Origin of the sequence: Burkholderia sp. WP42 (genome assembly GCF_000745665.1) — a bacterium.
Taxonomy (GTDB): domain Bacteria; phylum Pseudomonadota; class Gammaproteobacteria; order Burkholderiales; family Burkholderiaceae; genus Burkholderia; species Burkholderia vietnamiensis.
Window position 1 is genome coordinate 45712 of sequence record NZ_KN050727.1, and the last position, 57671, is coordinate 103382.

Sequence of the window (57671 nt, forward strand, 5' to 3'; positions counted from 1 at the left end):
GCGGCCCGCTCGCGCCGGTCACCGGCCTCGTCTCCACCGTCACCGGCGCGCTCGGCAGCGCGACGGGCGGCGCTGCCGGCAGCGGCCCGCTGGCCCCGGTGACGGGCGCGCTGTCCACGGTCACCAGCGCAGCCGGCGCGCCCGCACTGAGCGGCGCCACGGGCACCGTCACGAACTCGGGCTCGGGTTCGAACCTGCTCGCGCCCGTCACGTCGCTGATCGGCGGCCTGCTCGGCGGCACGCACGGCAAGTAATCCGGCATCCATTCATCGACAAGACAGCGAGGAGTCCAATCATGTCCCAACAACATTCCTTCACGACGGCCGCCCTGCGCCCGTGGCGCGCTCCCCTCACCGCGTTCGCGGCAGCGTGCGTGCTCGCCGCTTGCGGCGGCGGCGGCGTCAGCTCGCCGCCGACGAGCAGCACCAGCGGCACGAGCGGTACCAGCGGAACCGGCAGCAGCGGGACGAGCGGCACCAGCGGCACGACGACGGGCACCAAGGGCGTGGTCAGCACGGTCGGCCAGACCGCGACGGATCTCGGCAGCACGGTGGGCAACGTCAGCCTGCCGGGCCTCGGCGACGGCGTGACGAAGGGCGTCGGCAGCACGCTGTCGAGCACCGGCACGATCATCGGCGCCGCCGCCGACGCGTTGAGCAACGGCCTCGGACAGACCGGCACGACGAGCAATCCGGTCGGCACAACCGTCGCGGGCCTCGGCAACGTGGTCGGCGCGACGAGCAATACCGTGTCCGGCCTGAGCTCGACCGTCAAGGCGCTCGGCACCGGCCCGCTCGCGCCGCTCGCACCGGTCACGTCGCCGGTCGGCACGGTACTCGACACGGTCGCCAACGGCCTGTCCGCGGCCGGCACGACGATCGGCTCGACGCTGTCGTCGGGCGCCGTGCAGCAGGTCACGCAGCCGCTCAGCTCGGCGATCACGCCGCTCGTCATCACCGCCGGCCAGGTCACGCAACAGGTCGGCACGACGACGGGCCTCGGTCAACCGGTGTCGGGCCTGCTCGGCCAGATCGGCGGCGCGATCAGCTCGGCCGGCACGCAGGTCGCGGGCACGTCGAAGCAGCCGCTCGTCGGCGACGTCGGCCAGCTCGTCACCGCGGTGGGCAACACCGTGACCAACGCGGGCGGTCTCGTGAACCCGAACGGCCCGAACGGTGCGGCGCCGATCCCCGGCCTGATCACGAGCCTCGTCGGCGGCTCGACGGCGACGGTCCAGAGCGGCTCGTCGTCGGGTTCGGGTGCAACGAACCCGCTCGGCGGCCTGCTGTCCGGTCTCGGCTCGACGCCGCTCGGTTCGCTCACCGGCGCGGTCGGCGGCGCGACGGGTGGCTCGGGCAGCAGCCCGCTCGCGCCGCTCACCAATCTCGTGTCGACGGTCACGGGCACGCTCGGCGGAGCAACGGGCGGCGCAAGCGGGGCAAACCCGCTCGCGCCGGTGACGGGCTTGCTGAATACTGTCACCGGCGCGGTCGGCGGCGCAGCGGGATCCGGGGGATCGTCGAGTCCGCTTGCGCCGGTCACGTCGCTCGTCGGCGGCGTGTCGAACTCGGCGTCGTCGGGCAGCTCGACCGGCCTGCTCGCGCCGGTCACGGGCCTGCTCGGCACGCTGGGCAGCGTCGGCAAGTAAGGAGGACGGCCGCGCCCGTGCAGCCGGTGCACGGCGCGCGGCCGTACCAACACGACCGGCAACGCGGCACGCGGCGCGCGACATTCCGGTGTCGCGCGCACGCAATACAAAGAAGATGAAAAGCAAGGCCTACGAGGAAGAACAATGAAATCCAGACTCGACAGTTGGATGCTGCTGCTCGCCATCGCAGCGGCCGGCGGCGCACACGCGCAGACGCGCGCGGCAGGCAACCCGCTCGACTCCCTTCCGCAGATCAACACACCGAAACAAGGTCCGAACGTCACCGTGCAGGTCGCCCCGCAGGCGCCGCAACTGCAGGAGCTGCTGTCGCGACATCTGACGCCTTCCACGTTCCAGGTCGAGGGCGTGAAGTCGGTGCCGTTCGACGAAATCTCGCGACGCTTCACGCCGCTCGTCGGCAAGGACATCACGATCGGCCAGCTGATCGAGACCGCCAACGGCGTGACCAAGCTGTACCAGGAGCGCGGCTACGCGCTGTCGTTCGCGTTCGTTCCCGCGCAGACGTTCGAGAACGGCGTCGTGCGCATCACCGTCGTCGAAGGCTATGTATCCGACGTGAAGGTAACCGGCAAGCCCGGCGCGATGGAGTCGAAGATTCGCGCGATTGCCGCGCACATCACGGCCGACCGACCGCTGCGCCGCGCGACCTTCGAACGCTACGTGAACACGTTCGGCCTCCTGCCCGGCGTATCGGTGAAGGCCAACGTGCCGCCCCCGCAGACGACCGACGGCGCAACGACGCTCGAGCTCGCCGTCGATCGCAAGGCCTTCAACGTCAGCACCGGGATCGATTTCAATCACCCGGGCGTCCAGGGGCTCATCACGGCGACGGAGAACGGTCTCACGTCGTTCGGCGAGCAGCTGAGCATTTCGGCGCTGGTGCCGCCCGGACGCGACAAGCAGACCTACGTCGCGTTCAGCGGCGCGGTGCCGGTCGGCAGCAGCGGCCTCGTCACGCGGCTGGATGCCAGCACCTACCGCGGCAAGCCGACCGACAACCCCGGCCTGCCGTCCACCGTCGAGCGCACCGTGAAGAACGAGAAGCTCGGTCTTTCGGCTTCCTATCCACTGCTGCTGAACAACCAGCGCAGCCTGCTCGGCACGGTGTCCGGCTACGCGTCGCACAACGAAGACCGCTACCAGAACACGATCACCGGCAACAGCATCGACACGCGTTCGCAAGTGCGCGTGCTGCAGATGCAGCTCGACTACACGAGCGTGTCCGCCAAGCAGGTGCAGAAGCTGAGCGTCAACGTCGCGAAGGGCTTCAATATCCTCGGTGCGTCGAAGTCGCAGAACACGACGATCGGCGGGAACACGACATCGGCCGACAGCCCGATCTCGCTCACGTTCGTGCGCACCGGCGCGACCTTCACGCAGACCAACGAATGGCCGTTCAAGATCGGCACGTCGGTGTCGCTGACGGGCCAGTACAGCCCCGATTCGCTGCCGACGTCGGAACAGATCTCGTTCGGCTCGACGCGCTATGCGCTCGGCTACCAGCCCGGCGAAACGTCGGGCGACTCGGGCTGGGGAGCGTCGCTGGAGGTCAATCGCGCGTTCACGCCGGGCTGGACCTACATGAAGTCGATCACGCCGTACATCGCGTACGACATGGCGCGCGTGTACCTGCACACCGGCACGCCGTCGCCGAGCCGGCTGTCGTCGGTCGGCATCGGCGTGCGCTTCACGGACAACCGCTATTACAGTCTCGACCTGAACATCGCGAAGCCCGTCGGCGATGCGCCGGTCGAAAGCGCATCGCGCAGCCCGCGCGTGAACGCGGCGTTTTCGTATCAGCTCAATTGATTGCGCAGCGCACGGCCCGCATGTGGCGGGCCGTTTAGATTAGAGTGCCGTCTATCAAACGCGGCACGCTGTTTCACGTATTCTGACGTGGCTCGCAACATGCCACCGCCCTATGCAGGCGGTCGTGCGAGCGAATCGAACACGACACGAAACAAGGAGGAAGACAATGGTTCAACTGACCCGCCCGTTGCGCGCACTGGCCGTCGCCGGCGCACTGCTCGCTTGCGCTGCCCCCACCTTCGCTCAGGCCGACAGCCCCGTCGGCATGTGGCAGACGATCGACGACAGCACGCACGCGCCGAAGGCCCTCGTGCAGATCGCCGAAGATGGCGACGGCTCGCTGTCGGGCAAGGTCGTCAAGGGCCTCGGCGCGAACGACACGCCCGATCGCCGCTGCACCGCATGCACGGACGAACGCAAGGATCAGCTCATCAAGGGCATGACGATCATCAAGGCGATGAAGAAGGACGGCGACCACTGGGACGGCGGCAACATCCTCGATCCGGAAAACGGCAAGGTCTACAAGTGCAAGATGTCGCTGGAAGACGGCGGCCAGAAGCTGGTCGTGCGCGGCTACATCGGCGTATCGCTGCTCGGCCGCTCGCAGACCTGGGTGCGCGCGCAGTAATGCAGCGCGCGTCGATGCGCGCGATGCAATGAAAAATCGGCCTGCGACAACGTCGTCAGGCCGATTTTTTATGCGCGCACGATAGTGAAATCGCACGACGTCACGTCGCGAGCTCCATCGTGTCGGCGGCTGCACGCTTGCCATGTGCAACGTAGGCCGGCACGGCGGCATCGGGCACCGCTACCGCATCCGGTTGGCAGTGCTTGCGCATCCGCGCGGACAGCGCATTGCACAGGTTCACGCCCGCCTCGCCGTACAGCACGCTCATCACCTGCATCAACGTGCCCGTGTCGTGCCAGGCCTTGAAGCGGCGATGGCAGGTCTGATACGAAGGGTAGCGACGCGGCATCGCGGACCATGTCGCGCCGCTGTAGATCACCCACAGCACGCCGTTCAGCACGGCGCGTGTGTTGGCCAGTGGCCGACCGCGCAATTCGGTGCGCGGCTTCATTTCAGGCAGAAGCGGCACGATGGAGCGCCACTCCTGGTCGGTCAGATCGCGATACGGTGTCATGGACATCTCCAGCCTCAGGAACCATGACACACGATATCGCCCGACCTTTTCGGCGACTATAAGACAAATCCGAAAATACCGTCAAATTGAGGCAATTTGACCGGAATTGACGATTGAAGCGCATGACTTGCGGCAGCCGCGCTCAGGTCAGCGAAGTATCGACGATGCGACGCGGCGCTTCGAGGTACTCCTTCGATTGCATTTCGACGATCCGCGATACCGTGCGGGCAAACTCGTTCGCCATCGGCCCTTCGACGTACAACTGCTCGGCCGGCACCGCGGCCGACATCAGCAGCTTGACCTTGTGGTCGTACAGCACGTCGATCAGCCACGTGAAGCGCCGCGCCTCGGACGCCATCCGCGGCGACATCTGCGGCACCTCGGACAACACGATCGCGTGGAAGCGGCTGGCCAGCTCGAGATAGTCGTTCTGCGAGCGCGGGCCGCCGCACAGCGTCGCGAAATCGAACCACACGACGCCGTCCGCCTTGCGCAACGCCTTCAGCTCGCGCTTCTCGATATGCAGGATCGGGCTCTCGTCAGGCACCGCGGCGAGCTTCGCGAACGCACGGCGCAGCTCGCGATCGGCGTCGGCGCCGAGCGGCGTGTGATACATCTGCACCTGCGCGAGCGTGCGCTGCCGATAGTCGACGCCCGCGTCGACGTTCAGCACGTCGAGCTTCTGCTTGATCAGCGCGATCGCCGGCAGCATGCGGTCGCGATGCAGGCCGTCGGGATAGAGATCGTCGGGATCGTAGTTGGACGTCATCACGAACTGCACGCCGTTGTCGAACAGCCGGTCGAGCAGCCGGTACAGGATCATCGCGTCGGCGATGTCCGACACGTGGAATTCGTCGAAGCAGATCAGCCGGTAGCGTTTCGCGATACGTCGCGCGAGCTCGTCGAGCGGATCGGCCTGCCCTTTCAGCTCCTCGAGCTCGCGATGGACTTCCCGCATGAATTCGTGGAAATGCAGGCGCGTCTTGCGCTGCACCGGCACCACCGCGTAGAAGCTGTCCATCAGGAAGCTCTTGCCGCGCCCGACGCCGCCCCACATGTAGACGCCGCGCGGCAGGTCGGGACGATTGATCAGCTTCTTGAACGCGTTCGAGCGGCGCCCCTTGTACTCGACCCATTCGTCGAAACAGCGCTGCAGACGATCGACGGCCGCGCGCTGGGCGGGATCGGACTGATAGCCGCGCGTACTCAGTTCGCGCGTGTAGTATTCGTTGACGTTCATCGGGCAAACCGGAAAAGACGAAGGCGAGCGGGAAATTCCCGCCCGCCTTCGTCATGAGACGGCTGCGCCGGCCGAGCGCCGGCCGGCGCTATACCGCGCTCAGCTGTTCAGCGAGCGCTTGTCGACCGCGAGCGCCGCTTCGCGCATCACTTCCGACATCGACGGGTGCGGATGGCAGATGCGGGCGATGTCTTCCGACGCCGCCTTGAATTCCATCGCCACCACGGCTTCCGCGATCAGGTCCGACGCATTCGCGCCGATCACGTGCACGCCGAGCAGTTCGTCGGTCTTCGCGTCCGCGATCATCTTCACGAAACCGTCCGGCGCGTTCATGCCGAGCGCGCGGCCGTTGATCGAGAACGGGAACTTGCCCGACTTGATCTCGCGGCCTTCCGCCTTCAGCTGCTGCTCCGTCTTGCCGACCCATGCGATTTCCGGGTACGTGTAGATCACCCACGGAATGCAGTTGTAGTCGATGTGCGGCTTCTGACCGTCGATCACTTCCGCGACCAGCACGCCTTCGTCTTCCGCCTTGTGCGCGAGCATCGGCTGCCCGACGATATCGCCGATCGCGAAGATGTGCGGCACGTTCGTGCGCATCTGCTTGTCGACGTCGATGAAGCCGCGCTCGTTCGCCTTCAGGCCGATTGCCTCGAGGCCGAGGTTGTCGGTGTTCGGCACACGGCCGACCGACACGATCAGGCGGTCGGCGTCGAGCGTCTGCGCGTTGCCGTCCTTGTCCGTGTAGGCGATCGACACGCCGTTCGCGGTCGTCTTCACGTCGCCGATCTTCACGCCGAGATGAATGTCGAGGCCCTGCTTCTTGAACAGCTTCGCCGCTTCCTTCGCGAGCGCTTCGTCGGCTGCGCCGAGGAACGCCGGCAGCGCTTCGAGCACCGTCACGTCGGCGCCCAGACGACGCCACACCGAGCCGAGCTCGAGGCCGATCACGCCCGCGCCGATCACGGCGAGCTTCTTCGGCACCGAGTCGAAGCGCAGCGCGCCTTCATTGTCCGACACGATCTTGTTGTCGACCGGGATGTTCGGCAGATGACGCGCCTTCGAGCCCGTCGCGATGATCACGTTCTTCGCGGTGACGACTTCGGCTTCGCCTTCGCCGCTCACTTCGATCTGCACGCCGGCGTCCGTCTTGCCGGTGAACTTGCCGTGGCCCTTGAGCCAGGTGATCTTGTTCTTCTTGAACAGGAACTCGATCCCGCTCGTCATCTTCTCGACGATCGCGTCCTTGCGGCCGAGCATCTTCGCGACGTCGATCTTCACGCCATCGACCGTGATGCCGTGGTCGGCCAGATGGTGCGACGTGTTTTCGAACTCTTCCGACGACGCGAGCAGCGCCTTCGACGGGATGCAGCCGACGTTCAGGCAGGTGCCGCCGAGCTTCAGCGCGCCGGCCGGGTTCTTCCACTTCTCGATACAGGCAACGGTCTTGCCGAGCTGCGCGGCGCGAATCGCGGCGATGTAGCCGCCGGGGCCGGCGCCGATCACGACGACGTCAAATTCCTTGGACATGTCAATCCTTTCTACTTGTACGTCCGCACGCGCGCGCGAAGGCGCGCGCGTGCGGAACGGGTCAGTGCGGTGAGACTCGGCTTACAGGTCGAGCAGCAGACGTGCCGGATCTTCGAGCGCATCCTTCATCGCGACGAGCGACAGCACGGCTTCGCGGCCGTCGATGATGCGGTGGTCGTACGACAGCGCGAGGTAGTTGATCGGACGGATCACGATCTGGCCGTTCTCGACGACCGGACGTTCCTTCGTCGCGTGCACGCCGAGGATCGCCGACTGCGGCGGGTTGATGATCGGCGTCGACAGCATCGAGCCGAACACGCCGCCGTTCGAGATCGAGAACGTACCGCCCGTCATTTCCTCGATCGACAGCTTGCCGTCCTTCGCCTTCTGGCCGAATTCGGCGATCTTCTTCTCGATCTCGGCGAGGCTCAGCTGATCCGCGTTGCGCAGGATCGGCACGACCAGGCCGCGCGGCGAACCGACCGCGATACCGATGTCGAAGTAGCCGTGGTAGACGATGTCGTTACCGTCGATCGACGCGTTCACCAGCGGGAACTTCTTCAGCGCGTGCACGGCCGCCTTCACGAAGAACGACATGAAGCCGAGCTTCACGCCATGTTCCTTCTCGAACTTGTCCTTGTACTTCGCGCGCAGGTCCATGACCGGCTGCATGTTGACTTCGTTGAACGTCGTCAGGATCGCGTTCGTTTGCTGCGACTCGAGCAGACGCTCGGCGATACGCGCGCGCAGGCGCGACATCGGCACGCGCTGTTCCGGACGGTCGTTCAGCCAGGTCGTGGCCGATGCCGGGACCTTCACTTCCGGCAGCGACGGCTTCGCAGCGGCGGTCTTCGCCGGTGCGGCGGCCGGTGCAGCCTTCGGTGCGCTGCCTGCGGCGAGCGCGTCGCCCTTCGTGACGCGGCCGTCGCGGCCCGAGCCTGCGACGTCGCCCGTCGACAGACCCTTCTCGGCCAGCAGCTTCGCTGCGGCCGGCGATGCGGCGGCCGAGCTCGATGCCGTTGCGGCAGCCGGCTGTGCGGCCGGTGCTGCTGCGGCCGGCGCTGCCGCCGGCTGCACTTCCGCGGCGCCCGCTGCGGCTTGCGCAGCACCTGCCTTCGCTTCGGTGTCGATCGTCGCGATCACTTGATCGGCGACCACGGTGTCACCGTCGTTCTGCAGCACTTGCGCGAGCACGCCCGCGGCCGGTGCCGGCACTTCGAGCACGACCTTGTCGGTCTCGAGTTCGATCAGGATTTCGTCCTGCGCGACTGCTTCGCCCGGCTTCTTCTTCCACTGCAGCATGGTGGCTTCCGAAACCGACTCCGAAAGCTGGGGGACTTTGACTTCTACGATAGCCATGTGATTTTCCTGGATGCTTAATCTGGGTAATGACGAGGTTCGTGCGACTCGCTCGGCCACCAGGGCGCGCGACGCGCCACGCGGGCCAAACGAGACGGGAAAGCGCCGCGCGCCTTCCCGTTTCGCTTACGTCGATTATTTCGCGATCGATGTGCTCTTCAGGCGGCCGAATGCACCTTCGATGAGGGCCTTCTGCTGCTCGTAGTGCTTCGCGTAGTAGCCAACTGCCGGCGAGGCCGAAGCCGGGCGGCCGCTGTATGCCAGCTTCTGCCCTTCCTTCATGCCTTCCTTCAGGTGGTGCTCGACGTAGAACCAGGGGCCCTGGTTCTGCGGCTCGTCCTGCACCCAGACCACTTCAGTCGCGTGCTCGTACTTCTTCATTTCCGCTTCGAACTGCTTGTGCGCGAACGGATACAGCTGCTCGATACGGATGATCGCGACGTCGTTCGCCTTCGCTTCGCGACGGTGCGCGACGAGGTCGTAGTACACGCGGCCCGAGCATGCCAGCACACGCTTGACCTTCTTCGGGTCGATGCCGCCGTCGGTTTCGCCCAGCACCGGCTGGAACGAGCCCTTCGCGAGCTCGGACAGATCCGACACCGCTTCCTTGTGGCGCAGCAGCGACTTCGGCGTAGCGATGATCAGCGGCTTGCGGAACAGGCGGATCATCTGGCGACGCAGCAGGTGGAAGATCTGCGCCGGGGTGGTCGGCTGAACGACCTGCATGTTGTGATCCGCGCACAGTTGCAGGAAACGCTCGATACGGGTCGACGAGTGTTCCGGACCCTGGCCTTCGTAGCCGTGCGGCAGCAGCATCGTCAGGCCCGACACGCGGCCCCACTTCACTTCGCCCGACGAGATGAACTGGTCGATCACGACCTGCGCGCCGTTGACGAAGTCGCCGAACTGCGCTTCCCACAGCACGAGCGTGTTCGGCTCGGCGGTCGAGTAACCGTATTCGAAGCCCAGCACCGCCTCTTCCGACAGCACCGAGTCGATCACCGTGAACTTCGCCTGGCCTTCGGCGATGTTCTGCAGCGGCACGTACGTGCCGTCGTTCCAGCGCTCGCGGTTCTGGTCGTGCAGCACCGCGTGACGGTGCGTGAACGTGCCGCGGCCCGAGTCCTGGCCGGTCAGGCGCACTGCATAGCCCGATGCGACGAGCGACGCGAATGCGAGGTGTTCACCCATGCCCCAGTCGAGCGGCTGGTCGCCGCGCGCCATGTTGCGGCGGTCGTTGATCACGCGCTCGACGAGCGGGTGAACCTTGAAGTTTTCCGGGACCGTGGTGATGCGTTCGCCCAGGCGCTTCAGTTCGGCGAGCGGCACGGCCGTATCGGCTGCGTCCGTCCACTTGCGGTTCAGGAACGGCACCCAGTCGACCGCGTACTTGCTCTTGTAGTTCGACAGGACCGGATCGACGGTGTGGTGGCCGTCGTCCATCGCCTTGCGGTACGCCTTCACGTAGCCGTCCGCGTCTTCCGCGGTGATCACGCCCTGCTGAACCAGCTTCTCGGCGTACAGCGCACGGGTGCCCGGGTGCTGCGCGATCTTCTTGTACATCAGCGGCTGCGTGACCGCCGGCGTGTCCTGTTCGTTGTGACCCAGCTTGCGGAAGCACACGATGTCGATCACGACATCCTTGTGGAACTGCATCCGGTAGTCGATCGCGATCTGGATCGCGAGCACGACGGCTTCAGGATCGTCGCCGTTCACGTGCAGCACCGGCGCTTCGATCATCTTGACCACGTCGGTACAGTACAGCGTCGAGCGCGCGTCGCGCGGGTCGGACGTCGTGAAGCCGATCTGGTTGTTGATGACGATGTGCAGCGTGCCGTGCGTGCCGTAACCGCGCGTTTGCGCGAGGTTCAGCGTTTCCATCACGACGCCCTGGCCCGCGAATGCCGCGTCGCCGTGGATCTGCACCGGCAGCACCTGCAGGCCGTCGTCGTCGCCGCGACGGTCCATCCGCGCCTTCGCCGAACCTTCGACCACCGGGTTCACGATTTCGAGGTGCGACGGGTTGAATGCGAGCGACAGGTGGACCGGGCCGCCTTCCGTCGACACGTCCGACGAGAAGCCCTTGTGGTACTTCACGTCGCCGGCCGGCAGGTCGTCGACGTGCTTGCCTTCGAATTCGGCGAACAGGTCGGCCGGCATCTTGCCCAGCGTGTTGACCAGCACGTTCAGACGGCCGCGGTGGGCCATGCCGATGATGATTTCCTGCACGCCGCTCTTGCCCGCGTGCTGGACGACTTCGTCCATCGCCGCGATGAAGCTCTCGCCGCCTTCGAGCGAGAAGCGCTTCTGGCCGACGTACTTGGTGTGCAGGTAGCGCTCGAGGCCTTCGGCGGCCGTCAGGCGATTCAGGATGTGCTTCTTCTTGTCGGCCGAGAACGCCGGCGTCGCGCGCGTCGATTCGAGGCGCTCCTGCCACCAGCGCTTCTGCTCCGGATCGCTGATGTACATGTACTCGGCGCCGATCGTGCCGCAGTACGTGTCACGCAGGCCCTTGACGATGTCGCGCAGCGAAGCCTGGTCGAAACCGAAGTACAGATTGCTTGCGCTGTACGTCTGGTCGAGGTCGCCTTCGGAGAAGTCGTAGAAAGCAGGTTCGAGCTCGGGGATGGCGGGACGTTCGCGACGCTTCAGCGGATCCAGATTGGCCCATTGCGAGCCGAGGAAGCGATAGGCGCTGATCAGGGACTGGACATGAACCTGCTTGCGCGCGGTGGCCAGATTGCTGCCGCTTTCGCGCGGGATGAAGGCATTGGCCTTCGCACGCTCGGCGAACGATTCGACGATCGGGTAGTGAGCGACGTCGTTGGCATTCGAACCGTCCGTTGCCGGCACGTTCTGCAGCGCGTCGAAATACTCTCGCCAGTTTTCCGGCACCGACGCCGGATTGTTGAGATATGCATCGTACAGTTCTTCAACGTACGAAGCATTGCCGCCGAACAGATAGGAGTTCAGCTGAAACTGCTTCATTACATCTGACATTTTACGCTCACCTTTCTTCGAGCTTCTCGAGAAATAGCGGGTTGCTCAACCTTCCGCGACACGGCCTGACCGTTTAGCGGATTGCGAATCAAGTCTTGCTTGGAAGGACCTAAACTTGCGTGCGCGCAGCATATCACAGAACCGATACCGGAGTTCGCGCCGAAATGTGCCCGAAAGCACCGCGTGGCGGGGTTTTGCCGGATTGGCACGAGGCGCAGAAACAGTGTTTTGCCGGCTATTCGGTTGCACGTCGAGCGAATGCAAAAAAGGCCGCCCGAAGGCAGCCTTTTTCGTCGTGCACGGGAACGCACGATGCTCAGTCGACCGCGCCTTCACGGCTTGCGCGACGACGCTCGTGTTCCTTCAGGAAGCGCTTGCGCAGACGGATCGATTGCGGCGTGACTTCGACGAGCTCGTCGTCGTCGATGAATTCGACCGCATATTCGAGCGACATCTGGACCGGCGGCACGAGGCGCACGGCTTCGTCGGTGCCCGACGCACGCACGTTGGTCAGCTGCTTGCCCTTGATCGGGTTCACGACCAGGTCGTTGTCGCGGCTGTGAATGCCGATGATCATGCCCTCATACAGCGCGTCGCCCGGCTTCACGAACATGCGGCCGCGATCCTGCAGCTTCCACAGCGCGTACGCCACCGCGGCGCCGTCGTCCTGCGAGATCAGCACGCCGTTGCGACGCTCGAACACCGAGCCTTCCTTGACCGGTGCGTACGAGTCGAAGATGTGGCTCATCAGGCCCGTGCCGCGCGTGAGCGTCAGGAATTCGCTCTGGAAGCCGATCAGGCCGCGCGCCGAGATGCGGTATTCCAGACGCGTACGGCCGCGGCCGTCCGACGCCATGTCGAGCATCTCGCCCTTGCGGCGGCCGAGCTCTTCCATCACGCCGCCCTGGTGCTCGTCTTCGACGTCGACCGTCAGCAGCTCGTACGGCTCGTGCTTCACGCCGTCGATTTCCTGCATCACGACGCGCGGACGCGACACCGCGAGCTCATAGCCTTCGCGGCGCATGTTCTCGACGAGGATCGTCAGGTGCAGTTCGCCGCGGCCCGACACTTCGAACACGGTTTCGTCGCCGGTGTCCTTCACGCGCAGCGCGACGTTGTGGTTCAGTTCCTTCATCAGGCGGTCGCGGATCTGGCGGCTCGTCACGAACTTGCCTTCGCGGCCTGCCAGCGGCGACGAGTTGACGAGGAAGTTCATCGTCAGCGTCGGTTCGTCGACGGTGATCATCGGCAGCGCTTCGGGCGTGTCGACCGCGCAGATCGTCGCGCCGATGCCGACATCTTCAATGCCGTTGATCAGCACGATGTCGCCGGCTTCGGCCGACTCGACCTGCACGCGCTCGAGCCCCTTGAACGACAGCACCTGGTTGATCTTGCGGTTCAGCACCTCGCCTTCCGGACCGAAGCGCATCACGACCGGCTGACCCGGCTTGATGCGACCACGCGTGATGCGGCCCACGCCGATGCGGCCGACGTACGTCGAATAGTCGAGCGACGTGATCTGCAGCTGCAGCGGCGCTTCCGGATCGGCCGGGCGAACCGGCACGTGCGCGAGGATCGCCTCGAACAGCGGGCGCATGTCGCCTTCGCGGGTCGCCGGATCGAGCGACGCGTAGCCGTTCAGGCCCGATGCGTAGACGATCGGGAAGTCCAGCTGCTCTTCGGTGGCACCGAGCTTGTCGAACAGGTCGAAGGTCTGGTTGATCACCCAGTCGATCCGCGCGCCCGGACGATCGATCTTGTTGATCACGACGATCGGCTTCAGACCGAGCGCGAGCGCCTTCTTCGTGACGAAGCGCGTCTGCGGCATCGGGCCTTCGACCGCGTCGACCAGCAGCAGCACCGAGTCGACCATCGACAGCACGCGCTCCACCTCGCCGCCGAAGTCCGCGTGCCCCGGCGTGTCGACGATGTTGATGTGCGTGCCTTCGTATTCGACCGCGCAGTTCTTCGCGAGGATGGTGATCCCGCGCTCTTTTTCGATGTCGTTCGAGTCCATCACCCGCTCGGCAATCTGCTGGTTCTCGCGGAAGGTGCCGGACTGGCGAAGCAGTTGGTCGACGAGCGTGGTCTTGCCGTGGTCGACGTGAGCGATGATGGCGATGTTGCGAAGGGCGCGGGTCATAGAAACCTGAAATCGTTGAACGCGCAAACGCGCACGCTCGTCAGTCACCGGGACACGTGCGCGCGCGTTGCAGCTTGGAAACCGCAAATTATAGCACGTCGGAATGTCGAAAGCCGGACCGTCCGTTGCATCGCAGCAAGCAACGCCGCTTCGGCCGCCCCGCCGACGCGTCCCGCCCACCCGCCGGCGGCGCCCACCCGCGACAAAAACCCCGCCGCCGACAAGGTGATTCGCCCACCTTCAGCGCGGCGTTGCCTGTTCGATTAACATTTGCCGCGGCAAGCAAATTGCCCCTATACTGCTGCCTAGTCAACTATTGCAGCTTCAGGGTTTTATGTCCGATTCTCCTTCTCAATCGCCCGTTTCGCCGCTGTCCTCGTACCAGATCAACGACAGCGTCGGTTATCTGATGTCGCGCGTGAAGTCCGTGATGACCAACCTCGTCACGCAGCGCACGCAGGAAGAGCTCGGCATCACCGGCACGCAGGCGAGCATGCTGTTCATGATCGCGGTCGGCAAATGTTCGACGGCCGCGGAGCTGGCGCGCGAGTATGGGATCGACGCCAGCGCGGTCACGCGCCTGCTCGATCGCGTCGAGAAGCGCGGGCTGCTGTCCCGCGTGCGCAGCATCGAGGACCGCCGCGTCGTGCGCCTCGAGTTAACGGACGAAGGGCGTGCGCTCGCCGAGCGGTTGCCGCCCGTGTTCCGCAGCGTGCTCGACGAGCTGCTCGAGGGCTTCACGCCGGAAGAAGTCGGATTTCTGAAGAGCATGCTGCGCCGCATTCTCAGCAATTATTGCGAGAACGCGGGCAATAGCATCACGTAATAGTTGCCATAACAATTACTTTTGACAGATTAATGTAAGGAAATCCTTGCAGTGTCCATCATTCATTCCGAGTCAGGGAACAGCGCGATGAAATCCTCCACGTTGTCCGTGCGCGCCGGGTCGTGCCGCACCGCCGTCGCCGCCGCAGTTGCCGCGCTGGCGCTGGCGGGCTGCGCAAACTATATCGGCATCAAGAGCGACAAGCAGATCGCGCCCGCGTCGCAATTCGAATCGGCGCAAAGCCTGCCAGCCCAGGGCGGCCAGTGGCCGACGCTCGACTGGGCCAGCCAGTTCGGCGATCCGCAGCTGCCGAAGCTGATCGACGAGGCGCTCCAGGGCAATCCATCGATCGCGCAGGCGCAGGCGCGGATCGCGAAGGCGTCGTCGTATATCGAATCGTCGCGCTCGAACCTGATGCCGAAGGCCGAAGCGAGCTACTCGTGGACGCGCGAGCTCTATTCTTCCAATGCGCTGTTCCCGCCCCCGTACGGCGGCCAGTGGTACAGCGAGAACAATGTGCTCGCGAGCGCATCGTGGGATCTCGACCTGTGGGGCAAGAACCGCGAGCGGCTGCACACCGCCGTGTCGCAGGAAAAGGCCGCCGAAGCGGACATGCAGCAGGCGCGCATCACGCTCGCGTCGTCGGTCGCCCGCACCTATAACTCGCTCGCGCAACTGTATGCGCTGCGCGACATCGCGCAGCGCGAGATCACCAACCGTCAGACGGTCGGCAAGATCACCGACGGTCGCGTGTCGGCCGGCCTCGACACGAATGTCGAGCGTCAGACCGCCCGCGGCAACATCGCGACGACGCAGGCGTCGCTGTCCGACCTCGACGGCCAGATCACGACCGTGCGCTACCAGCTCGCCGCGCTGCTCGGCAAGGGGCCGGACCGCGGGCTGCAGATCGCCGCGCCGGTGATGAACCCGTCCGGCACGGTCGCCCTGCCCGGCAACCTGCCGGCCGACCTCGTGGCGCGCCGCCCCGACATCGTCGCCGCGCGCTGGCAGGTGGAAGCCGCGATGCACGACGTGAAGGAGGCGAAGGCCGAGTTCTTCCCCGACGTGAACCTCGCGGCCGGCTTCGGCTTCGACGCGTTCGGCTGGGGCAAATTCCTGAACTTCGCGAGCCGCCAGGCGCAGTTCGGCCCGGCCATCCACCTGCCGATCTTCGATGCCGGCGCATTGCGTGCGCAGCTCAAGGGCCGCTATGCGGACTTCGACCTGTCGGTCGCGAACTACAACCAGACGCTGATCGGCGCGCTGAACGACGTGGCGACGCAGGTCGCGTCGATCCGCGCGGTCGACCGCCAGATGGACGACGCGCAGCGTGCGCTCGATGCATCGACGCGCGCCTACGACCTGGCCGTGATCCGCTACAAGGCCGGCCTGTCGCCGCAGCTGCAGGTGCTCACTGCCGACAGCAACCGCCTCGCATCGGAACAGACGGTCACGAACCTGAAGATGCGCCGGCGCGACATGCAGCTCGCGCTGATCAAGGCGCTCGGCGGCGGCTTCGACGCAACCGGCACGCGGCTCGCGGCGCCCGACGCAGAACAACAGAAAACGCAAACAAAGCAGGCCGCCAACTGATCCGGCGCCACCACTACGCAGACACTCGAAATAACGGACGGAGAAAATCGCCATGAGCGACCCTCAACAAAACGCGGCCGGCGCCCAGCCGCAGAACAACGGCAAGCGCAAACGGATGATGACGCTGCTGATCGCGGTGATCGTGATCGCGGCCATCGCGTACGGTCTGTACTACTTCCTCGTCGCGCGTTTCCATGAGGAAACCGACGACGCATACGTGAACGGCAACGTCGTGCAGATCACGCCGCAGGTCACCGGGACGGTGATCGCCGTGAAGGCCGACGACACGCAGACGATCAAGGCCGGCGACCCGCTCGTCGTGCTCGATCCGGCCGATTCGCAGATCGCGCTTCAGCAGGCCGAGGCCAATCTCGCGCAGACGGTGCGTCAGGTGCGCGGCCTGTTCGTCAACGACGATCAGTACCGTGCGCAAGTCGCGCTGCGCCAGTCCGACCTGTCGAAGGCGCAGGACGACCTGCGCCGCCGGCTGGCCGTCGCGCAGACGGGCGCCGTGTCGCAGGAAGAAATCTCGCATGCGCGCGACGCGGTACGCGCCGCGCAGGCATCGGTCGACGCCGCGCAGCAGGAGCTCGCGTCGAATCGCGCGCTGACAGCCAACACGACGATCGCGTCGCATCCGAACGTGATGGCCGCGGCCGCGAAGGTTCGCGACGCCTACCTCGCCAACGCGCGCAACGTACTGCCCGCGCCGGTCACCGGCTATGTCGCGAAGCGCTCGGTGCAGGTCGGCCAGCGCGTGTCGCCGGGCACGCCGCTGATGTCGGTCGTGCCGCTGAACGCGGTGTGGGTCGATGCCAACTTCAAGGAAGTGCAGCTCAGGCACATGCGCATCGGCCAGCCGGTCGAGTTGACGGCCGACATCTACGGCTCGTCGGCGGTCTACCACGGCAAGGTCGTCGGCTTCTCGGCCGGCACGGGCTCGGCGTTCTCGCTGCTGCCGGCGCAGAACGCGACCGGCAACTGGATCAAGGTCGTGCAACGCCTGCCGGTGCGGATCGAGATCGATCCGAAGGATCTCGACAAGCATCCGCTGCGCATCGGGCTGTCGATGCAGGTCGACGTCGACATCAAGGACGAGCGCGGCGATCAGCTCGCCAACGCACACAACACCGTCTACGAGACCGACGTATTCGCGAAGTACGGCGACGAAGCCGACGCGGAAATCGCCCGCATCATCGCCGCGAACGCCGGCGGCAACGCGCTGGCATCGGCCGCGGCTGCGGCGAAGACGGGCACCGCCGCGAAGATGATGTAACGGCTTCGACACCGGACAACTACCGACATGGCACAGGCTCCAGTCTCCTACCCGCCGCTGCAGGGCGGGCAACTCGTGCTCGGAACGATCGCGGTGTCGCTCGCCGTGTTCATGAACGTGCTCGACACGTCGATCGCGAACGTCGCGATCCCGACCATCTCGGGCGACCTCGGCGTGTCGTCCGACCAGGGCACGTGGGTCATCACGTCGTTCGCGGTCGCGAACGCGATCTCCGTGCCGCTGACGGGCTGGTTGACCGACCGCTTCGGACAGGTGCGCCTGTTCCTCGCGTCGATCATCCTGTTCGTCATTTCGTCGTGGATGTGCGGGCTCGCGCCGACCCTGCCGTTCCTGCTCGCGTCGCGCGTGCTGCAGGGCGCGGTCGCCGGGCCGATGATTCCGCTGTCGCAATCGCTGTTGCTGTCGAGCTATCCGCGCGCGAAAGCGCCGATGGCGCTCGCGCTCTGGTCGATGACGACGCTGATCGCGCCGGTCGCGGGGCCGATTCTCGGCGGCTGGATCTCGGACAACTACTCGTGGCCGTGGATCTTCTACGTGAACATCCCGGTCGGCATCGCCGCTGCGCTCGCCACGTGGTCGATCTATCGCACGCGCGAATCGACGGTGCGCCGCGCGCCGATCGACGGCGTCGGCCTCGCGCTGCTGGTGCTGTGGGTCGGCTCGCTGCAGATCATGCTCGACAAGGGCAAGGATCTCGACTGGTTCGCGTCGACGACGATCGTCGCGCTCGCACTGATCGCCGTCATCTCGTTCGCGTTCTTCGTGATCTGGGAGCTGACCGCCGAACATCCGGTCGTCGACCTGTCGCTGTTCCGCATCCGCAATTTCACGGGCGGCACGATCGCGCTCGCCGTCGGCTACGGTCTCTACTTCGGGAACCTCGTGCTGTTGCCGCTGTGGCTGCAGACGCAGATCGGCTACACCGCCACCGATGCGGGCCTCGTGATGGCGCCCGTCGGCTTGTTCGCGATCCTGTTGTCGCCGCTGACCGGCAAGTTCCTGCCGCGCACCGATCCGCGCTATATCGCAACGGCCGCGTTCCTGACGTTCGCGCTGTGCTTCTGGATGCGCTCGCGCTACACGACGGACGTCGACGAGTGGTCGCTGACGCTGCCGACGCTCGTACAGGGCATCGCGATGGCCGGCTTCTTCATCCCGCTGGTATCGATCACGCTGTCCGGCCTGCCCGGCCACCGCATTCCCGCGGCATCGGGCCTGTCGAACTTCGTGCGGATCATGTGCGGCGGCATCGGCACGTCGATCTTCCAGACCGCGTGGGATCACCGCAACAACTTCCACCACGCGCAACTGGTCGAGCAGACCAACGTGTACAACCCGACGTTCAACCAGGCCGTCACGCAGATGGGCAAGCTCGGGCTGACGCCGGACCAGGCGCACGGCCTCATCAACAACATGGCCACGCAGCAGGCGGCCCAGCTCGGCGTGAACGATCTGTTCTACATCTCGGCGGCGATCTTCGTGCTGCTGATCGGACTGATCTGGATCACCAAGCCCGAACGCGCGGGCGGCGGCGATGCGGGTGCGGCGGCGTCGGCGGCGCACTGAGCGGCACGCGCGAACGCATGCAATGCAAAAGCCCGGCGACAGCCGGGCTTTTTTCGTTCCGACGCCGCGCTTGCGCGCGGCCGGTCAGGCGGCCGTCACGACGAGACGCTCGGGTGCGAGCACGCCGCTCGCCTTGCGTGCGACGCCTAGCAGCCGCTGCGCGTCGTACACGCGCACGCGCGCGCCTTCGGCCGCGTCGATCGGATCGAGCGCCGACAGCGGCAGGCGCTGCCCGTGCAGGAACCGCTTCGCGCTGGCGTCGTCGAGACGCACCAGCGGAAACGTCGACAGCAGCGCGTCGACCGGCTGAAGCCACGCGTCGCGCGCCGCTTCGGCAGCGTCCGACAGTGCGTCGAGCGTCACCGCGTGCTCGAGCGTCAACGCGCCGACCCCGGTACGGCGCAGCATCGTCAGATGCGCGCCGCAACCGAGCGCTTCGCCGATGTCTTCAGCGAGCGTACGCACGTAGGTGCCCTTGCTGCAGGTCACGCGGAACGTCACGTCCGGCAGCGCGCAATCGAGCAGGTCGAGCGCATGGATCGTCACGTTGCGGCCTTCGCGCTCGACGGTCTGCCCAGCCCGCGCATATTCATACAGCGGCTTGCCGTCGCGCTTGAGCGCCGAGTACATCGGCGGCACCTGCACGATGTCGCCGGTGAAGCGCGCGAGCGCCGCCTCCACTGCCGCGCGATCGCATGCGACCGCGCGCGTCTCGAGCACGTCGCCTTCCGCGTCGCCGGTGGTCGTGCGCACGCCGAGACGCATCGTCGCTTCGTAGGTCTTGTCCGCTTCCAGCAGGTCCTGCGAAAACTTCGTCGCCTCACCGAAGCACAGCGGCAACAGCCCCGAGGCGAGCGGATCCAGCGTGCCGGTATGACCGGCCTTCTTCGCGAGCAACAGGCGCTTCGCGCGTATCAGTGCGTCGTTGCTCGACAGGCCGACCGGCTTGTCGAGCAGAAGCACGCCGTCGAGCGCGCGCCGCGGCACGCGCGGACGTTGGGGAGCTGCAGTCGTCATAGGCGCGTGCGCTCAATCGTCCTGCGCGGGCGCGCCGGCTTCGTCGTCGTCCTTCGCGCGCGTCGAGTTGGCTTCCTTGATCAGCCGCGACATCTCGACGGCCTTCTCGATCGTCTGGTCGTAATGGAAATGCAGCGTCGGCACCGTGTGAATGTGCAGGCGCTTGAACAACAGGTTGTGCAGATGGCCCGACGCGTGGTTCAGCGCTTCCTGCGTCTTCTCGGGATCGCCGGTGAGCGCCGTGAAGTAGACCTTCGCGTGCGCGTAGTCCGGCGTGAGTTCCACGCTCTGGATGGTCACGATGCCGATGCGCGGATCCTTGACCTCGCGCATGATGAGCTCGGACAGATCGCGCTGAATCTGGTCGGCGATCTGCACGTTGCGATTGGGGGAAGTACGTTTCCTGGACATGATCGATCCGTGATCCGTTTATCAGGATGAAGCGGCGCACCGTTGGCGCGCCGCCATGAAAATGGGCGGGACAGGCCCAAGCCTGCCCCGCCCACGAGCCGATACGCGACGATTACAGCGTACGGGCGACTTCGGTCACTTCGAAGACTTCGAACTGGTCGCCTTCGACGATGTCGTTGAAGTTCTTCACCGACATACCGCACTCGAAGCCTTGCTTGACTTCCTTCACGTCGTCCTTGAAGCGCTTCAGCGATTCGAGTTCGCCCGTGAAGATCACGACGTTGTTGCGCAGCACGCGCACCGACGACGAGCGCTTGACGATACCGTCGGTGACCATACAGCCGGCGACCGTACCGATCTTCGGCACCTTGAACACCTGGCGCACCTCGACCATGCCGGTGATGACTTCGCGCTTCTCCGGCGCCAGCATGCCCGACATCGCCGCCTTCACCTCATCCACTGCGTCATAGATGATGTTGTAGTAGCGGATGTCGATGCCGTTCGCTTCGGCCAGCTTGCGCGCCTGTGCATCCGCACGCGTGTTGAAGCCGATGATGACCGCCTTCGATGCCGTCGCGAGGTTGACGTCGTTTTCGCTGATGCCGCCCACCGCGCTGTGCACGATCTGCACACGCACTTCGTCGGTCGACAGCTTGAGCAGCGACTGCACGAGTGCTTCCTGCGAGCCCTGCACGTCGGCCTTGATGATGAGCGGCAGGTTCTGCACTTCGCCTTCGCCCATCTGCTCGAGCATGCTTTCCAGCTTCGCGGCCTGCTGCTTCGCCAGCTTGACGTCGCGGAACTTGCCCTGGCGGAACAACGCAATTTCGCGCGCCTTGCGCTCGTCCGGCAGCACGATCACTTCCTCGCCTGCGCCCGGCACTTCCGACAGACCCTGAATTTCGACCGGGATCGACGGACCGGCTTCCTTCGTCGGCTTGCCGTTCTCGTCGAGCATCGCACGCACGCGGCCGTAAGCCGAGCCTGCCAGCACGATGTCACCGCGGTTCAGCGTACCCGACTGCACCAGGATCGTCGCGACCGGGCCCTTGCCCTTGTCCAACTTCGCTTCGATCACGATACCCTTGGCCGGCGCCTCGACCGGTGCCTTCAGTTCCAGCACTTCGGCCTGCAGCAGCACGTTCTCGAGGAGATCGTCGATGCCTGCGCCCGTCTTCGCCGACACCGGCACGAACGGCGAATCGCCGCCGTACTCTTCCGGCACGACGCCTTCCGCGACCAGCTCCTGCTTGACGCGATCCGGGTTCGCTTCCGGCTTGTCGATCTTGTTGATCGCCACGACGATCGGCACACCGCCCGCCTTCGCGTGAGCGATGGCTTCCTTCGTCTGCGGCATCACGCCGTCGTCGGCCGCCACCACCAGCACCACGATGTCGGTCGCCTTCGCGCCGCGTGCACGCATGGCCGTGAAGGCCTCGTGACCCGGCGTGTCGAGGAACGTGATGACGCCGCGCGGCGTTTCGACGTGGTATGCGCCGATGTGCTGCGTAATACCGCCCGCTTCGCCTGCGGCAACCTTCGCGCGGCGGATGTGGTCGAGCAGCGAGGTCTTGCCGTGGTCGACGTGACCCATCACCGTGACGACCGGCGGACGCGGCAGCTGCTCGGCGTCCGAACTCGTTTCGCCTTCGACCAGCAGCGCTTCCGGATCGTCCAGCTTGGCCGCGACCGCACGGTGGCCCAGTTCCTCGACGACGATCATCGCCGTTTCCTGGTCGAGCACCTGGTTGATCGTGACCATCTGGCCCATCTTCATCATCACCTTGATGACTTCCGAGGCCTTGATCGACATCTTGTGCGCGAGATCGGCAACCGAAATGGTTTCCGGCACGTGCACTTCACGCACGATCGGTTCGGTCGGTGCCTGGAACGTCGATGCGCTGTCCTGGTGACGGCCGCGCCCCTTCGGGCCGCCGCGCCAGCCGCGGTCGACGCCGCCGCTCGAATCGCCGCGCGTCTTGATGCCGCGACGCTTCGCTGCGTCGTCCTGCCAGCCGCCCTTGCCGCCGCCCGGCTTCTTGTTGCGGTCGCCCGCGCCTGCTGCCGGCGCCTGCGTCGTGGCCGGCGTCGCACCGGCCGGCTTCTTCACGGCCGGACGTGCCTGCACGCCTGCGCCTGCCGGCTTCGCCGGCTTGTGCAGCGTGCCCTTCGCCTCGGCGGGCTTCGGTGCCTCGACCGGCTTCGGCGGCTCGACGGCCTTCACGACTGCCTTGCGCGGCGTGTTCATCATTTCGCGAATCGCGCGCGCTTCGGCTTCGGCCGCCTCGCGACGCTTGCGAATCTCTTCCTGCTCGGCGCGCGCCTTGTCCGCCGCCTCTCGGGCTGCGTCCTCGGCCTTCTTCGCCGCTTCGCGCTGCGCTGCACGCTCGGCAGCCGCGCGTGCTTCTTCCTGCGCGGACTGCGCGCCCGGCGCTTCCTGCTTCGATTCGGCGGCTTGCTGCGCGGCAGCCTGCTGCGCCGCTGCGGCTTCCGCCGCCGCACGCTTGGCCGCTGCCTCTTCTTCGGCACGACGGCGCTCGGCTTCGGCCGCTTCCTCGCGGGCGCGGCGCTCGGCTTCTTCACGCTCGAGGCGCTCTTGACGCTCGAGCAGCTCCTGCGCCTGCTGCTCGAGCAGCTCGGCTTCGCGGCGCGCTTCTTCCTCGCGACGCTTCAGTTCTGCATCGTCGTCCGCTTCGGCGACTTGCGCCTGACCCTGTTCCGCACCTTCGGCGACGTCGTCGCGCTTGACGAACGTACGCTTCTTGCGGACCTCGACCTGAATGGTGCGAGCCTTGCCCGTCGCGTCAGACTGCTTGATCTCCGACGTATGCTTGCGGGTCAGCGTGATCTTGCGCTTGTCGCCGTCGGTTGCGCCGTGCGACTTGCGCAAATGATCGAGCAGACGCGCCTTGTCCGTCTCGGACAGCGCATCGTCTTCACTCGCTTTCTGGACGCCCGCTGCCTGCAGCTGTTCGAGCAGCACACCAGCAGGCATTTTCAGTTCCGCGGCAAATTGGGCTACGTTGTTACTCGCCATTCATTCCTCTTAGTGCAAGGACCGATTCCTTGCGGTTAGCATCGGGTCAGGCCATACGGCCGCCATCAAATCAGTGCGCCATGGTCATTTCTCACTGGAACCAATGTTCACGTGCTTTCATGATCAACGCCTTAGCGGCATCCTCTTCCACTCCGGTCATGTCGACCAGTTCATCCACAGCAAGCTCGGCGAGATCGTCGCGCGTCTGCACGCCGTGTTCGGCCAGCTTCGTGAGCAACTCCGGCGTGATGCCGTCGAGGCTCTTCAGATCCAGCGCAGCGTTCTCGACCTTTTCTTCGTTCGCGATCGCCATCGTCAGCAGCGCGTCGCGTGCGCGGTTGCGCAGTTCGTGCACGGTGTCCTCGTCGAACGCCTCGATTTCGAGCATTTCGTTGAGCGGCACGTAGGCGATCTCTTCGAGGCTCGTGAAGCCCTCGTCGATCAGGATGTCGGCGACTTCTTCATCGACGTCGAGACGCGCCATGAACAATGCACGCAGCCGTTCGCGTTCTTCGCCCTGCTTCAGGGCGGATTCGTCCGGCGTCATGATGTTGATTTGCCAGCCGGTCAGTTCGCTGGCAAGGCGAACGTTCTGACCGCTGCGGCCGATCGCGACGGCCAGCTCGTTCTCGTCGACGACGACGTCCATCGAGTGCTTTTCTTCATCGACGACGATCGACTGGACGGCTGCCGGCGCGAGCGCGCCGATCACGAACTGGGCGGGATCCTCCGACCATAGCACGATGTCGATGTTTTCGCCACCGAGCTCGTTGCGCACCGCCTGCACGCGCGAGCCGCGGATGCCGACGCAGGTGCCGATCGGATCGATGCGCTTGTCGTATGCGATCACGCCGATCTTCGCGCGCACGCCCGGATCGCGCGCGGCCGCCTTGATCTCGAGCAGGCCCTGCTCGATTTCCGGCACTTCCATCTCGAACAGCTTCATCAGGAACTCGGGCGCGGTACGCGACAGTTCGATCTGCGGGCCGCGCGCGGTGCGGTCGACCTTCGCGATGTACGCACGCACGCGGTCGCCCACGCGCAGGTTTTCCTTCGGGATCAGCTGGTCGCGGCGCAGCAGCGCTTCGACGCGGCCCGATTCGACGATGAAGTTGCCCTTGTCGAGGCGCTTGACCGTACCGGTCATGATCTTTTCGCCGCGCTCGAGGTAGTCGTTCAGGATCTGCTCGCGCTCGGCGTCGCGCACCTTCTGCAGGATCACCTGCTTGGCAGCCTGCGCGCCGATCCGGCCGAACTCGATCGACGGCACCGGTTCCTCGATGAATTCGCCGACTTCGACGTCGGGCTTCTGCTCACGTGCTTCGAACAGCAGGATCTCGCGATCCGGCTCCTGCAAGCCTGCCTCGTCGGGCACGACGAGCCAGCGACGGAAGGTTTCGTGCTCGCCGCTTTCGCGATCGATATGGACGCGGATTTCGGCGCCTTCGTCGAACAGCTTCTTGGAAGCGGAAGCGAGCGCGGCCTCGAGGGCGCCCAGCACCACATCCTTGTCGACGTTTTTCTCGCGCGCCAGCGCATCCACCAGCATCAACACTTCGCGACTCATTATTTGCGGCTCCTAAAGTCAACTTGCGGAATCAGGCGGGCTTTGTCGATATCGGCCAGCGTGAAATCCAGCATGGCGGCCTCGCCCTTATTCCTCTCAAATTCCAAACCGATCGTTTCGCCATTCGGCGCGTGCAGAATGCCCCGGTACGTCTTGCGCCCGTCCAGCGGCTTTTTCAAGGTCACGGAAACTTCGCTGCCGGCGAAGCGCTCGAAGTCGGCCAGTTTCTTCAACGGGCGGTCGAGCCCCGGGGACGAGACTTCGAGCCGTTCGTAATCGATGTTTTCGACCGTCAAGACGTGCTGGAGCTGACGCGTCACCTTTTCGCAATCGTCGAGCGAAATGCCGGCAGGCTGATCGATATAGATGCAAAGCATGCCGCGCCCGGTGCGCTCGAGATCCACGAGCTCATAGCCGAGCCCGGTGACCGTGGTTTCTATCAGTTCCGTCAGTTGCACAGTGTCCTCTCAGGTGTTCGCGCCCGCCGCTCGCGATTCACCCGCGGGCGCGCGCCTTAGCCGGCGCAGGAAGCGCTACCCGAGATGCCTAACCGTTTCAGCAAAAAAAAATGGGCGGAACGCCCATCTTCTCTTACTGGTGGTCGCACCTGAGCCGCACATTGAATCCGTACGCCCAGCGACTCCGCGATTATAGCGTTTTTTAGCGCAATCGCCAAGCCAGCCGGTTAAAGCAGCGTTCAGCCCGCCTTTACCGACCAAAAATGCGAAGCCGGACTGTCCGACCACGCGGCACAATCCGGCAACACGACATATACAGTCGAAAACAGCGGGCGAGATACCGGCCGAATCGGCGTGCGCCGATTTCGCCGGCACATCGGCGGCGTCATGCCGCCATCGCGCCGCCGTCGTTTGCGCGAACGGTCAGCGACCGCGCGAGCGATTGCGCTGCGGACGCTGGCCGCCGCGCGCACCGCCGTTGCCGGCGCCGTCGGCACGATTGCCGTTCGCGGTGCGCGGGCCGCCCTTGCCGGCGCCTCGCTTGCCACCCGCGCCTTCACGCTTCGGACCGGCGCCATACGATGCACGATTGCCGTCGACATCGCGACCGCCCGAGCGATTGCCATAGCCCGACGGCGCAACCGGCAGGCTGCCGTAGCCGCTCAAGCCAGGCAGGCCGGGCGCGCCGCGCCGGCCGCCGCCGCGACGCGGCTGATCGAGCTGACCATGCGTCGTCAGCACCGGCTCGCGGCTGATGAAGCCCATCGACGTCTGCATCGGATCGGGTTGGCGGCGCTCCTGCTGGCCGCCGGCGCGCTTGCCCTTTTCTTCGGACGGCGCCTTCAGGCCGACGGTCGCCATCAGCTTGCGCACCTGCGCCTCGTCGAGCTCTTCCCAACGACCGCGCTTGAGCCCGCGCGGCAGCGGAATCGGGCCGTGACGCGTGCGGATCAGGCGGCTCACCATCAGGCCGGCCGCCTCGAACATCCGCCGCACTTCGCGGTTGCGGCCCTCGGCCAGTGCGACGTGATACCAGTGGTTCGTGCCTTCGCCGCCGCCATCGCGGATGCGCAGGAAGTTCGCCGGACCGTCGTCGAGCTCGACACCGTGCAGCAGCTTCTGACGCATCCCCTCGGACAGCTCGCCGACCACGCGCACCGCGTATTCACGCTCGACGCTGTAGCGCGGATGCATGAAACGGTTCGCGAGATCGCCCGACGTCGTCAGCATCAACAGACCTTCGGTGTTGAAGTCGAGACGGCCGACCGCCAGCCATTTCGCCGTCTTCATCGGCGGCAGGCGATCGAACACCGACGGACGACCTTCCGGGTCGGCGTGACTGACGATTTCGCCGGTCGGCTTGTGGTACAGCAGCACGCGCGGCGGCTTGTTGGGCAGCTTGCGCTTGACCGGCTTGCCGTTGATGCGGACCTGGTCGGTCGGCATGATGCGCTGGCCGATGTGCGCGGGCTCACCGTTCACCGACACGCGGCCGGCGACGATCAGCTCTTCCATTTCGCGGCGCGAACCCATGCCGGCTTCCGCCAGCACCTTGTGGAGCTTCGGCGCATCGTCGTCCGGCGACAGCACGCGCTTATTCGCCGGCTGGGCGCGGCCGCGGCGCAGCATCGGCGCACGCACGCCGCTGCCGCCCGCGGCGTTGTCCGCGTCGAACGCCGGCGACGTCACGTAGGCGAACAGATCGTCCTGCGATGCCGCTTCGGTGCCGGCATTCGCGACGGCGCCGTCGGTTTTGGCCGCGCCGCCGCGCCGCCCCTGACCGCCCTGCGCGGCCTTGGCCGCACCTTCGCGCTTGCCGGCCGGCTTGCGGCCGCCCTTGGCCGCTGCGTCCTTGCGCGGCGCACGCGCGGGTTGCGCGTCGGCAGCGTCGGCCGGCGGCGCATCCGCGGCTTCGCCGCCTTGCGGTTCGCCATCAGCGCCCTTCGATTTGGCAGCAGCGCGCCGGCGCGCGATCAGGCTGCGCGGGCCGCGCCGCAGGCCGCGACGGGGACGTTCGTCACCACCCGCGGCGCCAGCGTCCTGCTCCGGCGCATCGTCGGCACGCGCGGCCTGCACGGCAGGCGCGGACGATTCAATATCGTGGATATCTGTCAAAACAACCTCAAAATGTCAGGTCTCGCGCCCGGCCCGGGCGCGGCAAGAAGTCGGCCGCGATCAGGCGCGGCGCTGTTCGGGTTCTGCTTCGTCGTCGGGCAGCGCGTCGGCGCCGCGGGGCGCGCTCGCACTGCGTACGGCATCGGCCAGGCTGTCGGACGTATCGTCCAGCATCTCGCCGTCCGCGGGACGGGAGCGCGAGGCATCGGCCTGGCCAGCCTCGCCCGGCATGTCGCCGGCCGCTTCCGCTCCGTCTCCGGCAGCCGCATCGGCGGCCGGCTTGCGGTCTTCCTCGTTCCATTGCTCGTGCAGCGACTCGGGCTGCACGCCGGCCGGCGCTGCTTCGGCGCCGCCCTGCTCCGCCTGGGCGCGATCAGCTTGCAGCGTATCGCGATTCGGCGTTTCCTGCGTCGACGCTGCGCCCGTGGCAGCGTCGACCGGCAATTCGGTCGGTGCGTCATGCGGCTCGTCGGCCGCCGGTTCGACGGCCTCCGGCTCCGCTTCCGCAACCGCCGCATCGCCGTCGAAATCCATCGCCTGTTGGGCAAGCAGCGCGGCCTCGATGTTCGCCGCGGGCTCCTCGAGCGCCGGCAGATCGTCGAGCGCCTTCAGGCCGAGGTCGTCGAGGAACTGCTTGGTCGTCGCGTACAGCGCCGGGCGGCCCGGCACGTCGCGATGGCCGATCACCTCTATCCAGCCGCGATCCTCGAGCTGCTTCACCACCTGCGTATTGACCGTGACGCCGCGAATCTCTTCGATGTCGCCGCGCGTGACCGGCTGCCGATACGCGATGATCGCGAGCGTTTCGAGCACCGCGCGCGAATATTTCGGCGGCTTCTCGGGATGCAGGCGATCCAGAAAATGGCGCATCGCCGGCTTACTCTGGAAGCGCCATCCGGTTGCCAGCGCCACCAGTTCGACGCCTCGGCCGGACCAATCCTGTTTCAGATCTTCGAGCAACGTGCGGACCGTGTCAGCCGACACGCCGTCGGCAAAGAGCTTACGCAAATCGCCGAGCTTCAGCGGCTCCTGCGCACAGATCAAAGCAGTCTCGAGGACGATCTTCGCCTCTTGGGTATTCATGCAGCTAGGCCAGACCCTGTGGTCAAACGAACCGGATCAACGAACAGACGAAAGGAACGGAAGACGCGCTCGCCCGATTCTGATCGGTCATATTGATGGGAGCACGAACCGGGGGCGGCGAACCAACTTCAAGCCAGGCCCAAACCGGACGGAACAGCACGGCTCAACGGCGGAACCGCGTGACTGAGCGCCATATTACGCAAAATTGCCCGGTGCGTAAAGATAAGCCGATCGCACTACTCCGCCTCATACCACGCTGCTCCATTCCGGCTGCGGTGCGGGTCGGCCATGCGGCACAGTGTCGGCGTCGGCGCGTGGCGTGCACGCAAGCGGTGCTCGAAAATCGGCGTCGAAACACACGACCCACGCCGTAGACGCACATGCGCACAACCCACGCCTAGTCCAGATCCTCCGCCCTCGACGGCATCTGGCGCACCAGCTCCCAGATCGCCTGCGCGGCGGGCGACAGCGACCGGTCACGGCGGCGCACCAGTTCCACGGTGCGCTCGGTGCGCGGCGTGAGCGGCCGCGCGAGCAGCGTCGATCCGGCGGGCAGCGGCAACGACAGCCACGGCTGCACGCTCACGCCGACGCCGGCTTCGACGAGCCCGAACACGGTCGCCGAATGACCGAGTTCCTGCACGACCGTCGCATTGACGCGGTGAGCGGTCAGCGCGGCGTCGATCAGCGGCCGGCTTCCGGACGCGTGGTCGAGCAGCACGAGGCGCTCACCCTCGAGCGCCGCCCACGGCACCGAGTTGCGCGCCGCGAGCGGATGATCGGCGCGCGCTACGAGGCAGAACGAATCGGTCATCAACGGTTCGCAGACGAGATCGCCGGCAGCGAGCGGGCCGATGACCACGCCGAAATCGACTTCGCTCGATTTCACCTTGCGCAGCACGTCGCTCTGCACGTCGTCGCGCAGCCCCAGCGTGACGAACGGAAACTGGCGCTCGCACGCCGCCACGACGCGCGGCATCAGTCGGCAGGCAATCGTCGGGCTCGCGGCGACGATCACGCGCCCGCGCCGTTGTTCGCCGATGTCGCGAATTTCACGCAACGTATCGTCGAGATCGTCGATCAGGCGCGACACGCTCGCGATCAGATTGGCGCCGACGTCGGTCAGCTGCACGTCGCGCGTGGTCCGGTCGATCAGTTTCAGCCCGAGCTCGGCCTCGAGCTCACGCACGCACCGGCTGACCGCGGACTGCGTGAGCCCGATCTCGTCGCCCGCGCGGCTGAAGCTGCTGAGCCGCGCGACTTCGATGAATACGCGAAGCTGCCGCAGCGTTACGTTCATCTCCACCCCTCATCAATCGTCGCCATCGATGCGCGATTCTAATGCCTGCCGAGCGACGACACGCCGATCGAGCGCCTATCGGCCATGTTTCGCTGCGGTGCAATATCACCGCAAACGCACGTGACGCGGGCGACTTGCACAAGATTGGTGATTGTCCCGATTTGCTGGCGGGTTATTTTGGCGTCTTATACGCCCCTAGCTGACTTAGCCGTCAGCCCGCTGCCAAGCGGCTCTCGAGGGTATCGCCCCAGACATGGCACGCTTCATGCGTGAGATGGCGTACAGGGCGCAGGTTTCGTCGGGCGGAAGGCAGAAACGCCGCTGCCGGCCAACCGGACGCCCCCACCTGGCACTCGACGCTCGAGTGCTTGAAGAGTGCGCGGCGCAGGGCAGCGCACCGGAGTTAGCTTCGCTGAGGTGAGGACATGATGCTGTTCGACGATTTGAGAGATAACGAATGGGCGCTGGTCGAGGGTCTGTTTTGCTCGGAGCCGGCTCGGAGCGAACGACGCGGCCGTCCCCGCGTGGAGGCCCGTTCGGTGGTCAACGCCGTGCTCTGGGTACTGTCGACCGGCGAAGGCTGGTCGAAGCTGCCCGGCCGCTACCCGTCGCCGCCGACCTGCCGCCGTCGTTTCGACGAATGGCAGGCTGATGGTACGCTCGCCGAAATCGTCAAGCGACTCGGCACGAACGGCCGTCAGATCTCGCTGCGCGGCCGGATCGGCGCAACTGCGGCAAAGCCGCCCGCACCGCCCAGCCGCGACCGCCTGCGCGGCGCGTTCTGGACCAACCCGGAATCGTGGCGCGCACCTGTGAAGATGGCGTAACGCATCCGTGATCGGGCGGCTTCGGCCGCCCGGTTCGTTTTGGCGCCGCGGCGTCGTGCACGCGACGATCGTCCCGTCGGCGTCGTTGTCGCGTAGCGATACATCTATTTACTAATATTTACAGCAAGCCTGCACTCCCGCGCTTACCTTAGCGAAATATCAACAAGCCGCACCGACGGCTTGAAGGGAGCCCGCCATGAAACCAATGTCACTGCTCGTTGCATGGGGCATTGTGATTTCGCTGGCGCTGACCGCCCCCGCACGCGCTGACGATCGCGCGAAACCGCCTCACCGCCAGCAGGATCACCGCACCACCCTTCGCCAGCAACCACCGCCGGCATCGTTCAATCGGCAGACGGTGCCGCGTGGCGATTTGCGCGGCGACATTGCAAGCAATGCACGCGCGCGCATCGGCCCGCAGTTGACTGAGCCGCGGCGTCATCCGTAGTCTGCAGTCCGATATTGGTACGTCGCATCGCAACGGTTCCCTAAAGAAAATCCCTCGCTTGGGGAACTGGCCGCCAGCCGACGAGTCACATGGTTGCCATGAGCACAGCGTGGCAACAGCAAAAGTATCCGGTACGCCCGTATCCTCGCGATACGGGCTTTTTTTTGACATCGCCCGCGAGCGGACGGGCGAGGAAGGGAGTGCGCTGCTAGAGGCGGCTTTCGAGGATCGACATGGCGCCCGCATCGCTCAATACGTAGTCGTCCATACGACGATCGACCCAGGAGAGCAATTTCTCGTCGCGCTCGAGGCGCGCACATTCGGCTCGACCGCTGTCGGTGAGTACCGCGATGTCGACCGGGGCGTGAAAGCCGGGTGCAGGAGCGACGGTTTTCTGCCTGACCGTGTCCATCAGCCCCAGCGACCGGAGATACTCGAACACGCCCGGGCGGCGCGCCCACGGTACCTGGCGGTACTGCACTCGTCTCAATGCGTCGAGCACCGCTTCGTTGGAATACGTGGCCATCTCGATTCTTTCTTAAAGTGCAGCGACAATGCGAAGCGGCACGTCGGGCAAAATCACCACCCGCGGATACCGCCACCGGTTCTGGGGGCCGATATTCGGCGTCGCGTCAAGGCTGGATCGTCACTGATCCATAAAAAGACACCATACCCCAATCAAATTGATTCTGTTCGATTCATTTGCACTTCTCTTCATCTGTTTCATGCTCTGTCGCAAGCAGCGGCGGCACATCGCCATCGCCGGCGCCGCAGTGTTCTGGCTGCTCGCCACCGGATGGCTCGCCGCCCCGCTGATCGCATGGAGCGAAGCTGGCGTCGCACCCGTCGAGCACCCCGACATGCACGGGCGAACGACGTTGATCGTGCTCGGCACCGGGACGCGCCGCAGCGACAACGGCCTGCGACCGCCACCCGATGGCGAAGCGCGAATCCGCAAAACCGCTGCGCTCTATCGCGTCTGTCGCGAACAGACGATCCGCTGCACCGTCGTAATGTCAGGCGGCGACCCGCAGCGTCACGGCGACACCGAGGCTGCCGTCTATGGCCGCCTGTTGCTCGCACAGGGCGTTGCACCGGCTGACCTCATTCTCGAACCCGACAGCCGCACGACCTACGAAAACGCCAAGTTCACTGCGTCTATACTACGCTCACAACATGACGACTCGCGCATTCTCGTCACGTCGTCGTATCAAATGCGGCGCGCGCTACTCGATTTCCGTCACTTCGGCATCGATCCGCAGCCCGTGTACGCGAACCGCCGGCTCGCGCAATGCGGCTTGCTGCCCCGTTGGCGCAATCTGGCGGCGGCGAACCAGGCGGTGCACGAGCTCATCGGTATCGCCCAGTTCTACGTATATCGGCAACTCGGCTGGTTTTGAAGGCGTTGCGACCCGTGACCGACCGCCACTACACTGCGCCGAACGGCATGCGCATGACGAATTTAGCGAAGTGTTGCGCGACTTCAACGAGGGGTTGCGCCGCGCGGCGATCCGGTTCACATTGATCCGTCACTTTTGTTACACTCGTCACGCACTCGTTTGCGGTCGCCAGAAAACGGCAACATTCGGGTTCATCACCACTTTAGCGGAGGTAAAGCAATGAAGAAGACGTCCCTGGCTATTCTGGTCGCGATGTCGGCGCTGACTGGCGCAGCGTATGCGCAAGAGAGCACGCAAATCCAGACGATCACCGATCCCGCAAAAATCGCCGAAATCGAGCAACGCGCGCAGGCGCTGCAACAGCAGCAAGCGGCCGAAGCGGCTCAGCCGATGATGCACGAAGAGCATCACGGCAAGAAGGCTGCCCACCACAAGGCAGCGAAGAAGACCGCCAAGAAGGCCGCCCCGGCAGACGCTGCCAGCCAGTAAGTTCGACGGCACCGCACAAGCGAAAAGCCGAATCCGGGCAACCGGGTTCGGCTTTTTTGGTTGTGCTGCCCGCGCGCTGTGCTAAAGTCGCGCACCGAAATTTTCCACCCGTACGCACCGCCGGTGCGGAGGACAGCATGAGCAACATTCAACTCGACATCGAGTGGACCGAAGCAGCCACTCGCCAGATCAAGCAACTGATGCCGCGCGGTTCGGCCGATGCCTTCCTCGCGCTGCCGCCGATCGAATGTCTGCCGATGGAAGGCGACGTGCTTTTCCTCGGTCCGCAAGGCAAGCAGCAACCGTTCATCGTCGCAGAACGCCAGTATCACCACGACGGCGATGCCGACTGGACGATCATCCTGATTCTCGACGTTCCCAGCGCGTCGCACTGATCGCGCGCTGTCGCGGGTGGCACTCGCGCCGCCACGCCATCGCCGCGCAATTGCGCGAAAACGGCGAGCACGGTCCGCTGCCGCTCGAGCCGCAGCGCAGCGGCCTCCACCGTCACTTCTGCTGCCAAAAAAATTGCCCGCGCTTCAGACGAAGCGCGGGCAAAACCGTCGCCCTACGAGGATAGGCGACGGGGCCATCGAGATCCGCGCGCTGCGCAGATCATCATCGAATGCGCCGGCGCTCGTTGCACCGGCATATGCGGACATCGACACCGTTGGTCGGGCGCTCGCGACGCACGCCCGGCATCTGACGCCATCCTCCCTGCCCTAACGATTCCAACTTATAAAGCAGGTTGCATGCCAAGCGCGATTTGTCGCGCACACCATTGATTTTTAACTGAATTCCGGAGCATACGGAAACGATGTGGGCCATCGCGTCGCCGTAACGCGAGGATGTTACGTAACATCCCAACAGGCATCGGTCATGGCACGCATGCAGGCTTGCGGCGCGCGAACATAAAAAAAGCCCGCCGAGCGGCGGGCTTTACGAGACGGGATCTCGCGACGATCAGCGCAGCTGGTTCACGAGCAGCGCCATGATCTGCCGCGCCGGCGACGACGTATCGATCGCACCGGAATCATCGACCACGGCTACTCGCGTCTGGTCGGGCGTCAGCGCCTTCACGTTCACGCGATACTGCTTCGCCTGCTTTTCCTTCTTGCCGTGGAACAGCTGGCTCCAGAAGCCCTGCTCGGCCGCGCTCAGATCCTTCGGATCGACGTACCGGACGAAATAGAGGCCCTTCGTGCGGTCGCGATCGTCGACCGTGAAGTTCGCACGATCCAGCGCCAGGCCGACATGCAGCCACGACCGATCGTACGGCTCGCCGAGCGTGACTTCGGACGGCACCGTGCTCGTCTCGACGTCGTTCGCCTGCGATGAAGTGCGCGCGACGTTCTGCGCAGCGATCGCCGCAGCCGCGGCCTTCGCTGCGTCGGTATCGGCCTTCTTGTCCTTCACGACGACCGTGTTGTCCTTGATGTTGGCGATCGGCGGCTCGCCGTTCTTCGCCCGCTGCTCGTTCTGAGCGAGCACCGCCATCAGGCGCTTCAGGTATTCGGCCTCGAGCGCGGGATCGTTCGGCTTCGCTTCCCACTTGCTCGAATCGTTGTTCGCGCCGGTGATCGCCTCGCGCATGCCCTTCTGGCTGATGAACACGTAGGTGCCACCGTTCGGCGCGGTATCGAGGCGGGTGCGGTACTTGTTGCGCTCGGCCGTCACGTAGGAATTGCCCATCGCCTTCGAGATCACGCTGCGAATCAGGCCGTCGTTGATCTGCGGGTGGGTTTCGTTCCAGTCGGTTTCCATCACGCCCTTGTCGCGCTGATCGACGACCAGCAGGAAACCTTGCTCCTGCCAGAAGCGGCGCACCTGCGGCCAGATCTCGGCAGGCTTTCTGCCGTCGATCACGAGCCAGCTCTCGGTGCCGTCGCGCTGGATGTGCATGCCGCTGACGGCCGGTGCGACGGTGTCCGTCGGCGGTGCTGCCTGCTGCACCTGGTTGAGCGCGGACAGGGAAGTCGCGCCGCCCTGGGGCGGCAGCGAACGCTGATCGGCCGTCTCGTCGAGCATGTTGGGCGGCACTGCGAGCGACGCTTCCTTCGATTTCGAATCGCTCTTGTAGTCCACTTTCGTGGGCGACGACGTACCGCAACCGGCGACGAGCGCGCCGGCGGCGAGCACTGCAGCGAACCGCATGGTAAGACGAAGATCAGTCATGTTCGGGGAATCCTCTTCCGCTAAATCACGGCGCTTTCCGTGGATCAACCTTGCATTTTACCGGGGCTGCGCCGGGCTGTGCAAAAAAGCGACCGACAAGAAAGAACCCGCGTCGGCTTGAACTGACGCGGGTTCTTATCTGGTCGGGGCGAGAGGATTTGAACTTTCGGCCACCCGGCCCCCATGCAGGCCCCAAGTCATTCCCACCGCATCCCCGCCGATCCACTATTGCACACTTCTTTGATTTTAAACGACTAATTGACCACTCCGAGCTCAATTGGGGCCGCTAGAATGCACAACGGACCTCCGAAATCGTGCGGGCAAATGTGGGGGCAAAAATTTGTTCCTCGCGAAGAAAGCGACGACGGGACTCACGAGGAGAGAACGGCAACACCGACACCGGCCGCCGACCGACGACGTCTTGCCGACGGACAGGGAATCTTCGGCATCGTCCGCGCCGGTTTGAACGGGATCTCCGTGCGGTTTTCACTGCGCGACCGATCGACCGGGGCAATTCGAGAGATCCGGGAAGCGCGCGATAAGGCGCGAGCCCACATCGGTTCAGGCGAAGACCCGCTGAAGCGAAGACGAATCGGTAGACCTAAAAAGGAAGCCCACATTGAGGCCGATGCCGTTGCCTTGGAGCAGAAACTGGCGCTCCGCGCCGCGCCGGACGCGCACTCGAGTCGTACAGCGACCCGGCCGGCTTTGCCATGACCATCCGCCACTGGCGGTTCGAGCACAACGATGCGCGAGGGCAATCTACCCTTTCGGCAAGGGCGCGCTGACGCTTGTCGACACCGCGTTCACCGGTAACTGCGCGATCTATGATGACGCGGCGCTCGCCCTCGGGGGCTTGATGGCAACGCGTGAGCGTTCTTCCCCCGTCCGCAACGAGGCCGCGCGCGACGGCGCTGCAGCTTACCGCGGACTACGGTTCGCTCGTGTCGTTCGACGCGACGCGGTTCCAGTCCAACGGGGCGCGCGACAAGCGGCCCCCGTCTACATGATCAGCCCTGCATCGCAGATGCGAGCGACCAGCGTCACGATGATGAAGAGCCTGTTCCGGGGCAGCAAGGCTCGCGCCGGCGCGAGCATCTACAACCTCGACGTGGGTACCTCGCGGTCGCGGACAAGGAGTACCCGTCCGGCTCGCTTTACCGGCCGAAAAGCTGAAGCAGGCCGTCGGGCCTTTTCGTATCGCGAGTTGGAATTCGTTTCATTCGATACGGTGCGCGTGGCAATGATAAGCGCCTGATCTATCAGGCGCTCGACCGAGAGCCCGCATGTGGCGACAGCGATGGGCCGATGGCAAAACGGGGCGGTCAGGCGGCTTGCGTACGCGTCGCCGTCATGCATTGGACGCTCCGATTTTCATGAAAACACTGAAGGGGGATTCAATGAGACGGAAATATTTTCACCAGAAACTGACGCGCCTGAATTGCAAGATTAAAATTATTGGACGGGCTGCATTACCGGTTTTATTGTCGAGCGCGATAACCGGATGTGGTGGTGACGACAATGTCACGTCGCAGGTTTTCTCGTGTGCCACCGACGTCTATCCATCGAATACCGGGGCTACCACGCCAGCACCCATTCTGGCATCCCCTCAAGTCTGGAGCTTTGTTAGCGCGCCAAATCTGCACCCGATGAAAGTGAATGTCAATTACTCCGATCCCGTGCGGCTGGCCGAGGGATTGATTTTCAATTCACCTTATACGGGCTCGAATACCGCAATGTATGGGCAGAATGGCGCGTTAATTGCCGACAATGCCGGAAACCCGGTGTGGTTTAACGCATTGAATAGCGTAAGCCTGATGAATTTTGATTTTCGCGTCCAGCAATACTTTGGCATGCCGGTCTTGACTTTCTGGCAAGGCACCGTTGCTACGCCGCCCGCCTACACCAACTTGCCGTCCGGCGCAGCAGAGCCGGGAGCATGTTATTACATCGTCAATAACCGTTACCAGACAATAAAAACCGTTTCCGCACGCAATGGCTTTGTTGCCGATAATCATGAATTTCTGATTACGCCGAGCAATACTGGACTATTCCTGGCAACCAAGGTGGTTCCCATGGATTTGACGCCATATGGCGGACCGAAAAACGGGGCAATCCACGATTTTTCCATTCAGGAAGTAGATCTGACCACAAATGAGTTGGTCTTTTTTTGGGACGCGAAGGACCACATCGCGTTGGAAAGCTCGCATCTCCCGGCCTCGACTGCCACCGCCACCAGTAATGTCTGGGACCCTTACCACCTGAATTCATTGGATCTTGTGGCAAACAATAACAACGATATCGTGTTCTCGGCCCGCAGCACCTGGACGGTTTATCGCCTGCACAAGCCCACGGGTGAATTTGTCTGGAAGCTGGCTGGAGACGGAAGCGGAGATTTCAAGATTCCCGCGGGTAATGCGCAATTTTCATGGCAACATGATGCCCGCTATATCTCCGATAATGTAATCAGCATGTTTGATGATGCTTGCGATGATTGTTATGCATCAATTCCGCCAGGAACCGCACCTTCACATGGCCTGGTGCTGAATCTCGATTTCAACAACATGGTCGCAACGGCACAGACGTCGTACTACCACAATCCAAACCTTTTCTCCTCCGCGCAAGGAAACACGCAATGGCTAGGAAATGGCAATAAATTTATCGGCTGGGGGAACGGGTATTACACTGAATTTGCGCAGCCCGGCAACACTGAATTAATGCCTGCGACCAGCACACTGTATGACGTAAAAATGGCTGGCGACAATATCTCGTACCGGACGTATCGGCAGGCGTGGGTGGCTACGCCATATTATCCGCCAAGCGTAACGGTCGCATCTGGTAACAGCGGCCCGGCCGTATATGCTTCGTGGAACGGTTCAACGGAAACGAGATCTTGGCAAGTATACGCCGGTGCTGCCGCGAATAATTTGAGACTCATAGCCAGCAGCGCGAAAACCGGTTTTGAGACGAAAATTCCCTTGACCGGGAATAGCTATGCTTATGTTCAAGTCAAGGCGATCGACAACGCTGGCGCAATTATCGGGGTCTCTGATATTAAAAATATATTCAAATAAAGCGGTTATTGGAAATCCCGGTCCTCAATAAGTGGATCCCCGGCAGAATCTGGCAACGACGCCGCAAGACGCAGTAAGCGGCGACTCCTGCCGCGGTCGGCATGGACGCGATGTCAGCATCGGTGTGATCGCAGTGAGCACCGCACTGGTGGCCGGCGCGCGGTCAGTGAGGCAGCCGTTCTAGGCTGTGCCGCGGCCCGCTGCGGCACAGCGAACTGAACGACAGCAGATTCGGGACGTCGGTCCACACCTCCGCCAGAGAATCTGCCGGATCGACGAGTCGAGTACGTGTGAGCTGCTCTGTAGCACGACATGACGCTCACCGAACCGCTTGCGTCGACACCGAGCGATGGCCGCAGACCCAGAGAACGAAACGGCACGGATGCTTCGCGCCCGCGGACAATTCCCCGCGGCTCCCCCGAAAGCCATCCGTCTTGCGAAGCAAACCTTGGGGCAAAAAATCCGCCCCAAATGGAAAAGGCCTTACAAGCATTGCTTGTAAGGCCTTGATTCCTGGTCGGGGCGAGAGGATTTGAACCTCCGACCACCTGCACCCCATGCAGGTACGCTACCAGGCTGCGCTACGCCCCGAAAGAATGAAATTATAACAGACAGTTCTTCGGTTTTGAACGGGTCGCATGCATTTTGTGAAGTCCGCACGAAATTTCCTGCCACACGATCCGCCTCACGCGTCGCGCTTGCGCGCGATACACACCACCGTGAGTCCTGCGAGCCGGTTGAATGGAAACATCGGCAACTCCGCCCGGCAGATCAGCTTGAGCAGACCGTTGACGACCGGATGATGGCGGCGTAATTGCGACGCGGGTTCGCGTGCGCGCCGCTGCATGCGCTCGCTCAACCGTAACGCGGCCGCAAGCGGAAATGTCAGGCCGAAATAGTACGCGCTGCGCTCGACGTCGAGCCCGGCGCGACGAGCGACGTCCTCGAGACCCTCGAGCGTATACCGGCGCTTGTGCTCGAGAAAATCGTCATGCGCGCTCCAGAGGAACTGGAACGCGGGAACGGTGATCAGGAAGCGGCTGCCGCCCGGCGCGCCGGCCACGTAGTGCGCCAGCAGCCCGACATCGTCGTCGACGTGCTCGAGGACATCCATCAGCAACACGAGATCGGCGTCGCACCGATCGACGGCTCGCCGGAAGTGAACGGGCTTGCCCGCGGCCTCGCCGTCTGAATCGTCGGCGTAGCTGGTGTCGACGCACCACGCCTCCGTGGCCCGCGTGCGTTCGAGCAAGTGCCTGGAAAAGAATCCGGAGCCCGCGCCGACGTCGAGGATCCGCTTCGCGTCGCGCGTGCCGAGGAAGCGGCGGATCGCCGCTGCCTTCGACGCGTAGTACCAGTGATCGCCGACATCGGCTCCCAATACGTCGAGTTCCTTCAAATCCATGACGCCCCCCGTGTCGGCCACCATGCTTTGATTTCTACGGCTCCTGATCGCGATCTTACCGCGCCGCGCCGGCCGAACGCGCGCCAATGTGACGCGGACCACCGGTCGCCCACAGGTCGGGCCGAAAACCAAACGGCCGTTTGACCGCACCGCCCCACCGGCCCGAATCCATTGCGCCGTCGCGCATCGTGCACTGCGGCATACGCCGTCGCTGTTTGGTTACGCCGCTCTAGCGCGCTATGACACACTGCTCAGCATCGACGGACGCGCGTTGCACTGACGGCGCGCCCTCGTCGATCACGACAAGACATGGAGACAGACGATGCGGAATGCGGTCCGGCGCGGCCATCGCTCGCCTTTGGCAATTTTCGACTGGAGGTCCGGCTCGCGGCACGCGGCCGGTCGCGCGTTGCACGGTGCGTCCCGTGCGCTCGGCGGCGCGATGCTGGCCGTCGCACTTGTCTGTGCCGGATGCGCGGAACCGGCCGCGCAGCGCGACGGCAATGCGTCGGCCGCCTCGACGCGAATCGAGCGCAGCAAGGCCGAGCGCCTCGCCCGCGAGCAGCAGATCGCGCGAACCGTGCCTTCGCTCGCATCGCTCAGCCTCACGCAACCGCGCCCGTTCACGCTGCGCGACTCCGGCCAGAGCGGCGCGATGACGTTCCTGCGCGACGTCGATTTCCGGATCGTCAACGACCTCGGCTTCTTCGTGCACCAGCTGTCCGCCACGCTCGTCCCGACGCAAGCGGGCGCGCCGATCGTGTTCGACGATCCGACCAGCTTCGAGATCGACGTGCACGAAGGCACGGTCACGCTCGACAACGCGAAGCTGACCGCCCTCTTCGACACCTACATCTTCGGTTACCGCAACGCGCCGCTGCGCAAGCTCGCGGTATCGGCCGGCGACGGCGTGATCCATCTGCAAGGCGAGATGCGGCGCGACGGCTGGGTGCCGTTCTCGCTGACCGGCACGCTCTCGATCCGCGACGGCAGCCAACTCGTGTTCCACCCGACCGGCGTGCGCGTGTCGGGCATCAACGCGCAGCCGGTGATGCGCGCGGCGAACGTGAAGATGGCCGACCTGCTGAAGATCGAGACGCCGATCGCACATCTGGCCGGCGACGATCTCGTGATGTCGGTCGACAAGCTGATGCCGCCGCCGCGGCTGAAAATCACGATCACCGCGCTGCGCGTGACGCCGGCCGGCCTCGATCTGACGCTCGACGACGGCTCGCATGCCGGCTTCGCGCTGCCGCCGAATGCGTCGCAACAGGCGATGTACATCCGCGGCGGCGACGTGAAGTTCATGCGCTCGATGCCGATGAACGCGGACATCCTGATCGGCCCCGTCGATTCGACGACGCGTGATCGCAATTTCGTGTTCGACCTGTATCACTATCGCGATCAGGTGTCGGCCGGTTACTTCAACTTCGACGAAAGCGGTGCAATGACGATCCGGATGCCGTCCTATGCCGGGCCGGCCGGCAGCGCGGCGCTCGGTAGTGCGGCCGCGCGGCTGAACGACCGCTTCCTGGCCGCGCAGCAAAGCGCGCTGCGCGACGCGCGCGAACACTGGGAAGCGTCCGCGCTGGCCGCGAACGCACCGCCGGCCGGCATGCGCAAGGTCGCGATGCGGCGCACCTCGACCACCCCGTTCAACGAACGCCACGTATCGAACCGCAACCCGACGATCCATCTGCACAACGTCGACTTCAACCTGTCCGGGGACATCGGTTTCCACGTCGAGGATCTCGACGTCCAGCTCGTTGCGAAACGGGCCGGCGATCCGGTCGATCTCGACGATCCGAATCAGTACGACATCCGCATTCTCGGCGGAACGGTCGTCGAGTCGTGGAAGGCGATGTCCGCGCTCTTCAACAACTATCTGCTCGACTACTCGCCGCGCTCGCTGAACGACCTGCAACTGAGCGCGCAAGGCCAGGACCTGCGCGTGCGCGGCGGCATCAAGCTGTGGAATCACGTGCCCGGCGTATGGCTGCCCACCGACATGACCGGCTCGCTGGCGGTGCTGGACGACCGGCACCTCACATTCAAGCCGACGCAGGTGTCGGTGGTCGGCATCCCGCAGGCGAAGCTGCTGCGCGCGCTCGGCATCGAGCTGGCGTCGCTGACGCCGCTGCGCCGCCGCGGCGCGGAGCTGCGCGGCGATACGCTCGTGCTGGACCAGTACACCGTGTTCCCGCCGCCGCTGCTCGACGGCAAGCTCGCCAAGGCGACGGTCGAATCCGACGGTCTGCGCCTGACGTTCCGGCGCGTCGCCGACGCGCCGCTGCCGAAGCGGCCGCAGATCGACGCACGCAGCTACATGTGGATGGAAGGCGGCGACATGAAGATGTTCAACGTGCTCGAACTGAACGTGCGCGCGTTGATCCGCAATTCCGCCGCATCCGGCCCGATGCGTTTCGACCTGTACGATTACCGCAGCCAGGTCGCGCAAGGATCGGTGCGGATGCTGCCGGACGGCACGCTGGTGGTCGACATGGGCAAGCCGAATCCGCTCGCCGCGCGCTGACACGCACGGGCGGCGGCTATGAAAAATGCCCGGTGACGCAGCGCCAACCGGGCATTTCATTTGCCGACCAATCTGCGGTCAGTCGTGTTTCAGTCCGTCGATCACGTCGAGGAGCGCTTGCCGCAATGCGGCCACGTCGACCGCCCCACCGGCCTCACCCGCAGCCTGTACGTCGGCGACGCGCTCGTCGCCCGCGGGCGCTGCCCCGGCGGCGCGCTCGCCGCCCGGCGAATCGAGGCGATTGCGCGCGCCGTTGATCGTGAACCCCTGTTCGTACAGCAGCTCGCGAATCCGCCGGATCAGCAGCACTTCGTGATGCTGGTAATACCGGCGGTTACCGCGCCGCTTCACCGGCCGCAACTGCGTGAACTCCTGTTCCCAGTAGCGCAGCACATGCGGCTTGACCCCGCACAGCTCGCTGACTTCGCCGATCGTGAAGTAGCGCTTCGCGGGAATCGGAGGCAGGACGACTTTCTCAACCGTGTTGGTCATCGTCGGTTAACCGTCGGTAAAGGACGCGCGGCGGCCGCGCGGGGACATCGGCGCGCGGGCGTTACTCCGCGCCGTTTTCGACCAGCGCCTTCAGCTTCTGGCTCGCGTGGAACGTGACCACGCGACGGGCCGCGATCGGAATCGCCTCGCCCGTTTTCGGGTTGCGCCCCGGACGCTGCGGCTTGTCGCGCAGCTGGAAATTTCCGAAGCCCGACAGCTTGACGCTTTCGCCGTTCTCCAGCGCGTCGCGAATCACTTCGAAAAACGCCTCGACCATGTCCTTCGCTTCACGCTTGTTCAGCCCGACGCTGTCGAACAGCAGCTCCGCCAGCTCCGCTTTCGTCAGCGTGGGCGTCTCGGCGGACACCGGCGCGGACGCGTCGCGGTTCATGGCGCTGCGTTGCGCCGTCAGGAGGGCTTCGAATTCACTCGAGGTCATGTCGTTCATATCTGCGATACAGCGCGTTAAATCAAAACTTGCGATGGGGAAAAACCACCCGCGAACGGGTGGCCCCTCTCCTTAGCCGCGCAGGCGGGCGCCCACGCGAGCCATCCGCTCGACCAGCGTGTGGATCGCCTGATCGACGACCTCGTCCTGCAGCGTGCCGGCCGCGTCCTGCAGCGTCACGCGGAAGGCCAGGCTTTTCTCATGCGCCGCAAGACCACCGGAAGTGTTTGATTTTGCACGAAATTCGTCGAAGAGTACAACCTTCTGAACGAATCGGCACGCGTCCTCGGCCAGCGCCTTCTTCATTTCGTCGAAAAGCGCCTGAACCTCGACCGCCTGATCGACGACGACGGCGATGTCGCGCCGCACCGGCGGGAACTTCGACACGTCGGTCGGCGCCGGCAACGCACGCGCCATCAGCGCCTCCGTATCGATCTCGAACATCACCGGCGCGTGCGGCAGCTCGTATTTCTGCATCAGGCGCGGATGCAGCTCACCGATCCAGCCCACCGCACGACCGTCGATTTCGATGCGTGCGCTGCGCCCCGGATGCAGGGCCGGATGCTCGGCCTTCACGAAGCGCGCGACGGCGGGCGCGAGCAACGCCTCGAGATCGCCCTTCACGTCGAAGAAGTCAACGGCGCGCGTCGCGACGCCCCACTGTTCGTCGAGCGCCGGGCCGTACGCGAGCGCACCGACGCGCTTCGGCTGCGAATAGCCTTCGACGGTCAGCTCGCCGGCCTTCGCCGACGGGTCGGTCAGGAACACGCGGCCCGCCTCGAACACCCGCACGCGATCGGCGCGACGGTTCAGGTTGTGGCGCAGCACCGAGATCAGGCTGCCGAACAGCGTCGTGCGCATCACCGACAGCTGGCTCGCGATCGGATTCAGCAAGCGGATCGGATTGTCGTTGCCGGCGAAATCGTGCTCCCACTCGGCATCGACGAAGCTGAAGTTCACCGTTTCCGCGTAGTCGCGCGCGGCGAGCGCATGACGGATGTCGTGGATCGAACGCTGCGTCTCGTTGGTCGCGCGCATCTCGCTCGTCGCGACCGGCGGACGCGCCGGGATTTTCTCGAAGCCGTAGATGCGCGCCACTTCCTCGATCAGGTCTTCCTCGATCTCGATGTCGAAGCGGTGCGACGGCGGCGTGACGAGGAACGCATCGTCGTCACGTTCGAACGGCAGGCCGAGGCGCGTGAAGATGTTGGCGATCTCGTCGGCGTCGATCTTCACGCCGATGATCCGGTTCGCGCGCGACACGCGCATCTTCACCGGCGCGCGCTGCGGCAGGTTCACGGCCTGATCGTCGACCGGGCCGGCCTTGCCGCCGCAGATCTCGAGAATCAGCTGCGTGATGCGCTCGACGTGCTCGACGGTCGTCGCGTAGTCGACGCCGCGTTCGAAGCGATGCGCGGCATCGGTCGAGAAGTTGTACTTGCGCGCGCGGCCGCGGATGCTGTCGGGCCACCAGAACGCGGCTTCCAGATAGATGTTGGTCGTATCGAGCGTGACGGCCGTGCTGTCGCCGCCCATGATGCCTGCGAGGCTTTCGACCTGACGGTCGTCGGCGATCACGCCGACCGTTTCGTCGAGCTCGACCGTGTTGCCGTTCAGCAGCTTCAGCGATTCGCCGCGCTTGCCCCAGCGCACTTCGATGCCGCCGTGAATCTTGTCCAGATCGAACACGTGCGACGGGCGGCCGAGTTCGAACATCACGTAGTTCGAGATGTCGACGAGTGCCGACACGCTGCGCTGACCCGCGCGCTCGAGGCGCTCGACCATCCATTGCGGCGTCTTCGCGCGCGCGTTCACGCCGCGGATCACGCGGCCGGAGAAACGGCCGCACAGATCGGGCGCGGCGATGCGCACCGGCAGCGTTTCGTCGAGTTCGACGTGCGCCGGCTTGATGTCGATCGGCGTCAGCGGCGCGCCGGTGATCGCGGCCGTCTCGCGCGCGATACCGAACACCGACAGGCAATCGGCCTTGTTCGGCGTCAGCTTGATTTCGAAGATCGTGTCGTCGAGGTTCAGCGTGTCGCGGATGTCCTGGCCGACCGGCGTGTCTTCCGGCAGGATCAGCAGGCCGCTGTGGTCCTCGGACAGCTTCAGCTCGCGCGCCGAGCACAGCATCCCCTGGCTCTCGACGCCGCGCAGCTTCGACAGCTTGATCGCGAACGGCTTGCCGCCCTCTTCGGCCGGCGGCAGCTCGGCGCCGACCAGCGCGACCGGCACCTTGATGCCGGGCGCGACGTTGGGCGCGCCGCAGACGATGTTCAGCGTCGCGCCGGTGCCGGCGTCGACCTGGCAGACATTGAGCTTGTCCGCATCCGGATGCTTGACGACTTCGAGCACGCGGCCGACGACGATCTTCGACGTCGGCGGCGCAGCCTTGCTCAGCGACTCGACTTCGAGCCCCGCCATCGTCAGCGCGTGCGACAGTTCGTCGGTCGTCAGCTGCGGGTCGACAAAGGTTCTCAACCAGGATTCAGGGAATTGCATGGATGTCTACGTTCGAAACAGGTTAGATCGACGCCCGGGCCCCGGTGGAACGTCCGGCGGGGCGAGCGCGGGCACATGTCGGCACGGCGCGTGCGTCAGGCGAACTGGCGCAGGAAACGCAGATCGTTCTCGAAGAACAGCCGGAGATCCTGCACGCCGTAGCGCAGCATCGTCAGGCGCTCGAGGCCGCTGCCGAACGCAAAGCCGATATAGCGCTCGGGATCGAGCCCCATGTTGCGGATCACGGTCGGATGCACCTGCCCCGAGCCGGAGATCTCGAGCCATTTGCCGGCGTTCTTGCCGTGCTCGAACATCATGTCGATCTCGGCCGACGGTTCCGTGAACGGGAAATACGACGGGCGGAAGCGCACGAGGATGTCGTCGCGCTCGAAGAATTTCTTCAGGAAATCGGTATAGACGCCCTTGAGGTCGGCGAAGCTGATGTTCTCGTCGATCCACAGCCCCTCGACCTGATTGAACATCGGCGAGTGGGTTGCATCGCTGTCGACGCGATACGTGCGGCCCGGTGCGATCACCTTGATCGGCGGGCGGTTCATGCGCGCATATCGCACCTGCATCGGGCTCGTGTGCGTGCGCAGCAGCAACTGGCGGCCGTCGGCGTCCTTGCCTTCGACGTAGAAGGTGTCCTGCATCGAACGCGCCGGATGGTTCTCCGGGCTGTTCAGCGACGTGAAGTTGTACCAGTCGGTCTCGATCTCGGGACCGTCAGCCACGTCGAAGCCGATCGAGCGGAAAATCTGTTCGACGCGCTCCCATGTGCGCATCACCGGATGCAGGCTGCCTGCACCGGCGCCGCGGCCCGGCAGCGTGACGTCGATCGCCTCGGCGGCGAGTCGCTGGTTCAACAGCGCATCGGCGAGCGCCTGGCGACGCGCGGTCAGCGCGGCTTCAACCTGCTGCTTCGCGACGTTGATGCGGGCGCCTTCGGTCTTGCGTGCTTCGGGATCGAGCTTGCCGAGGCCCTTGAGCAACTCGGTCAGCGCACCCGACTTGCCGAGAAATCGGGCTTTCTCGTTTTCGAGCGTGGTGATGTCGGCAGCCTGTTCGAAGGACTGCTGCGCGTCGGCGACAATCTGGTCCAGATCCATAGATCCCATCATTTCCAACGTCATTCGGTCTCGGCGAGCAAATCTGCCCGCCAAACAAAAAAGGGGCTCGGAAGAGCCCCGTTTTCGCTGCAGCGGCCGAAACTACCGGAACATCGCTGCAACTAACCACGCAGTGCTAATTTCGCAATTAGGCTGCAACGGCGGCTTTCACCTGCTTGACGATCGCAGCAAAAGCAGCCTTGTCGAACACCGCCATGTCGGCCAGCACCTTACGGTCGAGTTCGATCGACGCCTTCTTCAGGCCGTTGATGAACACGCTGTAGGTCATGTCGTGCTGGCGAACTGCCGCGTTGATACGCGTGATCCACAGTGCGCGGAACACACGCTTCTTGTTGCGGCGATCGCGGTACGCGTACTGGCCAGCGCGCATCACCGCCTGCTTGGCGATGCGGTAGACGTTATTGCGACGGCCGCGATAACCCTTGGCCAGGTTGATGATCTTCTTGTGACGGGCCCGTGCGGTTACCCCACGTTTGACTCGAGGCATGTTTCGCTCCTTAGAGTATCAGTTGAGGGGTTACGCGAACGGCAGCATCGCGCGGACGGAGTTCAGATCGGAATCATGAACTGCCGTTGCGCCGCGCAGGTGACGCTTGTTCTTCGTGGTTTTCTTGGTCAGGATGTGGCGCTTGAAGGCTTGACCGCGCTTGACGGTACCGCCCGGACGCACCACGAAGCGCTTTGCAGCACTCTTCTTGGTCTTCATCTTAGGCATGACGAATAACTCCAGTTTATTTGATGGCGATGGGTGTGCGGTTGGCTTGCGCCCTCGACCCGCCCTTCGAAACCCAGTCCACTTGTGTACGGCGAACCGCTCGCGCAGCCGCCGTCATCGTTGGCGCGCCGCCCTGACCGGGCCACGCGCCGAACCACTTGCCGAACCTGCGCGACCAGCGCGCGGGCTCGTTACTTCTTTTTCTTCGGGGAGAGCACCATGATCATCTGGCGCCCTTCCATCTTCGGCATCTGCTCGACCTGACCGACTTCCTCGAGATCCGTGCGCAGACGCTCCAGCATCCGCATACCGATCTCCTGGTGAGCCATTTCACGGCCGCGGAAACGCAACGTGATCTTCGTCTTGTCGCCCTCTTCGAGGAAGCGCAGAAGGTTGCGAAGCTTGACGTTGTAGTCACCGTCATCGGTACCCGGGCGGAATTTGACTTCCTTCACCTGGATGACCTTCTGCTTCAGCTTCGCTTCGTGCTGCTTCTTGGACTCCTGATACTTGAACTTGCCGTAATCCATCAGGCGGCAGACCGGCGGAACCGCTTGCGGCGCGATTTCCACGAGGTCAACGTCCAGCTCTTCCGATTTACGGAAAGCATCAGCGAGTTTCACGATACCGAGCGGTTCGTTCTCGATCCCGACCAGACGCACTTCCGGCGCAGTGATTTCACCGTTGATGCGATGCGACGACTTATCAGTAGCGATGTTACGTTTCCTCTAAAAATTAAAAAAACGAGCCGCGCTGCCAGGGCGGTTACTTGAACGAGCGCAGGTCTTCCTGCAGACGCTCAACGAAGGCTTCGACCGGCATAACGCCAAGATCGACGCCGCCACGGGCACGCACGGCTACCGTTTGCGCATCACGCTCCTTATCGCCCACGACGAGGAGATAAGGCACCTTTTCCAGCGTGTGCTCGCGTATTTTATAGCTAATCTTCTCGTTGCGCAAATCTGCCGCCACCCTAACCCCTTGTTTTTGCAACGTTTGGGCCAGAGATTGCGCATATTCGGCCTGACTTTCGGCGATATTGAGCACAATTGCCTGGAACGGCGCGAGCCAGACCGGCATCGCGCCGGCGTGGTGCTCGATCAGAATGCCCAGGAAACGCTCCATCGAACCGACGATCGCACGGTGCAGCATCACCGGCCGGCGGCGGCTGTTGTCTTCCGCAACGTACTCGGCGCCGAGGCGCTCCGGCAGCACCATGTCGAGCTGCAGCGTGCCGCATTGCCAAGAACGGCCGAGCGCATCCTTGATGTGGTACTCGATCTTCGGGCCGTAGAACGCGCCCTCGCCCGGCAACTCTTGCCACGACAGGCCGCACGCGGTCAGCGCATCGCGCAGCCCCTGCTCGGCGCGATCCCAGGTTTCATCGGTGCCCGCGCGCTGCTCGGGGCGCAGCGACAGCTTGATGTCGATGTGCTCGAAGCCAAAGTCCTTGTACACGCTCATCGCCAGCGTGTTGAACGCGATCGACTCCGCGATGAACTGATCTTCGGTACAGAAGATGTGCGCATCGTCCTGCACGAAGCCGCGCACGCGCATCAGCCCGTGCAGCGCGCCCGACGCCTCGTTGCGATGGCACGAACCGAATTCGGCATAACGCAGCGGCAGGTCGCGGTACGAGCGCAGCCCATGCTTGAACACCTGCACATGCCCCGGACAGTTCATCGGCTTGATCGCGTAGTCGCGCTTCTCCGACTCCGTCGTGAACATGTTCTCGCGGTAGTTCTGCCAGTGGCCCGACGCTTCCCACAGCGAGCGGTCCATGATCATCGGCGTCTTGATCTCGAGATAGCCGGCATCGTTCACTCGGCGACGCATGTACTGCTCGACCTGCTGCCACAGCGCCCAGCCCTTCGGATGCCAGAACACCATGCCCGGCGACTCTTCCTGCATGTGGAACAGATCCAGCTGCTTGCCGAGCTTGCGGTGGTCGCGCTTTTCCGCTTCCTCGAGCATGTGCAGGTACTGATCCTGGTCTTCCTTCTTCGTCCAGGCCGTGCCGTAGATGCGCTGCAGCTGCTCGTTCTTGGAATCGCCGCGCCAGTACGCGCCGGCGACCTTCATCAGCTTGAAGACCTTCAGCTTCCCGGTCGACGGCACGTGCGGGCCACGACAGAGATCGGTGAAGCCGCCATGCGAGTAGAGCTTGATTTCGTCGCTTTGCGGGATCGATTCGATGATCTCGGCCTTGTACTTCTCGCCGATGCTGCGGAAATAGCCGGCCGCCTCGTCGCGCGACACCACGCGGCGCGTCACCGGCTCATCCTTCTTCGCGAGCTCCTGCATGCGCTTTTCGATCTTTTCGAGATCTTCGGGCGTAAACGGACGGTTATACGCGAAGTCGTAATAGAAGCCGTTGTCGATGACCGGCCCGATCGTCACCTGCGCTTCCGGATACAGCTCCTTCACCGCGTACGCGAGCAAGTGGGCGGTCGAGTGACGGATGATGTCGAGACCGTCGGCATCCTTGTCGGTGACGATCGCGAGCGATGCATCGCGATCGATGACCGTGGACGTGTCGACGAGCTCGCCGTCGAGCTTGCCACCAAGCGCAGCCTTCGCAAGGCCGGGACCGATCGAGGCCGCAACCTCGGCAACTGTCACCGGATGCTCGTATTGTCGAACTGAGCCGTCAGGCAAGCGTATCGAAACCATGGCAATCTCCGTGATGCCGACAGTGGGCGGCAAACCAGGCACGCAACCTCAAAGTCACGCGCGGAATTTCGCGACAAAAAAAATGCGGCCCCGCTTTCGAGGGGCCGCATTCGATACTTCACTCAGACTGAAAGGGCGAAAACGTTCCTCGACTAGCGTCGCTCCGAAAAGGTTTCGGTCAACGTTCGCGGTGTCATAACCGTATTCGCCTTGTTCGCGTTGAGTTATTTACTGCATCGAACACCCGGAAAACCGGACATTCTCAATTCGTTGGTAGGCTCGATTGGACTCGAACCAACGACCCCCACCATGTCAAGGTGGTGCTCTAACCAGCTGAGCTACGAGCCTAGTGAAGCTAAGATTATATGGGGCGAGCGTTTCCTTGGCAAGCTATTTATGCGGTTGCAGCAAAATGACGGGGCGCGATCATGTGCGGCCGCGTCATGCCTTGCGTCCGGCCCGCACGACGCCCTGCACTTCGCCGAGCAGCGTGCATGCGCGCTGCACCTGCGCGGCATTCGACACCTCGACCGTGAACTGCATGAACGCCGTGTTGCGGCGGCTCTGCGTCTTCACGCCGACCACGTTCATCTTCTCGCGCGCAAAGACTTCCGAAATGTCACGCAGCAGCCCTTGCCGGTCGCTCGCCTCGATCATCAGATCGACCGGATAGACGGACGCGCCGCGCCCGCCCAGCACGTCCGCAGACCACGTCGTCTGCAGCACGCGCTCGGGCGCGCGCTCGGCCATCCGCACGAAGGTCGGGCAGTCGCTGCGGTGAATCGACATCCCCTTGCCGCGCGTCACGAAGCCGCTGATCGGGTCGGGCGGCGCCGGGCGGCAGCAGCGCGCCAGCTGGGTCAGCAGCGCATCGACGCCGACCACCAGCACGCCGGTCGATGCACCGTGCGCGACGCTCGCGCCGCTGCTGCGCTTCTCGAAGTCGGCGGGCGCCTCGGGCGCGTGCTCGGGCGGCGGCGCATCGGACAGCGCCTGCTCGATGTTGCGCAGGCTGAATTCTTCCTTGCCGACGACCGAAAACAGATCGTCGGGCGACTTGAAGCCGAGCTTCGCGGCGAGATTGTCGAGGTTGACCGACGTCTTGCCCTCGCGCTGCAGCGTCTTTTCGACGAGCGCGCGCCCGTGCGCGATGTTTTCTTCCTGCTCGATCGAGTTGAACCACGCGCGCACCTTCTGCCGTGCGCGCGAGCTCTTCAGGTAGCCGAGCTGCGGGTTCAGCCAGTCGCGCGACGGCCCGCCCTCCTTCACCGCGACGATCTCGACCGTCTGGCCGTTCGCGAGCGACGTGTTGAGCGGCACCATCGCGCCGTCGACACGCGCGCCGCGGCAGCGATGGCCCAGCTCGCTGTGCAGGTGATAGGCGAAGTCGACCGGCGTCGCGCCCTGCGGCAGCGCGATCACGCGCGCCTGCGGCGTCAGCACGTAGATGTGGTCGTCGTCGAGCGAGGTCTCGCGCAGCTGCGCCCACGCCTGATCGCCGGACACTTCGCCGCCGTCCTCGACGTCGTCCTTCCACGCGAGCAGCTGGCGCAGCCACGCGATCTTCTCGTCGTACTTGTCGCTCGCCGAGAACTGGCCGCCGTAGCCGCGCACGCCGGCTTCCTTGTAGCGCCAGTGCGCGGCGACGCCGTACTCGGCGAAGCGATGCATTTCCTGCGTGCGGATCTGCACTTCGAACGCGCGGCCGTCGTCGCCGATCACGACCGTATGCAGCGACTTGTAGCCGTTCGGCTTCGGCCGCGAGATGTAGTCGTCGAACTCCTTCGGCACCGGCTGCCACAGGTGATGGACGATGCCGAGCACCGTGTAGCAATCCTTGATGTCGGGCACGATCACGCGGAACGCGCGCACGTCGTACAGCTCGGAGAAATCAAGCTCCTTGCCGCGCATCTTGCGCCAGATGCTGTAGATGTGCTTCGGCCGGCCGCTCACGTCGGCCGGGATATGCGCCTGCGCGAGCTCGTGCTGGAGCCGCTCGATCGCCTGTGCGACGTACGCCTCGCGCTCGATGCGCTTCTCGTCGAGCAGCTTCGCGATGCGCTTGTAGGTGACCGGATCCTCGAAGCGGAACGCGAGATCCTCGAGCTCCCACTTCAGTTGCCAGATGCCGAGACGGTTCGCGAGCGGCGCGTAGATTTCGAGCGTCTCGCGCGCCACGTCGGGCGGCGGATCGGCCTTCGCGGCCGCGTAGTAGCGCAGCGACTGCAGCCGCGACGCCAGGCGAATCAGCACCACGCGGATGTCCTGCGCGAACGCGAGCAGCATCTTGCGCAGCGCCTCGATCTGCGTGCGCCGCTGTTGCGCGGCGTCGCGCCCGGCGTCGGGCATCGCGTTCTGCGCCGCGCGCAGGCTGACGGTGCCGAGCCGCAGCAGCTTGCGCACATCGGCGACGAGCCGCGCGACCTCTTCGCCGAAGCGCTCGGTCAGCTCGCGTTCGGGGTCGCTCAGATGCGGCGTCAGCACGAACAGCGCGGCCGCCTGCATCGCGTGCGGATCGACGTTCAGCGTGCGCATGATCGACGCGGTGCCGGCCGAGTGATCGGCAAGCAGCTCGCCCGTCGACAGGCGCGCGGCGCCGGCCCGCTCGCGCACGAACGCGAGCACGTCGTCGAACGACGGCGCCGCGACGGAAGAAGCGGAAGCGGATTCGGTCATCGCACGGCCCGGGATATTGCGGTCATCGTGATGCTTCGCTCAGCTCCGCTGGGCGGCGACGACGACGATCTCGACGAGCACCGCCGGATCGGCGAGCTTCGCTTCGACGGTCGCGCGCGGCGGCGTATTGCCCGCCGCGACCCACGCGTCCCACTCGGCGTTCATGCCGTCGAAGTTCGCGAGATCGGAGATGTAGATCTGCACCGACAGCAGATGCGCCTTGTCGCTGTTCGCTTCGGCGAGCAGGCGGTCGATGTGGCCGAGCACTTCGCGCGTCTGGCCGCGGATGTCCTGCGTGGTGTCTTCGGCGATCTGGCCGGCCAGGTACACGGTACCGTTGTGGATCGCGGTTTCGGAGAGACGGGCGCCGACGTGGTGACGAATGACTGCCATGAAATGTTCCGGTCGTGTGAATGGGTGAACAAGCGGCGACGACGCGGCCCGCGCGCCGCCGAACCGCATATTATGACGCGTTTACGCGGCGCCTTCGACGAAAAACCGGCGGGCAAGCGCGATCTGCTCCGCGCTGACGAACGCCGGCGCATGGCCCGCGCCCGGAATCTCGACCTGCGTCACGTGCCGGCCGCGCTGCACCATCTCGGCCACCGTGTCGCGCGACAGCAGGTCCGACGTTTCGCCCCGCACGACGAGCAGCGACGCATCGGTCGCTTCGATCGCGTGCCACAACGCCGCTTCGCCGGCCGCGGCCAGCTCGGGCGTGGTCGCCTTGAACGGCTCGGCGATGCGCGGGTCGTAGCGCATCGTCCAGCCGCCGTCCGGCAGTTCGCACAGCAGCGGCTCGTTGATCTCGCGCCATTCGTCGGCAGTCAGCGCGCCGAACGGCAGCGACAGCGACGTCAGGTAGTCGACGCCTTCCTGGCACGTGGCGAAGCGCGGCTGCACGCCGAGGTATTCGCCGATGCGCACGAGCGAGTCGGGCTCGATGCGCGGACCGACGTCGTTGACGATCATCCTGCGCAGCGGCGCACCGGGCAGCCCCGCGAGCGCGATGCCGATCAGCCCGCCCATCGACGTGCCGAACCAGTCGACCGACTCGACGTCGAGCCGCGCGATCAGCGTCACCATATCCGCCACGTACTGAGGGATCGTGTAGAACCGCGGGTCGGCCAGCCGGTCCGAGCGGCCGCGCCCGACCACATCGGGGCACACGACGCGATAGGTATCGGACAGCGCGGCCGCGAGGCGATCGAAGTCGCGCCCGGAACGGGTCAGGCCGTGCACGCAGACCAGCACGCGCGCATTGGCGGGATCTCCCCATTCCGTATACGCGACGTGGTGCAGGCCGACCGCGCTCGCACACTGCACGCGACGCTGGCGGGGAACCGGTGGATTCGCTGAAATGATGGGCATCGTGGGCATCCTGTCGAGCGCGGGCGGCGCGTGCCGGCCGGTGCGAACGATTGTAAACCGCTTCGCCGCGGCGGCGCGTCGCGCAAGCCGCGACCCTCGCGCGCATCGCTCGCCCCGCCTCGGCTCGGCTCACGCGCCGGGCTGCCACGCGTCGCGCAACTGCTCGCGCAGGAACTCGACGAAGGCGCGCACGCGCAACGGCACGTGCCGGCCGCCCGGATAGACCGCATGCAGCGGCGCGGCCGGCGCCGCGAACGCCGGCAGCACGCGCACGAGCGTGCCGGCGTCGAAATCGGCGTCGACGTCCCAGATCGACTTCAGCGCGATGCCCGCGCCTTCGAGCGCGAACGACCGGGCCGCCCCGCCGTCGTTGGTGAGCAGCGCGGCCGTGACGTCGACGGCCACGCTGCCGTGGGCGCCGTCGAACCGCCATTCGGTGCGCGGCTGGTCGCCGAGCACGATGCATCGGTGTGCCCGCAGTTCGGCCGGATGAGCCGGCAGCCCGTGCGTCGCGACGTAGCTCGGCGCCGCGCACAGCACGCGGTGATTCGGCGCCAGCTCGCGCGCGATCATCGTCGAATCGGCCAGGCTGCCGATCCGGACGGCCACGTCGATGTCCTGCGCGAGCAGGTCGACGATCGTGTCGGTGAGCATCAGCTGCACGGTCAACGCCGGATGCTGCCGCTGGAACGCCGCGACCAGCGGCACGATCCGCACGCGGCCGAGCTCGCCGGGCGCCGTCACGCGCAGCATGCCGTTGACCGTGCCGCGCCGGTCGCTCATCAGCGTTTCCGCCCGCTCGATTTCGGCCAGGATGCGCAGCACCTGGGCGTGAAACTGCGCGCCGTCGTCGGTCAGCGTCTGCTGGCGCGTGGTCCGGTGCAACAGCCGCACACCGAGCCGCGACTCCAGATGCGCGAGCCGCTTGCTGACCACCGACAGCGACAGGTCCAGCTCGCGCGCCGCCGCCGACAGGCTGCCGGCCGACACGATGCGCGCGAAGGTCTCGAGCGCGGGGAGATCGTCGATCAGCATCGGCGCCCTCGTTTCGCCGCAACCTTTCCTTTTTTCGAATAATCCATTCGTGCCACGCCCGTATTTGCATGAAGAACGGAAACCTACCATACCTGTTCCGCGTCGTCGCACGACGCTGCACACAGGACCCAATCACCATGCCAATCCGTCTTTCTTCCGTCGCGCGGCCGCTCGCACGCGCGCTCGCCGCGGCCGCGTGCGTCGCGGCGCTGGCGCCTGCCGCCGCCCATGCGGCGAGCCTCGTCGAGCCGCACGGCCTGATCGTCGCCGCCGATGTGCCGGCCGCGCAGGCACGCGCGCAGATCCTCGCCGCGCGCCGCTACGGCACGTTCTGGGATACCGGCGACGCGGCCCTCGCGCAGGCCGCGCTCGCCGCCGATTTCACCGACCGCACGTTGCCGGCCGGCCGCGAACAGGGCATCGCCGGGCCGCTCGCCGCGTCCAGAACGATGCGCACTGCGATCCCGGACCTGCATTGCGACATCGAACAGATGATCGTGGCCGGCGACCGGGTCGTCGTGCACCTGCACTTTCGCGGCCATTTCTCCGGCACCTTCAACGGAACGGCCGGGAGCGGACAGGCCATCGACTTCATCGCGACCGACATCTACCGGGTCGATCACGGCCGGATCGCAGAGAACTGGCATATCGAGGACAACCTGACGCTGATGCGTCAGCTCGGGCTGGTCGGCTAACGGAGCAGGAGCACACGATGACGCACGAACCATCGAATCAGGCGCAACCTTCGCCGCGCCGCACCTTTCTCGCCCAGGCTGGCGCCGGGCTCGTGGCCGGCGTCGCGGCCGCCACGGGCGCGTCCAGCGCGGCCGCGGCCGCAACGCCACAGGGCCCGCGACCGGCCGCGGCCGATGCGCCGGCCGGCACCTTCTGGCCGGACGGCATCCGGCTCGTGATCTCGATCTCGATGCAGTTCGAGGCCGGTGGACAACCGCCCAAGGGCGCGGACAGCCCGTTCCCGCCGGTCGAGTTCCCGCCGTCGGTGCCGGCCGACCTCGCGTCGGCGACGTGGTTCGCGTACGGCTACCGTGAAGGCATTCCGCGCCTGCTCGACCTGTGGGACCGGCACGGCGTGAAAGTCACGTCGCACATGATCGGTGAAGCCGCACGCCGCCATCCCGAGCTGGCGCGCGAGATCGTGTCGCGCGGCCACGAGGCGGCCGCGCACGGTCCGACCTGGCGCTCGCAGTTCGCGATGAGCCACGACGAAGAGCGCCGCTTCCTCGTCGAGGCTCGCGACATGGTCGAAGCGGTCACGGGCCAGCGCCCGGTCGGCTACAACTGCAACTGGCTGCGGCGCGGCCCGCATACGCTGCCGCTGCTGCAGGAGCTCGGCTACCTGTATCACATCGACGACGTCAGCCGCGACGAGCCTTTCATCGAGACGGTCGGCGGCCGCGACTTCGCGGTCGTGCCGTACACGCTGCGCAACAACGACATCCTGCTGATCGAAGGCCGCAATTATTCGCCGACGAAGTTCGTCGAGCAGATCAAGCTCGATTTCGACCAGCTGTACGCGGAAGCCGGGCAGCGACGGCGCCTGATGTCGATCAGCGCGCACGACCGGATCAGCGGCACGCCGCAGATGGTCCGCGCATGGGACACGTTCCTCGATTACGCGCGCTCGCATCCGGGCGTCGCGTTCATGCGCAAGGACGACATCGCGCGCTTCGCGCTGCGCAGCCCGGCGACGTTGCGCGAAACCGAAACGATCTGACCGGATCGCCCTCTCCCCTCACTTCGGAAGGACCAGCATGAACGATTCACTCAGCGGCAAGAAAGTCCTCGTCGTCGGCGGCAGCTCCGGCATCGGCGCCGCGGCCGCGCATGCATTCGCGCAACGCGGCGCGGTCGTGACGATCGCCTCGCGCCACCCCGAGCGGGCCGGCGCGGCTGCCGCGCCAGGCGCTGCGGTGCGCGGCGAAGCGCTCGACATCACCGATACGGCAGCCGTCGACGCGTTCTGCGCGCGCGCCGGGCGCTTCGACCATGTCGTGATCTCGGCCGCGCAAACGGCGACGGGCCCGGTGCGCACGTTGGCGCTCGCCGATGCGCAGGCCGCGATGGACAGCAAGTTCTGGGGCGCCTATCGCGTCGC

General features: G+C 65.0%; 46 protein-coding genes, 2 tRNA genes and 2 pseudogenes (1 of these 50 running past the window's edge). 19 read left to right on the forward strand and 31 right to left on the reverse strand.

All coding sequences use genetic code 11. The features are described from left to right. The 4 genes and pseudogenes from EX20_RS33110 to EX20_RS29335 all read left to right on the forward strand — a co-directional run. Window positions 1-254: pseudogene (locus tag EX20_RS33110) on the forward strand (collagen-like triple helix repeat-containing lipoprotein); the annotation flags it as partial. A 41-nt stretch (window positions 255-295) separates the two neighbouring features. Next, entirely contained in the window at window positions 296-1648 is a 1353-nt protein-coding gene (locus EX20_RS29325) for a collagen-like triple helix repeat-containing protein (RefSeq protein WP_011884610.1), read from the forward strand. 144 nt (window positions 1649-1792) lie between these two features. Beyond that, the gene (locus tag EX20_RS29330; RefSeq protein WP_011884609.1) at window positions 1793-3478 is read left to right on the forward strand and encodes a ShlB/FhaC/HecB family hemolysin secretion/activation protein; all 1686 of its coding nucleotides are present in this window, start codon (window positions 1793-1795) and stop codon (window positions 3476-3478) included. Between the two features lie 166 nt (window positions 3479-3644). Next, entirely contained in the window at window positions 3645-4106 is a 462-nt protein-coding gene (locus EX20_RS29335; protein ID WP_011884608.1) for a DUF2147 domain-containing protein, read from the forward strand. A 100-nt stretch (window positions 4107-4206) separates the two neighbouring features. On the opposite strand, the gene EX20_RS29340 is transcribed toward EX20_RS29335, so the two are convergent. From EX20_RS29340 to typA, 6 genes are all read right to left on the reverse strand, one after another. Then, window positions 4207-4620 carry a transposase gene (locus tag EX20_RS29340; protein ID WP_014722934.1) on the reverse strand — a complete coding sequence of 138 codons (414 nt, stop codon included), beginning with the start codon at window positions 4618-4620 and terminating at the stop codon, window positions 4207-4209. A gap of 142 nt (window positions 4621-4762) precedes the next feature. Continuing rightward, complete coding sequence (gene zapE / locus EX20_RS29345; protein ID WP_011884606.1) at window positions 4763-5860, reverse strand: cell division protein ZapE; 1098 nt, start codon at window positions 5858-5860, stop codon at window positions 4763-4765. A gap of 99 nt (window positions 5861-5959) precedes the next feature. Beyond that, a complete protein-coding gene (gene lpdA / locus EX20_RS29350; protein WP_034195579.1) occupies window positions 5960-7390 on the reverse strand; it encodes a dihydrolipoyl dehydrogenase in 1431 nt (476 codons plus the stop codon). 81 nt (window positions 7391-7471) lie between these two features. After that, window positions 7472-8749, reverse strand: coding sequence for a 2-oxoglutarate dehydrogenase complex dihydrolipoyllysine-residue succinyltransferase (gene odhB / locus EX20_RS29355; RefSeq protein WP_011884604.1), 1278 nt, complete (start codon window positions 8747-8749; stop codon window positions 7472-7474). A 135-nt stretch (window positions 8750-8884) separates the two neighbouring features. Beyond that, entirely contained in the window at window positions 8885-11749 is a 2865-nt protein-coding gene (locus EX20_RS29360; RefSeq protein ID WP_011884602.1) for a 2-oxoglutarate dehydrogenase E1 component, read from the reverse strand. A gap of 316 nt (window positions 11750-12065) precedes the next feature. Beyond that, window positions 12066-13892 carry a translational GTPase TypA gene (gene typA, locus EX20_RS29365; RefSeq protein WP_011884600.1) on the reverse strand — a complete coding sequence of 609 codons (1827 nt, stop codon included), beginning with the start codon at window positions 13890-13892 and terminating at the stop codon, window positions 12066-12068. Between the two features lie 334 nt (window positions 13893-14226). Between typA and EX20_RS29370 the strand changes: the two genes are divergently transcribed. The 4 genes from EX20_RS29370 (at window position 14227) to EX20_RS29385 (ending at window position 19174) form a co-directional block, all read left to right on the forward strand. After that, on the forward strand, window positions 14227-14718 hold the full coding sequence (locus EX20_RS29370; RefSeq protein WP_014722928.1) for a MarR family winged helix-turn-helix transcriptional regulator: 492 nt from the start codon (window positions 14227-14229) through the stop codon (window positions 14716-14718). 87 nt (window positions 14719-14805) lie between these two features. Next, a complete protein-coding gene (locus tag EX20_RS29375; RefSeq protein ID WP_011884596.1) occupies window positions 14806-16311 on the forward strand; it encodes an efflux transporter outer membrane subunit in 1506 nt (501 codons plus the stop codon). A gap of 52 nt (window positions 16312-16363) precedes the next feature. Continuing rightward, the gene (locus tag EX20_RS29380) at window positions 16364-17587 is read left to right on the forward strand and encodes an HlyD/EmrA/EmrK family protein (RefSeq protein WP_014722926.1); all 1224 of its coding nucleotides are present in this window, start codon (window positions 16364-16366) and stop codon (window positions 17585-17587) included. 27 nt (window positions 17588-17614) lie between these two features. Next, window positions 17615-19174 carry a DHA2 family efflux MFS transporter permease subunit gene (locus tag EX20_RS29385; RefSeq protein WP_034195580.1) on the forward strand — a complete coding sequence of 520 codons (1560 nt, stop codon included), beginning with the start codon at window positions 17615-17617 and terminating at the stop codon, window positions 19172-19174. Window positions 19175-19258: 84 nt separating this feature from the next. On the opposite strand, the gene truB is transcribed toward EX20_RS29385, so the two are convergent. From truB to EX20_RS29425, 8 genes are all read right to left on the reverse strand, one after another. Next, window positions 19259-20191, reverse strand: a complete 933-nt coding sequence (gene truB, locus EX20_RS29390; RefSeq protein ID WP_034195581.1) for a tRNA pseudouridine(55) synthase TruB — start codon at window positions 20189-20191, stop codon at window positions 19259-19261. A gap of 12 nt (window positions 20192-20203) precedes the next feature. Next, window positions 20204-20602 (reverse strand): 30S ribosome-binding factor RbfA, encoded by a 399-nt coding sequence (rbfA, locus tag EX20_RS29395; RefSeq protein ID WP_011884590.1) that lies wholly within the window; start codon window positions 20600-20602, stop codon window positions 20204-20206. A gap of 112 nt (window positions 20603-20714) precedes the next feature. Beyond that, on the reverse strand, window positions 20715-23639 hold the full coding sequence (gene infB, locus EX20_RS29400; RefSeq protein ID WP_034195582.1) for a translation initiation factor IF-2: 2925 nt from the start codon (window positions 23637-23639) through the stop codon (window positions 20715-20717). 91 nt (window positions 23640-23730) lie between these two features. Further along, window positions 23731-25206, reverse strand: coding sequence for a transcription termination factor NusA (nusA, locus tag EX20_RS29405; protein WP_011884586.1), 1476 nt, complete (start codon window positions 25204-25206; stop codon window positions 23731-23733). Further along, complete coding sequence (rimP, locus tag EX20_RS29410; protein WP_011884583.1) at window positions 25206-25664, reverse strand: ribosome maturation factor RimP; 459 nt, start codon at window positions 25662-25664, stop codon at window positions 25206-25208. Before rimP ends, nusA begins: the two co-directional genes overlap by 1 nt. 423 nt (window positions 25665-26087) lie before the next feature. Next, window positions 26088-27779, reverse strand: a complete 1692-nt coding sequence (rluB, locus tag EX20_RS29415; protein WP_034195583.1) for a 23S rRNA pseudouridine(2605) synthase RluB — start codon at window positions 27777-27779, stop codon at window positions 26088-26090. Between the two features lie 60 nt (window positions 27780-27839). Continuing rightward, on the reverse strand, window positions 27840-28862 hold the full coding sequence (gene scpB, locus EX20_RS29420; protein WP_034195584.1) for an SMC-Scp complex subunit ScpB: 1023 nt from the start codon (window positions 28860-28862) through the stop codon (window positions 27840-27842). A gap of 397 nt (window positions 28863-29259) precedes the next feature. Continuing rightward, window positions 29260-30162, reverse strand: a complete 903-nt coding sequence (locus EX20_RS29425) for a LysR family transcriptional regulator (RefSeq protein ID WP_034195585.1) — start codon at window positions 30160-30162, stop codon at window positions 29260-29262. Between the two features lie 428 nt (window positions 30163-30590). Here EX20_RS29425 and EX20_RS29430 point away from each other — a divergent pair. Together EX20_RS29430 and EX20_RS31600 are read left to right on the forward strand one after the other, a co-directional pair. Continuing rightward, window positions 30591-30986, forward strand: a pseudogene (locus EX20_RS29430) (transposase); the annotation flags it as partial. 199 nt (window positions 30987-31185) lie between these two features. Then, window positions 31186-31437, forward strand: coding sequence for a hypothetical protein (locus EX20_RS31600; RefSeq protein ID WP_011884576.1), 252 nt, complete (start codon window positions 31186-31188; stop codon window positions 31435-31437). Window positions 31438-31645: 208 nt separating this feature from the next. Here the strand turns inward: EX20_RS31600 and EX20_RS29435 are convergent, their stop codons facing one another. Beyond that, the gene (locus tag EX20_RS29435; RefSeq protein ID WP_011884575.1) at window positions 31646-31963 is read right to left on the reverse strand and encodes a hypothetical protein; all 318 of its coding nucleotides are present in this window, start codon (window positions 31961-31963) and stop codon (window positions 31646-31648) included. A 157-nt stretch (window positions 31964-32120) separates the two neighbouring features. Between EX20_RS29435 and EX20_RS29440 the strand changes: the two genes are divergently transcribed. The 3 genes from EX20_RS29440 to EX20_RS29450 all read left to right on the forward strand — a co-directional run bounded on the left by EX20_RS29440 (window position 32121) and on the right by EX20_RS29450 (window position 33721). Then, window positions 32121-32837 (forward strand): YdcF family protein, encoded by a 717-nt coding sequence (locus EX20_RS29440; RefSeq protein ID WP_034195586.1) that lies wholly within the window; start codon window positions 32121-32123, stop codon window positions 32835-32837. Between the two features lie 219 nt (window positions 32838-33056). After that, on the forward strand, window positions 33057-33326 hold the full coding sequence (locus EX20_RS29445; RefSeq protein ID WP_034195587.1) for a hypothetical protein: 270 nt from the start codon (window positions 33057-33059) through the stop codon (window positions 33324-33326). 137 nt (window positions 33327-33463) lie between these two features. Continuing rightward, a complete protein-coding gene (locus EX20_RS29450; RefSeq protein WP_011884572.1) occupies window positions 33464-33721 on the forward strand; it encodes a hypothetical protein in 258 nt (85 codons plus the stop codon). A gap of 568 nt (window positions 33722-34289) precedes the next feature. Here the strand turns inward: EX20_RS29450 and bamC are convergent. Next, window positions 34290-35501, reverse strand: a complete 1212-nt coding sequence (bamC, locus tag EX20_RS29455; RefSeq protein ID WP_034195588.1) for an outer membrane protein assembly factor BamC — start codon at window positions 35499-35501, stop codon at window positions 34290-34292. Between the two features lie 1048 nt (window positions 35502-36549). Here bamC and EX20_RS32375 point away from each other — a divergent pair. Continuing rightward, window positions 36550-36759 (forward strand): hypothetical protein, encoded by a 210-nt coding sequence (locus tag EX20_RS32375; RefSeq protein WP_126220149.1) that lies wholly within the window; start codon window positions 36550-36552, stop codon window positions 36757-36759. A gap of 118 nt (window positions 36760-36877) precedes the next feature. Further along, a complete protein-coding gene (locus EX20_RS31605) occupies window positions 36878-38575 on the forward strand; it encodes an arylsulfotransferase family protein (RefSeq protein WP_230939266.1) in 1698 nt (565 codons plus the stop codon). A 514-nt stretch (window positions 38576-39089) separates the two neighbouring features. Here the strand turns inward: EX20_RS31605 and EX20_RS29460 are convergent. Next, window positions 39090-39166: transfer RNA gene (locus EX20_RS29460), tRNA-Pro, on the reverse strand. 94 nt (window positions 39167-39260) lie between these two features. Then, complete coding sequence (locus tag EX20_RS29465) at window positions 39261-39980, reverse strand: class I SAM-dependent methyltransferase (RefSeq protein ID WP_014722912.1); 720 nt, start codon at window positions 39978-39980, stop codon at window positions 39261-39263. Between the two features lie 322 nt (window positions 39981-40302). Here EX20_RS29465 and EX20_RS29470 point away from each other — a divergent pair, with 322 nt between their 5' ends. Further along, on the forward strand, window positions 40303-42513 hold the full coding sequence (locus EX20_RS29470; protein WP_034195589.1) for a hypothetical protein: 2211 nt from the start codon (window positions 40303-40305) through the stop codon (window positions 42511-42513). Window positions 42514-42591: 78 nt separating this feature from the next. Here the strand turns inward: EX20_RS29470 and EX20_RS29475 are convergent, their stop codons facing one another. The 13 genes from EX20_RS29475 to EX20_RS29535 all read right to left on the reverse strand — a co-directional run bounded on the left by EX20_RS29475 (window position 42592) and on the right by EX20_RS29535 (window position 55555). Continuing rightward, on the reverse strand, window positions 42592-43005 hold the full coding sequence (locus EX20_RS29475) for a MerR family transcriptional regulator (protein WP_011884559.1): 414 nt from the start codon (window positions 43003-43005) through the stop codon (window positions 42592-42594). A 61-nt stretch (window positions 43006-43066) separates the two neighbouring features. After that, a complete protein-coding gene (locus EX20_RS29480) occupies window positions 43067-43453 on the reverse strand; it encodes an integration host factor subunit alpha (RefSeq protein ID WP_011884557.1) in 387 nt (128 codons plus the stop codon). A 72-nt stretch (window positions 43454-43525) separates the two neighbouring features. Next, window positions 43526-45955: a phenylalanine--tRNA ligase subunit beta gene (pheT, locus tag EX20_RS29485; RefSeq protein ID WP_034195590.1), complete on the reverse strand. Its 2430-nt coding sequence runs from the start codon at window positions 45953-45955 to the stop codon at window positions 43526-43528. 95 nt (window positions 45956-46050) lie between these two features. Beyond that, window positions 46051-47064, reverse strand: coding sequence for a phenylalanine--tRNA ligase subunit alpha (pheS, locus tag EX20_RS29490; protein WP_006753318.1), 1014 nt, complete (start codon window positions 47062-47064; stop codon window positions 46051-46053). Between the two features lie 148 nt (window positions 47065-47212). Continuing rightward, a complete protein-coding gene (gene rplT, locus EX20_RS29495; RefSeq protein ID WP_004192938.1) occupies window positions 47213-47572 on the reverse strand; it encodes a 50S ribosomal protein L20 in 360 nt (119 codons plus the stop codon). Between the two features lie 30 nt (window positions 47573-47602). Next, on the reverse strand, window positions 47603-47800 hold the full coding sequence (gene rpmI / locus EX20_RS29500; protein ID WP_004191477.1) for a 50S ribosomal protein L35: 198 nt from the start codon (window positions 47798-47800) through the stop codon (window positions 47603-47605). A 191-nt stretch (window positions 47801-47991) separates the two neighbouring features. Then, a complete protein-coding gene (gene infC / locus EX20_RS29505; protein ID WP_072465527.1) occupies window positions 47992-48516 on the reverse strand; it encodes a translation initiation factor IF-3 in 525 nt (174 codons plus the stop codon). Between the two features lie 49 nt (window positions 48517-48565). Then, on the reverse strand, window positions 48566-50473 hold the full coding sequence (gene thrS / locus EX20_RS29510; RefSeq protein WP_034195591.1) for a threonine--tRNA ligase: 1908 nt from the start codon (window positions 50471-50473) through the stop codon (window positions 48566-48568). Window positions 50474-50744: 271 nt separating this feature from the next. After that, window positions 50745-50821 (reverse strand) — tRNA-Val (locus EX20_RS29515). Window positions 50822-50914: 93 nt separating this feature from the next. Beyond that, entirely contained in the window at window positions 50915-53149 is a 2235-nt protein-coding gene (locus EX20_RS29520) for a RelA/SpoT family protein (RefSeq protein ID WP_011884547.1), read from the reverse strand. Between the two features lie 39 nt (window positions 53150-53188). Then, window positions 53189-53542, reverse strand: a complete 354-nt coding sequence (locus EX20_RS29525; protein WP_011884545.1) for a RidA family protein — start codon at window positions 53540-53542, stop codon at window positions 53189-53191. An 81-nt stretch (window positions 53543-53623) separates the two neighbouring features. After that, complete coding sequence (locus tag EX20_RS29530; RefSeq protein ID WP_034195592.1) at window positions 53624-54520, reverse strand: alpha/beta fold hydrolase; 897 nt, start codon at window positions 54518-54520, stop codon at window positions 53624-53626. Window positions 54521-54649: 129 nt separating this feature from the next. Continuing rightward, window positions 54650-55555 carry a LysR family transcriptional regulator gene (locus tag EX20_RS29535; RefSeq protein WP_034195593.1) on the reverse strand — a complete coding sequence of 302 codons (906 nt, stop codon included), beginning with the start codon at window positions 55553-55555 and terminating at the stop codon, window positions 54650-54652. A gap of 137 nt (window positions 55556-55692) precedes the next feature. Between EX20_RS29535 and EX20_RS29540 the strand changes: the two genes are divergently transcribed. The 3 genes in view from EX20_RS29540 to EX20_RS29550 are tightly spaced (at most 37 nt apart) and all read left to right on the forward strand, a layout consistent with a single transcriptional unit that may run on beyond the window. Next, complete coding sequence (locus tag EX20_RS29540) at window positions 55693-56250, forward strand: ester cyclase (protein WP_034195594.1); 558 nt, start codon at window positions 55693-55695, stop codon at window positions 56248-56250. Window positions 56251-56267: 17 nt separating this feature from the next. Next, complete coding sequence (locus EX20_RS29545; protein WP_034195595.1) at window positions 56268-57290, forward strand: polysaccharide deacetylase family protein; 1023 nt, start codon at window positions 56268-56270, stop codon at window positions 57288-57290. Between the two features lie 37 nt (window positions 57291-57327). Then, window positions 57328-57671 carry the beginning of an SDR family oxidoreductase gene (locus tag EX20_RS29550; protein ID WP_034195596.1) on the forward strand. 370 nt of this gene lie beyond the right edge of the window, so the window shows 344 of its 714 coding nt (coding positions 1-344); its start codon is at window positions 57328-57330; the stop codon falls past the right edge of the window.

Coding starts and splice junctions, on each gene's coding strand:
- EX20_RS29475 (WP_011884559.1), bottom strand. CDS start 43,005: ATGACCAACACGGTTGAGAAAGTCGTCCTGCCTCCGATTCCCGCGAAG.
- EX20_RS29450 (WP_011884572.1), top strand. CDS start 33,464: ATGAGCAACATTCAACTCGACATCGAGTGGACCGAAGCAGCCACTCGC.
- EX20_RS29525 (WP_011884545.1), bottom strand. CDS start 53,542: ATGGCAGTCATTCGTCACCACGTCGGCGCCCGTCTCTCCGAAACCGCG.
- zapE (WP_011884606.1), bottom strand. CDS start 5,860: ATGAACGTCAACGAATACTACACGCGCGAACTGAGTACGCGCGGCTAT.
- rbfA (WP_011884590.1), bottom strand. CDS start 20,602: ATGTCCAGGAAACGTACTTCCCCCAATCGCAACGTGCAGATCGCCGAC.
- EX20_RS29545 (WP_034195595.1), top strand. CDS start 56,268: ATGACGCACGAACCATCGAATCAGGCGCAACCTTCGCCGCGCCGCACC.
- EX20_RS29330 (WP_011884609.1), top strand. CDS start 1,793: ATGAAATCCAGACTCGACAGTTGGATGCTGCTGCTCGCCATCGCAGCG.
- EX20_RS29335 (WP_011884608.1), top strand. CDS start 3,645: ATGGTTCAACTGACCCGCCCGTTGCGCGCACTGGCCGTCGCCGGCGCA.
- bamC (WP_034195588.1), bottom strand. CDS start 35,501: ATGACTGATCTTCGTCTTACCATGCGGTTCGCTGCAGTGCTCGCCGCC.
- EX20_RS29385 (WP_034195580.1), top strand. CDS start 17,615: ATGGCACAGGCTCCAGTCTCCTACCCGCCGCTGCAGGGCGGGCAACTC.
- EX20_RS29435 (WP_011884575.1), bottom strand. CDS start 31,963: ATGGCCACGTATTCCAACGAAGCGGTGCTCGACGCATTGAGACGAGTG.
- EX20_RS29470 (WP_034195589.1), top strand. CDS start 40,303: ATGCGGAATGCGGTCCGGCGCGGCCATCGCTCGCCTTTGGCAATTTTC.
- EX20_RS29465 (WP_014722912.1), bottom strand. CDS start 39,980: ATGGATTTGAAGGAACTCGACGTATTGGGAGCCGATGTCGGCGATCAC.
- scpB (WP_034195584.1), bottom strand. CDS start 28,862: ATGAATACCCAAGAGGCGAAGATCGTCCTCGAGACTGCTTTGATCTGT.
- truB (WP_034195581.1), bottom strand. CDS start 20,191: ATGACGACTGCAGCTCCCCAACGTCCGCGCGTGCCGCGGCGCGCGCTC.
- nusA (WP_011884586.1), bottom strand. CDS start 25,206: ATGAGTCGCGAAGTGTTGATGCTGGTGGATGCGCTGGCGCGCGAGAAA.
- EX20_RS32375 (WP_126220149.1), top strand. CDS start 36,550: ATGATGAAGAGCCTGTTCCGGGGCAGCAAGGCTCGCGCCGGCGCGAGC.
- EX20_RS29480 (WP_011884557.1), bottom strand. CDS start 43,453: ATGAACGACATGACCTCGAGTGAATTCGAAGCCCTCCTGACGGCGCAA.
- lpdA (WP_034195579.1), bottom strand. CDS start 7,390: ATGTCCAAGGAATTTGACGTCGTCGTGATCGGCGCCGGCCCCGGCGGC.
- typA (WP_011884600.1), bottom strand. CDS start 13,892: ATGACCCGCGCCCTTCGCAACATCGCCATCATCGCTCACGTCGACCAC.
- EX20_RS29325 (WP_011884610.1), top strand. CDS start 296: ATGTCCCAACAACATTCCTTCACGACGGCCGCCCTGCGCCCGTGGCGC.
- rplT (WP_004192938.1), bottom strand. CDS start 47,572: ATGCCTCGAGTCAAACGTGGGGTAACCGCACGGGCCCGTCACAAGAAG.
- EX20_RS29375 (WP_011884596.1), top strand. CDS start 14,806: ATGAAATCCTCCACGTTGTCCGTGCGCGCCGGGTCGTGCCGCACCGCC.
- pheT (WP_034195590.1), bottom strand. CDS start 45,955: ATGCAATTCCCTGAATCCTGGTTGAGAACCTTTGTCGACCCGCAGCTG.
- EX20_RS29370 (WP_014722928.1), top strand. CDS start 14,227: ATGTCCGATTCTCCTTCTCAATCGCCCGTTTCGCCGCTGTCCTCGTAC.
- EX20_RS29445 (WP_034195587.1), top strand. CDS start 33,057: ATGAAGAAGACGTCCCTGGCTATTCTGGTCGCGATGTCGGCGCTGACT.
- EX20_RS31600 (WP_011884576.1), top strand. CDS start 31,186: ATGAAACCAATGTCACTGCTCGTTGCATGGGGCATTGTGATTTCGCTG.
- EX20_RS29535 (WP_034195593.1), bottom strand. CDS start 55,555: ATGCTGATCGACGATCTCCCCGCGCTCGAGACCTTCGCGCGCATCGTG.
- EX20_RS29340 (WP_014722934.1), bottom strand. CDS start 4,620: ATGACACCGTATCGCGATCTGACCGACCAGGAGTGGCGCTCCATCGTG.
- EX20_RS29540 (WP_034195594.1), top strand. CDS start 55,693: ATGCCAATCCGTCTTTCTTCCGTCGCGCGGCCGCTCGCACGCGCGCTC.
- pheS (WP_006753318.1), bottom strand. CDS start 47,064: ATGGATCTGGACCAGATTGTCGCCGACGCGCAGCAGTCCTTCGAACAG.
- EX20_RS29425 (WP_034195585.1), bottom strand. CDS start 30,162: ATGAACGTAACGCTGCGGCAGCTTCGCGTATTCATCGAAGTCGCGCGG.
- EX20_RS29380 (WP_014722926.1), top strand. CDS start 16,364: ATGAGCGACCCTCAACAAAACGCGGCCGGCGCCCAGCCGCAGAACAAC.
- EX20_RS29360 (WP_011884602.1), bottom strand. CDS start 11,749: ATGTCAGATGTAATGAAGCAGTTTCAGCTGAACTCCTATCTGTTCGGC.
- EX20_RS31605 (WP_230939266.1), top strand. CDS start 36,878: ATGAAAACACTGAAGGGGGATTCAATGAGACGGAAATATTTTCACCAG.
- infB (WP_034195582.1), bottom strand. CDS start 23,639: ATGGCGAGTAACAACGTAGCCCAATTTGCCGCGGAACTGAAAATGCCT.
- EX20_RS29530 (WP_034195592.1), bottom strand. CDS start 54,520: ATGCCCATCATTTCAGCGAATCCACCGGTTCCCCGCCAGCGTCGCGTG.
- EX20_RS29520 (WP_011884547.1), bottom strand. CDS start 53,149: ATGACCGAATCCGCTTCCGCTTCTTCCGTCGCGGCGCCGTCGTTCGAC.
- thrS (WP_034195591.1), bottom strand. CDS start 50,473: ATGGTTTCGATACGCTTGCCTGACGGCTCAGTTCGACAATACGAGCAT.
- odhB (WP_011884604.1), bottom strand. CDS start 8,749: ATGGCTATCGTAGAAGTCAAAGTCCCCCAGCTTTCGGAGTCGGTTTCG.
- rpmI (WP_004191477.1), bottom strand. CDS start 47,800: ATGCCTAAGATGAAGACCAAGAAGAGTGCTGCAAAGCGCTTCGTGGTG.